The sequence below is a fragment of the Pseudomonas sp. CAM1A genome, assembly GCF_047501685.1.
Taxonomy (GTDB): domain Bacteria; phylum Pseudomonadota; class Gammaproteobacteria; order Pseudomonadales; family Pseudomonadaceae; genus Aquipseudomonas.
In genome coordinates this window covers 971,908-1,023,654 of the sequence record NZ_JBFNXP010000002.1, presented here as the reverse complement: position 1 = coordinate 1,023,654, position 51,747 = coordinate 971,908, and the positions used below count along the sequence as shown (strand labels likewise).

At 65.7% G+C, this 51,747-nt stretch carries 46 protein-coding genes and 1 pseudogene (1 of these 47 only partly in view); 34 read left to right on the top strand and 13 right to left on the bottom strand.

Features of this window, described 5'->3' with window-relative positions; genetic code table 11:
• Positions 1–305: 305 nt before the first annotated feature.
• Positions 306–1,058 (bottom strand): methyltransferase domain-containing protein, encoded by a 753-nt coding sequence (locus tag ABZO33_RS08415; RefSeq protein ID WP_414535660.1) that lies wholly within the window; start codon positions 1,056–1,058, stop codon positions 306–308.
• A 96-nt stretch (positions 1,059–1,154) separates the two neighbouring features.
• Here ABZO33_RS08415 and ABZO33_RS08410 point away from each other — a divergent pair, with 96 nt between their 5' ends.
• The 3 genes from ABZO33_RS08410 to ABZO33_RS08400 all read left to right on the top strand — a co-directional run bounded on the left by ABZO33_RS08410 (position 1,155) and on the right by ABZO33_RS08400 (position 3,824).
• Positions 1,155–1,820, top strand: a complete 666-nt coding sequence (locus ABZO33_RS08410; protein ID WP_414535659.1) for a class I SAM-dependent methyltransferase — start codon at positions 1,155–1,157, stop codon at positions 1,818–1,820.
• A 297-nt stretch (positions 1,821–2,117) separates the two neighbouring features.
• Positions 2,118–3,422: an MFS transporter gene (locus ABZO33_RS08405; protein WP_414535658.1), complete on the top strand. Its 1,305-nt coding sequence runs from the start codon at positions 2,118–2,120 to the stop codon at positions 3,420–3,422.
• A gap of 93 nt (positions 3,423–3,515) precedes the next feature.
• Entirely contained in the window at positions 3,516–3,824 is a 309-nt protein-coding gene (locus ABZO33_RS08400; protein ID WP_414535657.1) for a hypothetical protein, read from the top strand.
• A gap of 19 nt (positions 3,825–3,843) precedes the next feature.
• On the opposite strand, the gene ABZO33_RS08395 is transcribed toward ABZO33_RS08400, so the two are convergent.
• A complete protein-coding gene (locus ABZO33_RS08395; RefSeq protein ID WP_414535656.1) occupies positions 3,844–4,776 on the bottom strand; it encodes a LysR family transcriptional regulator in 933 nt (310 codons plus the stop codon).
• A gap of 115 nt (positions 4,777–4,891) precedes the next feature.
• Between ABZO33_RS08395 and ABZO33_RS08390 the strand changes: the two genes are divergently transcribed.
• Together ABZO33_RS08390 and ABZO33_RS08385 are read left to right on the top strand one after the other, a co-directional pair.
• On the top strand, positions 4,892–5,137 hold the full coding sequence (locus tag ABZO33_RS08390; RefSeq protein ID WP_046855760.1) for a DUF2790 domain-containing protein: 246 nt from the start codon (positions 4,892–4,894) through the stop codon (positions 5,135–5,137).
• A 99-nt stretch (positions 5,138–5,236) separates the two neighbouring features.
• Positions 5,237–6,541, top strand: a complete 1,305-nt coding sequence (locus tag ABZO33_RS08385; protein WP_414535655.1) for an MFS transporter — start codon at positions 5,237–5,239, stop codon at positions 6,539–6,541.
• A gap of 6 nt (positions 6,542–6,547) precedes the next feature.
• On the opposite strand, the gene ABZO33_RS08380 is transcribed toward ABZO33_RS08385, so the two are convergent.
• On the bottom strand, positions 6,548–7,243 hold the full coding sequence (locus ABZO33_RS08380; RefSeq protein WP_414535654.1) for a tRNA (adenine(22)-N(1))-methyltransferase: 696 nt from the start codon (positions 7,241–7,243) through the stop codon (positions 6,548–6,550).
• A gap of 168 nt (positions 7,244–7,411) precedes the next feature.
• On the opposite strand from ABZO33_RS08380, the gene ABZO33_RS08375 reads away from it, so the two are divergent.
• The 4 genes from ABZO33_RS08375 to ABZO33_RS08360 all read left to right on the top strand — a co-directional run bounded on the left by ABZO33_RS08375 (position 7,412) and on the right by ABZO33_RS08360 (position 11,840).
• Positions 7,412–7,792, top strand: coding sequence for a RidA family protein (locus tag ABZO33_RS08375; RefSeq protein WP_046855763.1), 381 nt, complete (start codon positions 7,412–7,414; stop codon positions 7,790–7,792).
• Between the two features lie 106 nt (positions 7,793–7,898).
• Positions 7,899–9,899, top strand: coding sequence for a peptidase U32 family protein (locus ABZO33_RS08370; RefSeq protein ID WP_414535653.1), 2,001 nt, complete (start codon positions 7,899–7,901; stop codon positions 9,897–9,899).
• 83 nt (positions 9,900–9,982) lie between these two features.
• Positions 9,983–10,873, top strand: a complete 891-nt coding sequence (locus ABZO33_RS08365; protein ID WP_414535652.1) for a universal stress protein — start codon at positions 9,983–9,985, stop codon at positions 10,871–10,873.
• Positions 10,874–11,030: 157 nt separating this feature from the next.
• Entirely contained in the window at positions 11,031–11,840 is an 810-nt protein-coding gene (locus tag ABZO33_RS08360; RefSeq protein ID WP_414535651.1) for an RHS repeat-associated core domain-containing protein, read from the top strand.
• Positions 11,841–11,897: 57 nt separating this feature from the next.
• Here ABZO33_RS08360 and ABZO33_RS08355 read toward each other — a convergent pair whose 3' ends face one another.
• The 3 genes from ABZO33_RS08355 to ptrR form a co-directional block, all read right to left on the bottom strand.
• Positions 11,898–12,419 (bottom strand): acyloxyacyl hydrolase, encoded by a 522-nt coding sequence (locus ABZO33_RS08355; protein ID WP_414535650.1) that lies wholly within the window; start codon positions 12,417–12,419, stop codon positions 11,898–11,900.
• Between the two features lie 356 nt (positions 12,420–12,775).
• On the bottom strand, positions 12,776–13,219 hold the full coding sequence (locus ABZO33_RS08350; protein WP_414535649.1) for a carboxypeptidase regulatory-like domain-containing protein: 444 nt from the start codon (positions 13,217–13,219) through the stop codon (positions 12,776–12,778).
• A gap of 101 nt (positions 13,220–13,320) precedes the next feature.
• Positions 13,321–14,196 carry a putrescine utilization regulator PtrR gene (ptrR, locus tag ABZO33_RS08345; RefSeq protein ID WP_081941333.1) on the bottom strand — a complete coding sequence of 292 codons (876 nt, stop codon included), beginning with the start codon at positions 14,194–14,196 and terminating at the stop codon, positions 13,321–13,323.
• 105 nt (positions 14,197–14,301) lie between these two features.
• Between ptrR and ABZO33_RS08340 the strand changes: the two genes are divergently transcribed.
• Complete coding sequence (locus ABZO33_RS08340; RefSeq protein ID WP_414535648.1) at positions 14,302–15,687, top strand: aldehyde dehydrogenase family protein; 1,386 nt, start codon at positions 14,302–14,304, stop codon at positions 15,685–15,687.
• Positions 15,688–15,756: 69 nt separating this feature from the next.
• Here the strand turns inward: ABZO33_RS08340 and ABZO33_RS08335 are convergent, their stop codons facing one another.
• The gene (locus tag ABZO33_RS08335; RefSeq protein WP_414535647.1) at positions 15,757–16,653 is read right to left on the bottom strand and encodes a helix-turn-helix domain-containing protein; all 897 of its coding nucleotides are present in this window, start codon (positions 16,651–16,653) and stop codon (positions 15,757–15,759) included.
• A 164-nt stretch (positions 16,654–16,817) separates the two neighbouring features.
• Here ABZO33_RS08335 and ABZO33_RS08330 point away from each other — a divergent pair, with 164 nt between their 5' ends.
• The 3 genes from ABZO33_RS08330 to ABZO33_RS08320 all read left to right on the top strand — a co-directional run bounded on the left by ABZO33_RS08330 (position 16,818) and on the right by ABZO33_RS08320 (position 20,716).
• Complete coding sequence (locus tag ABZO33_RS08330) at positions 16,818–18,176, top strand: glutamine synthetase family protein (protein WP_414535646.1); 1,359 nt, start codon at positions 16,818–16,820, stop codon at positions 18,174–18,176.
• 142 nt (positions 18,177–18,318) lie between these two features.
• A complete protein-coding gene (locus ABZO33_RS08325) occupies positions 18,319–19,407 on the top strand; it encodes a polyamine ABC transporter substrate-binding protein (RefSeq protein WP_414535645.1) in 1,089 nt (362 codons plus the stop codon).
• A 13-nt stretch (positions 19,408–19,420) separates the two neighbouring features.
• Entirely contained in the window at positions 19,421–20,716 is a 1,296-nt protein-coding gene (locus ABZO33_RS08320) for an NAD(P)/FAD-dependent oxidoreductase (protein WP_414535644.1), read from the top strand.
• 10 nt (positions 20,717–20,726) lie between these two features.
• On the opposite strand, the gene ABZO33_RS08315 is transcribed toward ABZO33_RS08320, so the two are convergent.
• Both ABZO33_RS08315 and ABZO33_RS08310 read right to left on the bottom strand, forming a co-directional pair.
• On the bottom strand, positions 20,727–21,032 hold the full coding sequence (locus tag ABZO33_RS08315) for a helix-turn-helix domain-containing protein (RefSeq protein ID WP_414535643.1): 306 nt from the start codon (positions 21,030–21,032) through the stop codon (positions 20,727–20,729).
• Positions 21,013–21,396, bottom strand: coding sequence for a type II toxin-antitoxin system RelE/ParE family toxin (locus ABZO33_RS08310; RefSeq protein WP_414535642.1), 384 nt, complete (start codon positions 21,394–21,396; stop codon positions 21,013–21,015). The genes ABZO33_RS08315 and ABZO33_RS08310 overlap by 20 nt, the downstream gene beginning before the upstream one ends.
• A gap of 178 nt (positions 21,397–21,574) precedes the next feature.
• Between ABZO33_RS08310 and ABZO33_RS08305 the strand changes: the two genes are divergently transcribed.
• The 3 genes from ABZO33_RS08305 (at position 21,575) to ABZO33_RS08295 (ending at position 23,584) form a co-directional block, all read left to right on the top strand.
• Positions 21,575–22,252: a DUF3313 domain-containing protein gene (locus ABZO33_RS08305; protein WP_046857799.1), complete on the top strand. Its 678-nt coding sequence runs from the start codon at positions 21,575–21,577 to the stop codon at positions 22,250–22,252.
• 263 nt (positions 22,253–22,515) lie between these two features.
• Positions 22,516–23,109, top strand: a complete 594-nt coding sequence (locus ABZO33_RS08300; protein WP_414535641.1) for a DUF1842 domain-containing protein — start codon at positions 22,516–22,518, stop codon at positions 23,107–23,109.
• A gap of 19 nt (positions 23,110–23,128) precedes the next feature.
• Positions 23,129–23,584, top strand: coding sequence for a DUF1842 domain-containing protein (locus ABZO33_RS08295; RefSeq protein ID WP_414535640.1), 456 nt, complete (start codon positions 23,129–23,131; stop codon positions 23,582–23,584).
• A gap of 71 nt (positions 23,585–23,655) precedes the next feature.
• Here the strand turns inward: ABZO33_RS08295 and ABZO33_RS08290 are convergent.
• Positions 23,656–24,964, bottom strand: a pseudogene (locus tag ABZO33_RS08290) (serine/threonine transporter).
• Positions 24,965–25,080: 116 nt separating this feature from the next.
• A complete protein-coding gene (locus ABZO33_RS08285) occupies positions 25,081–26,457 on the bottom strand; it encodes an L-serine ammonia-lyase (RefSeq protein ID WP_414535639.1) in 1,377 nt (458 codons plus the stop codon).
• A gap of 146 nt (positions 26,458–26,603) precedes the next feature.
• On the opposite strand from ABZO33_RS08285, the gene ABZO33_RS08280 reads away from it, so the two are divergent.
• Both ABZO33_RS08280 and ABZO33_RS08275 read left to right on the top strand, forming a co-directional pair.
• Positions 26,604–27,551, top strand: coding sequence for a LysR substrate-binding domain-containing protein (locus tag ABZO33_RS08280; RefSeq protein WP_414535638.1), 948 nt, complete (start codon positions 26,604–26,606; stop codon positions 27,549–27,551).
• Between the two features lie 100 nt (positions 27,552–27,651).
• Positions 27,652–29,886: a TonB-dependent receptor gene (locus ABZO33_RS08275; RefSeq protein ID WP_414535637.1), complete on the top strand. Its 2,235-nt coding sequence runs from the start codon at positions 27,652–27,654 to the stop codon at positions 29,884–29,886.
• A gap of 2 nt (positions 29,887–29,888) precedes the next feature.
• On the opposite strand, the gene ABZO33_RS08270 is transcribed toward ABZO33_RS08275, so the two are convergent.
• A complete protein-coding gene (locus tag ABZO33_RS08270; RefSeq protein WP_414535636.1) occupies positions 29,889–31,598 on the bottom strand; it encodes a sulfatase-like hydrolase/transferase in 1,710 nt (569 codons plus the stop codon).
• Positions 31,599–31,982: 384 nt separating this feature from the next.
• On the opposite strand from ABZO33_RS08270, the gene ABZO33_RS08265 reads away from it, so the two are divergent.
• From ABZO33_RS08265 to ABZO33_RS08190, 16 genes are read left to right on the top strand one after another with little or no spacing between them, the layout of a single operon-like run.
• Entirely contained in the window at positions 31,983–33,332 is a 1,350-nt protein-coding gene (locus tag ABZO33_RS08265) for a UDP-glucose dehydrogenase family protein (RefSeq protein WP_414535635.1), read from the top strand.
• Positions 33,329–34,393, top strand: a complete 1,065-nt coding sequence (locus ABZO33_RS08260; RefSeq protein ID WP_414535634.1) for an NAD-dependent epimerase — start codon at positions 33,329–33,331, stop codon at positions 34,391–34,393. Before ABZO33_RS08265 ends, ABZO33_RS08260 begins: the two co-directional genes overlap by 4 nt.
• Complete coding sequence (locus ABZO33_RS08255) at positions 34,390–35,136, top strand: sugar transferase (RefSeq protein ID WP_414535633.1); 747 nt, start codon at positions 34,390–34,392, stop codon at positions 35,134–35,136. The genes ABZO33_RS08260 and ABZO33_RS08255 overlap by 4 nt, the downstream gene beginning before the upstream one ends.
• Before the next feature lies 1 nt (position 35,137).
• Positions 35,138–35,785, top strand: coding sequence for a CpsD/CapB family tyrosine-protein kinase (locus ABZO33_RS08250; protein ID WP_414535632.1), 648 nt, complete (start codon positions 35,138–35,140; stop codon positions 35,783–35,785).
• 22 nt (positions 35,786–35,807) lie between these two features.
• Positions 35,808–36,827 (top strand): polysaccharide biosynthesis/export family protein, encoded by a 1,020-nt coding sequence (locus tag ABZO33_RS08245; protein ID WP_414535631.1) that lies wholly within the window; start codon positions 35,808–35,810, stop codon positions 36,825–36,827.
• 14 nt (positions 36,828–36,841) lie between these two features.
• Positions 36,842–38,416 carry a GumC family protein gene (locus ABZO33_RS08240; protein ID WP_414535630.1) on the top strand — a complete coding sequence of 525 codons (1,575 nt, stop codon included), beginning with the start codon at positions 36,842–36,844 and terminating at the stop codon, positions 38,414–38,416.
• Entirely contained in the window at positions 38,413–39,606 is a 1,194-nt protein-coding gene (locus ABZO33_RS08235; RefSeq protein ID WP_414535629.1) for a glycosyltransferase family 4 protein, read from the top strand. The genes ABZO33_RS08240 and ABZO33_RS08235 overlap by 4 nt, the downstream gene beginning before the upstream one ends.
• Complete coding sequence (locus tag ABZO33_RS08230) at positions 39,603–40,973, top strand: O-antigen ligase family protein (protein WP_414535628.1); 1,371 nt, start codon at positions 39,603–39,605, stop codon at positions 40,971–40,973. The genes ABZO33_RS08235 and ABZO33_RS08230 overlap by 4 nt, the downstream gene beginning before the upstream one ends.
• The gene (locus ABZO33_RS08225; RefSeq protein ID WP_414535627.1) at positions 40,970–41,935 is read left to right on the top strand and encodes a glycosyltransferase; all 966 of its coding nucleotides are present in this window, start codon (positions 40,970–40,972) and stop codon (positions 41,933–41,935) included. Before ABZO33_RS08230 ends, ABZO33_RS08225 begins: the two co-directional genes overlap by 4 nt.
• Positions 41,928–43,064, top strand: coding sequence for a glycosyltransferase (locus ABZO33_RS08220; RefSeq protein ID WP_414535626.1), 1,137 nt, complete (start codon positions 41,928–41,930; stop codon positions 43,062–43,064). The genes ABZO33_RS08225 and ABZO33_RS08220 overlap by 8 nt, the downstream gene beginning before the upstream one ends.
• A gap of 9 nt (positions 43,065–43,073) precedes the next feature.
• On the top strand, positions 43,074–44,081 hold the full coding sequence (locus tag ABZO33_RS08215; protein WP_414535625.1) for a polysaccharide deacetylase family protein: 1,008 nt from the start codon (positions 43,074–43,076) through the stop codon (positions 44,079–44,081).
• A complete protein-coding gene (locus ABZO33_RS08210) occupies positions 44,081–45,385 on the top strand; it encodes an oligosaccharide flippase family protein (RefSeq protein WP_414535624.1) in 1,305 nt (434 codons plus the stop codon). The genes ABZO33_RS08215 and ABZO33_RS08210 overlap by 1 nt, the downstream gene beginning before the upstream one ends.
• On the top strand, positions 45,382–47,292 hold the full coding sequence (locus ABZO33_RS08205; RefSeq protein ID WP_414535623.1) for a hypothetical protein: 1,911 nt from the start codon (positions 45,382–45,384) through the stop codon (positions 47,290–47,292). Before ABZO33_RS08210 ends, ABZO33_RS08205 begins: the two co-directional genes overlap by 4 nt.
• Before the next feature lie 34 nt (positions 47,293–47,326).
• Positions 47,327–48,016, top strand: a complete 690-nt coding sequence (locus ABZO33_RS08200) for an N-acetyltransferase family protein (RefSeq protein WP_414535622.1) — start codon at positions 47,327–47,329, stop codon at positions 48,014–48,016.
• 4 nt (positions 48,017–48,020) lie between these two features.
• Positions 48,021–49,193 (top strand): GNAT family N-acetyltransferase, encoded by a 1,173-nt coding sequence (locus ABZO33_RS08195; RefSeq protein ID WP_414535621.1) that lies wholly within the window; start codon positions 48,021–48,023, stop codon positions 49,191–49,193.
• Positions 49,165–49,941 (top strand): ChbG/HpnK family deacetylase, encoded by a 777-nt coding sequence (locus ABZO33_RS08190; RefSeq protein ID WP_414535620.1) that lies wholly within the window; start codon positions 49,165–49,167, stop codon positions 49,939–49,941. The genes ABZO33_RS08195 and ABZO33_RS08190 overlap by 29 nt, the downstream gene beginning before the upstream one ends.
• Here ABZO33_RS08190 and ABZO33_RS08185 read toward each other — a convergent pair.
• Positions 49,938–51,747 carry the 3' portion of a putative bifunctional diguanylate cyclase/phosphodiesterase gene (locus ABZO33_RS08185; protein ID WP_414535619.1) on the bottom strand. The gene runs 434 nt beyond the window's last position, so 1,810 of the gene's 2,244 nt are visible here — the last part of the coding sequence; its start codon lies beyond the right edge, outside the window — the gene reads right to left on this strand; it ends in the stop codon at positions 49,938–49,940. The two genes, ABZO33_RS08190 and ABZO33_RS08185, sit on opposite strands and share 4 nt — an antisense overlap.

Genomic DNA, 51,747 nt, shown 5'->3' with positions numbered 1-51,747 from the left:
TGAGGGGACCCGGAGCGAAGCGGAGGGCCGGATGAATGGAGCGCAGCGTTTTTTGGTTACTTTTTGTCGCGTTTGACAAAAAGTGACTCGCCGTAAGGGCGAAAAGGTGAGTGCGCGTCGACATCGTAAATGAATGCGCTTACAACTATGAAAACCGATACCGACTGACTTTGACTTTGACTTTGACTTTGACTTTGACTTTGACTTTGACTTTGACTTTGACTTTGACTTTGACTTTGACTTTGACTTTGACTTGCACAGCGTGCGTTTTAAGAGTTATATGCGCATGAAGAGCAACTTCATAATCAACGCTTACGTGCACAAATACCGAAGGCGACATCGCCGATGTAAATGTCCTGCGACCGTCGCCGCTCGGCATCCAACCGCGCCTGCAATGTGTCAATCCCCACCTGCCGCGCCGTGGCCACGCCATGGCCGATGATCCGCGGCAGGCAAGCGCGGATGATCTCGCCCAGCGGGTAGGCGCTGTCGGGCGTCTGCACCAGGCATTCGGCACGCAGGTCCTCGACCATCAGCCCCGCCTCGCTGAACACACGGTGCAGGTTGAAGCCGATCTGCAGGTCCGCCCCCTCATGGGCAAGCATGCGCCGCAACCATTGCTGGGCCTTGTGGTGCAACGGGAAAGACGCCTGGCTGGCCGGGGCCAGGCTGCCATCGTGCTCCTGGAAGATCATCAGCCCGCCAGGCAACAGGGGCCGGGCCAACGCACGCAACGCCTTGACCGGGTCCGCCTGGTACATCAGTACCCGCCGCCCGACAATGGCGTCGAACAACCCCAGGGTCGCGGGCAACGCGCACAGTTCGGCAGCCACGAACTCAGGTACCGCCGCCCCTTTGCGGCGTTCACGCTGGCGCGCGATCTCCAGGGCGCCAGCCGCCCGGTCGATACCCACCACCGCGCCGTCGGCGCCTACCAGGCCGGCCAGCAGCCAGCTCACCTCGCCACTGCCGCACCCGACATCGAGCACGCGCATGCCGGGGCCGATACCCGCGTCAACCAGCAGGCGCGTGGTGAAATCCGCTTTCGCAAGTGCCATGCCATGCTCCTTCCCAGAGGCGCCAGTGTGCAGAGCAAAGGGGCAGGCGCACAAGACTGGCCTATGCTACAGCCACCTTAGACCCCGAGCATTACCATGGTTACCGACCCACTGCTGGACAGCTGGCAACACAACGCCAAGGCCTGGATCGAAGCCGTTCGCTCCGGCGCCATCGAGTCCCGCCGCCAGGTCACCGACCAGGCGATACTCCTGGCCGTGCTCGGCCTGCAGCCCGGTCGTGTGCTGGATCTGGGCTGCGGCGAGGGTTGGCTGCTCCGTGCCCTGGCCGCAAGGGGCATCGATGCAGTCGGGGTGGATGGCGATGCGACCCTGGTCGCCGCAGCACGCGAAGCGGGTTCGGCGCAGGTCCACCTGGCCAGCTATGAACAAGTGATCGCAGGCATGCAGGGCATCGGCCACGATCACGACCTGATCTGCGCCAACTTCGCCCTGCTCCAGCAAGACATCATTCCCCTGCTCACGGCCATGCGGGACCTGCTGCGGCCCGACGGCGCGCTGCTGATCCAGACCCTGCATCCCTGGACGGCAGCCGCCGGCCACTACCAGGATGGCTGGCGCGAGGAATCATTCGTCAGGCTCGCCGGCGACTGGCGCCCGATGCCATGGTACTTCCGCACCCTCGGCAGCTGGCTGAAGGCGCTGGAGCTGGCGGGCTTCAACCTGGTCGAACTGCAGGAGCCGCAACATCCGCAGAGCCAGGTGCCGCAATCCTTGCTGCTGATCGCGCGCAAAACGGCCTGACCCCTGCGGCCTCTCGTCGCAGCCTTTCCCCTCTTGGCAAATCCTGTACAGGCCGTAAAATCCCGCCTCCTTTTCGCCCGTCGCCCCAGCCGGTGGCAAGCCCCCGCAAAGACCGCGTCCGTGCCTCACACATCACGCATGTGCCACAGGCTCAACCGCCCCGCCCGGCCTTCACCCAACAGGCCCCGCGGTTGACTCTTGCCAAGCTCGCATCCCGCCCAGGCCGCACTGTACGTCGCTGTCCGCCACGTGCAGCCGAAAAGGCGCATCTGAGCTCTGTTCAACCTTGAGGTAACTATGTCTGTGCGTTTGCTGGCGATGGCGCTGGCACCCCTGCTCGGCCTGTTCATCATTGCCCTGGGCAATGGCGTGCTGTCTTCCCTGACCACCCTGCGCCTGGGCGCCGCCGGCGAATCGGCGACCATGATCGGCGTGGTGTCCTCGGCCTACTTCATCGGTCTGACCCTGGGCGCGATCTTCAACGACCGGCTGATCCTGCGCATCGGCCATATCCGCGCCTATAGCAGCTTCGCCGCCTTGATCGGTGCGACCATCCTGCTGCAGGGCCTGTTCTACGACACCACCTGGTGGTTCGTGCTGCGGCTGATCAACGGCTGGGCCGCGGTCGGCGTGTTCCTGGTGATCGAAAGCTGGCTGCTGCTGGCCGGTGACGCGAAGATCCGCGGGCGCCTGCTGGCGCTGTACATGATCGCCTTCTATGGCGCCGGAGTGATCGCCCAGGCCGCCCTGGGCGAGGTCACTGGCTGGGGCGAGACCGCGCCGTTCATGGTCGCCGGCATGCTCGCCACGCTGTCGGTGCTGCCGATCGTGATCCTGCCCCGGGTATCGCCGCTGCTGGATCAGGTCGAGCCGCTCAAGCCGCGGCAACTGCTGGGCGTGGCGCCAACCGGGCTGGTCGGCTGTTTCGGCTCGGGGGTCGCCATCGCCGGGATCTATGCCCTGCTGCCGCTGTACCTGCAACGCATCGGCCTGGACGTCGGCGAGACCGGCGACATGATGGCCTGGGTGATCCTCGGCGCCATGCTGCTGCAGTACCCGGTCGGGCGCTGGTCCGACCGCAAGGACCGCCAGGACGTGCTGATCGCCCTGGCCGCCCTGTGTACCGTGCTGTCGGTACTGATCGTGCTGCTGCCAGCCGACACCGTGCTGCTGCCGGCGCTGCTGTTCCTGCTCGGCGGCGGCGTGTTCGCGCTGTACCCGGTGGCTGTCAGCAGCGCCGCCGACCGTGCCCCGGTCGACGCGCTGGTGCCGATGATCCAGGGACTGCTGCTGATCAACTCGCTGGGCTCGGCCATGGCCCCGCTGGCCATTTCGCCGATGATGACCGCCTACGGCGAAGTCGGATTGTTCTGGGCCTTCGCCGTGATCAACCTGGCCATGGTCGGGTTCTTCTTGTGGCGTCGCGGCAAACGCCCAGCCCCGGAGCACCCTGCGCCGTTCGCGCCCACCGCAACCTTCTCGCCGACCGGCGCGGAACTGCGGGTGACCGAGGACCTGATGCATGCGGCGCAGGAGCATCCGACGCTGGAGGCGATGGACACCACGCACGCCCAGCAGGCACCACGCCCAGACGCGCACTGACGGCAGACACCAAGGACCGCCCGTCGCTTGACGGGCACCTTGGAGCCATCGCGGCAGCCCAACCATGACAGGTCATCCGACAGGAGATTCATCATGGTCAATCCACGTCCCCTCGCCTTGCTGCTGGCCCTGATGCTGGGCAGCAGCAGCTCACTCGCCCTCGCGGCCACCGACATGAACGGGAGCGGCACGCACAAAGAGCACACTACCGAGCAAGGCAAGACCGCCGGTGAAGGCAGCAGCGTCAACAGCCCCGGTGGCAAGGACAACGACAGCAGTGACACCGGTACCGACTCTGACGCCGCCGACGGTGCCGCTGGCGGCTCCAACAGTACCGGGGAAGCCACCGGCAGCGGGGCCGGGGCCTCTGGTGGCAGCGCCGAGGATCAAGACAGCCGGTGAACCGCGAAACGCGCGGTTTTCAGCGCCAGTAACGGGGCTCGTCCACCACGCGCTGGTGCTCGGCAAACAACACCGGCAGTTGCTCTTTGAGAAAATCCAGCCAGGTGCGCACCTTGGCATCCAGGTAATGCCGTGACGGATAGATCGCATAGATCTCGCGCTGGCGCAGCCGATGCGGCGCCAGCAACCGGCACAGGCGCCCTTCCTGCATGGCCTGGCTCGCCGAGTAGTACGGCAGCAGGCCCACTCCCATGCCCAGTTCGGTGGCCTTGAGCATGGCGTCGGCCACGTTGGTGAGGAAGGTGTCCTGGGGCACGATCACGCAATTGTCGGGGTGGCCTTCGAACGACCAGTCCTCCTCGAACAGCGGGTCGACGGTGCGCAGGCAGACGTGCGCTTGCAGATCCTCGGGGCGCTCGGGTACGCCGTGGCGGGCAAGGTAATCCGGGGAGGCGCACAGGATGCTGTGGATGCTGCCCAGCGGAATGGCGATCAGTTGCGAGTCCGGCAGGCCCTGGCCGATGGTGATCACCACGTCGTGCCCCTCGGCCAGCGGGTCGGGGTTGCGCTGCGACAGGGTGAGTTCCATCACCACTTCCGGGCAGGTCGCGTTGTAGCGCGCCACTAGCGGCATCATCAACAGCCCCAGGCCATGGGTGCAATGGAAGCGCAGGCGGCCACGGGGCGTGAGGTGGGCGCCGCGCGCCTCGTCCACCGCCTCCTCGGTGAGCAGCATGATCTGCCGGGTGCGCTCGAGAAAGCGCTCGCCCGCCTCGCTCATGCGCAGGCGCCGGGTGGTTCGGTGCAGCAGGCGGGTCTGCAGCTGGTTCTCGAGTTCGGCGACGATCCGCGACACCTGCGCGGCGGAAATATCCAGGGCCTGGGCCGCCCCGGCGAAGCTGCCGCATTCCACTACCCGGGCGAAGGTTCGCATCGCATGCAGCATGTCCATGGGCAGGCACCCTCATTCATACATGAAAGGCAGGAATCTATCACGGGATAGCCCATTTATTGTGAAACACAAATGAATGGATCATTAGCTATCCGCAATAAATGAGGTACCTGTCATGAAACGTTCGATTGCCCTGCTCGCCCTCAGTGCCACCCTCGCCTCGTTCGGCGCCTTCGCCGACAACAGCCCCAGTACCTACGAATACGGCATGCCGCTGGACATCGCCAAGGTCATCTCGATCACTCCGGCCAGCAACGACGCCGATTGCCAGGTCGGCACCGCGCACATGGTCTACGTCGACCACCAGGGCCAGACCCGCGAGGTCGACTACCGCCAGATGGGCAACTGCTCGCAGCTGTAAGCCCTGGGAAAAATACCAGCCATCTTGCTGAAAGTGCATTTGCCCGCCTCACACGGCACCGCATGATCTGCCGGGACAACAACAAGAACGTCCCGAACCATGAATACGATCGATACTTCCACGGCCCCGCCCGTGCGCGCCTGCGATGCTACCCACGCCCGCATCACCTGGCGGCTGATGCCGCTGCTGCTGGTGTGCTACCTGTTCGCCCACCTGGACCGCATCAACATCGGCTTCGCCAAGATGCAGATGAGCGCCGACCTGGGCTTTTCCGACACCGTCTACGGCCTGGGCGCCGGCCTGTTCTTCATCGCCTATGCGCTGTTCGGCGTGCCCAGCAACCTAGCCCTGGAGCGGGTCGGCCCGCGGCGCTGGATCGCCACCCTGATCGTGGTCTGGGGGTTGTTGTCGACCGGCATGATGTGGGTGCAGGACGCCGCCGGGTTCTATGCCTTGCGCTTCCTGCTGGGAGTGGCCGAAGCCGGTTTCTTCCCTGGCATCCTCGTGGTGCTCAACCGCTGGTATCCAGCCCGGCGCCGCGCCCAGATCACGGCGTTGTTCGCCATCGCCGTGCCCTTGGCCGGAGTGGTCGGCGGGCCATTGTCCGGCGGCATCCTGCAGGCGTTTCACGATCAGGGCGGCATGCGGGGCTGGCAGTGGATGTTCCTGATCGAGGGGCTGCCGGTGGTGTTGCTCGGGCTGGTGGTGCTCAAGGCCCTGCCGGACAACTTCGAGCAGGTGGCTTGGCTCACCATCGATCAGAAGCGCGCAATGCGCGAGGAAATGGCCCGCGAGGAGCGGCACAAGCCGATCGACTCGATGCGCGGGCTGCTGGGCGACGCCCATGTCTGGTTGCTGGTGGCGATCTATTTCGCGGTGATGCTGGCAGTCAACACCCTGGCTTTCTGGATGCCCAGCCTGATCCACGGGGCCGGCATCGGCAGCGATGGCCAGGTCGGCCTGCTCAGCGCCATCCCTTATCTGGCCGGTTGCCTGTTCATGCTCGGCTGCGGACGCTCCTCCGACCGTCACCGCGAACGCCGTTGGCACCTGTGCGGGCCATTGCTGATGGCCGCCGCCGGCATCGCCCTGGCCGGATGGGCGCCGGGCGACGCCTTGCTGGTGATGAGCGGGCTGGTGGTCGCGGGCATGGGCGCCAGCGCCGCGCTGCCGATGTTCTGGCAGCTACCGCCTGCGTTCCTGGCGGGCGGTACCCAGGCCGCCGGCATCGCCATGATCAGCTCGTTCGGCAGTATCGCCTCGTTCGCCGCGCCTTACCTGATCGGCTGGATGCGCGACAGCACCGCCAGCCCGGGCCTGGCCTTGCAGGTACTGGCCGTGGCCATCGCGCTGGGTGCCGTGCTGGTGCTCAAAGTGCCAGCCAAGGTGGTCAACCCAAGGTGAGGTGCTTCACGCCAGCAACTGGGTAATCCACTGCGCCTGACGGGTGATATCGCGCACCTTGTCCTCCGGCACTGGCTGGCGCGCCCGGGCGAAGTTGGCCAGGGTCTGGTGTTTCTGGCGCAGCATGCGTTGCCACTTGAACAGGAATGCCGGGCTACGCGCCTGCATCAGCAGCGGGCCGAAGTACAACTGCTCGGCGGTGTAGCTGACCGACTCGGCACGTTCGGCGACGATGATTTCGTAATCGAAACGGTTTTCCCGCAGCACTTCCTCGCAAACGATCCGGTAGCCGTTGTCCATCAGCCACTGACGCAGCGCGTGCTCGCCGCCGTTGGGTTGCAGGACCAACCGCTCATGCCCGCCCAGGTATTGCTTGCCGGCCTCGAGGATGTCGCGGATGGTCTCGCCGCCCATGCCGCAGACACTGATCGCGGTGATGCCGTCACCCGGCTCGATCGCCGCCAGGCCACTGGCATGGCGCACAGTGATGCGGTCCTCCAGGCCATTCTCGCGCACGGTGCGCTGCGCGGCCTGGTAGGGCGTCAGCGCCACTTCGCCGGCCACGGCCGCGACAATCGCGCCCCGACGCGCCAGCGCCACCGGCAGGTAGCCGTGGTCCGAGCCGATATCGGCCAGGCGCGCGCCCGCCGGCACATGGGCGGCCACGCGCTCCAGGCGCATGGACAATGTGTGTTCGTTCAACGAAAGCCTCTTTTCACGACCAGGGCCCGGCGCCTGTGGCCGGGTGGGGCGCGATTCTGCCGGTCCCGGCCAGGTATTTCAAATGCCCGCGACCGACCGCCCTGCCTCGACCTGCCCTGCCTGCTCGCGTAGGCTTGGCGGTTTCCTTCCGTTGCAAGGCGAAACCCCATGGCACACAGCGACATCATCTACACCCCCGACCCGGACGCCGACTCGATCTCCTCGGACGTTGCCGAGTACAACGGCATCCTGGTCAGCACCCAGATCCCCGTGCAGGCCGACGGCAGCCTCGAGCTGGGCGACATCACCACCCAGTGCGAATGCACCCTGCAGGCTTTGAAAGTTGCCCTGGAGCGCGCCGGCAGCTCGATGGACCGGGTGTTGCACCTGACCATCTACCTGACCGACATGGCCGATCGCGCCGCGTTCAACGAGGTCTACCAGCGGTTCTTCAAGAAGCCATGGCCGGTGCGGGCTGCGGTGGGCGTGGCTTCGCTGGCGTTCGAAGGGATGCGTGTGGAAGTGACGGCGATGGCGGCCAAGGGCTGACCGGCCTCCTCCGCGATTAAAGGCCCGACGGCACCCCGAGGGTGCCGTCGGGCCGTTTCACCGCTACAATGCCCGCCTTACCGTGACAGCCCGAACCTATAACGACATGTCCCTTCCAAAGCACCACCTGGAACTGCTCAGCCCTGCCCGTGACGTGAGCATCGCCCGCGAGGCGATCCTGCACGGCGCCGACGCCATCTACATCGGCGGCCCGAGCTTCGGCGCGCGCCACAACGCCTGCAACGAGGTCAGCGAAATCGCCGAGCTGGTCGAGTTCGCCCGGCGCTACCATGCCCGCGTGTTCACCACCATCAACACCATCCTCCACGACAACGAGCTCGAACCTGCCCGCAAGCTGATCCACCAGCTGTACGACGCCGGTGTCGACGCGCTGATCGTGCAGGATCTGGGGGTGATGGAGCTGGATATCCCGCCGATCGAGCTGCATGCCAGCACCCAGACCGATATCCGCACCCTGGAGCGGGCCAAGTTCCTCGACCAGGCCGGTTTCTCGCAGCTGGTGCTGGCCCGCGAGCTGAACTTGCAGCAGATCCGCGCCATCGCCGCCGAGACTGACGCGGCCATCGAGTTCTTCATCCACGGCGCGCTGTGCGTGGCCTTCTCCGGCCAGTGCAACATCTCCCACGCCCAGACCGGACGCAGCGCCAACCGCGGCGACTGCTCCCAGGCCTGCCGCCTGCCGTACACCCTCAAGGACGACCAGGGCCGCGTGGTAGCCTTCGAGAAGCACTTGCTGTCGATGAAGGATAACAACCAGACCGCCAACCTGCGCGACCTGGTCGATGCCGGCGTGCGCTCGTTCAAGATCGAAGGCCGGTACAAGGACATGGGTTATGTGAAGAACATCACCGCCCACTACCGCAAGGAACTCGACGCCATCCTCGAGGACCGCCCCGAGCTGGCTCGTGCCTCCAGTGGCCGCACCGAACACTTCTTCGTACCGGATCCGGACAAGACCTTCCACCGTGGCAGCACCGACTATTTCGTCAGCGACCGCAAGATCGACATCGGCGCCTTCGATTCCCCCACCTTTACCGGTCTGCCGGTAGGTGTGGTAGAGAAAGTCGGCAAGCGCGACCTGCTGGTGGCCACCGATGTCCCGCTGACCAACGGCGACGGCCTCAATGTGCTGGTCAAGCGTGAAGTCGTGGGTTTCCGCGCCAACATCGCCGAACTCAAGAGCGAATCCGAAGAAGACGGCCAGAAGCGCTACCGCTACCGCGTCGAGCCCAACGAGATGCCCGAGGGCCTGTACAAGCTACGCCCCAACCATCCGCTTTCGCGCAACCTCGACCACAACTGGCAGCAGGCGCTGCAACGCACGTCGTCCGAGCGCCGGGTGGCTGTCGAATGGCACGCCGTGCTGCGTGAACAGCGCCTGATGCTGACCCTCAGCAGCGAGGAAGGCGTCAGCGTGCAGGTCGCGCTGGACGGCCCGTTCGGTGCCGCCAACAAACCGGAACAGGCGCTCGAGCAACTGCACGACCTGCTCGGCCAGTTGGGTACCACGATGTACCACGCCGACGCCATCGAACTCGATGCGCCGCAGGCGTTCTTCATTCCCAACTCGCAGCTCAAGGCCCTGCGCCGCGAGGCCATCGAGGCGCTGACCGAGGCGCGGGTCAAGGCCCACCCGCGTGGCGGGCGCAAGGCCGAGACCACGCCACCGCCGGTGTACCCCGAGTCGCACCTGTCGTTCCTCGCCAACGTCTACAACCAGAAGGCCCGCGACTTCTACCATCGCCATGGCGTGCAGCTGATCGACGCAGCCTACGAGGCCCATGAAGAGCACGGCGAAGTGCCGGTGATGATCACCAAGCACTGCCTGCGCTTCTCCTTCAACCTGTGCCCCAAGCAGGCCAAGGGTGTGACCGGCGTGCGCACCAAGGTGGCGCCGATGCAACTGATCCAGGGTGATGAAGTGCTCACCCTGAAGTTCGACTGCAAACCCTGCGAGATGCATGTGATCGGCAAGATGAAGGGCCATATCATCGACCTGCCGACCCCAGGCAGCGCGGTGGCCCAGGTGGTCGGGCACATCAGCCCGGAAGACCTGCTCAAGACCATCCCGCGCGCACCGCACTGAGGCATGACCCGTCGTCGCTCCAGCGGATTTCAGCGGCGGCGGGTCTAGACTGAACAGGGGGCTGCCACACGTGGAGGTGTGAGATGAGCCAGTTCAAGCGATTGTTGGTCATGCTCGGCCCGCAGATGCGCCATACGCCTGCCCTGCAGCGCGCCGCGGCGCTGGCCGAATCCAGCGGGGCCCTGCTGGATCTCAACGTCTTCGTCGACGATGTCGACACCTTTGGCTTGATGAGCGACAGCCGCGAGCGCGAGCGCCTGCTTGCCGACAACCGCCAGTGGCTGGCCGACGAGGCCGAGCAACTGCGCAATGCTGGCCTGGATGTCTCCACCGAACTGCTGCTGACCCGTGATCCGCTGGGCTGCGTGCTGGAGCAGATCGAACGCCTGGGCTGCGACCTGCTGGTCAAGGACGTGCAGCACGAGCCCATCCTCAAGCGCCTGCTGGTCACGCCGCTGGACTGGCAACTGCTCAAGGACAGCCCGGTGGCGGTGCACCTGGTCAGCGATATCCGCCTGCCCCTGCCCCGACAGATCGCCGCCGCGGTCGACCTCAACAGCCATGGCGCCGGCGAGCACCTGGACGACGCGGTGATCCGCAGCGCCCATGCCCTGGCCCTGCAGTGCAACGCCGAACTGCACCTGTTGCATGTGTGCGATGCGGCCAGGACCCATATCGCCGACTTCGGTGCCGGCACCGTGACCATGCCCGGTTTCGATACCAGCGTGCGGACAGCACAGCGCACGGCTTTCAACCGCCTGGGCGATCACTACCAGATCGACCTGGAACGTCGTCACTTCCTCGAAGGACCGGCGGTCAAGGCAATCACCCAATACATCGCCGCTCACCGGGTAGACGTGATCGTCATGGGCAACCACCGGCACGATGCGTTGCAGGCGTTTCTCGGCGGCACTACGGCGCATGTGCTGGAGCACCCGCTGTGTAATGTGCTGGCGATCAAGGCGGTGCGCTGAAACACCAGCGCAGGCAGGTTCACGTGGGTGAGGCAGCCCGCAGCGTCCCTGCCCGCGCAGGGGCACGCCGGCAGTTTCGCCAACTGGCAATTCTGTCAGTTTTCCAAGGCTCCAGCCGGTGTTAGCGTAGACATTCCTGCACAGTGGAGCGATTTCCTTGGCGAACCTCTATCTGCCATTCACTGACTGGCAACGATCTGTACTCGGAAGTGTGGGATGCGCCAGGGCCTACACGCCCTATGGTGCACCGACAAACGTATCGGGACCGCGCCTGGCCTATTGCGGCGAGCTGCGCGACCCTGTGATCGGTATCTATCATCTGGGCAATGGCCACCGCAGCTACGCCCCAGGGTTGAAGCGTTTCCACTCTCCCGACCAGTTGAGCCCATTCGGGGCTGGGGGGCTCAATGCCTATGCCTATTGCCAAGGAGATCCGGTGAACTATCGAGATCCGACAGGCAGGGTGCAGTGGGCCAACCTGGTACCCGGCGCGGCAATGTCCCAACTCGGCCGGTTCGACAAGAATGTGATGGTTGCCTGGGACGTGGTCTCAACCAACCGGGCGGTGAACCAGGCAAGGAAAAAGGGCATTCCTGCGCATCAACTGCCTGAGACGTTCACGTATTACGAGGTAACCAAGGCTGTAGTCTCCCCAGTTGCCGATCTCATCAATGCGGGCACTTCGGTTGCCAATCTCTTGATGCCTGGAGAGCAACCCGCCCTGATGGCACTGAACGGCGCTACGGCGTTAGTGGATGGATGGACCAACAATTGGAGTGCCAACCATGCGATGGACGCCCGTAACCGGGCGACCCAAGCCAGGACTCTACTTAGCGCGAACGAGGATATTGAAGCTTCGCGAGGAGCTCAGTTCACTCCGCCCCCACCTCAAAACGCTGTCTATCTGATCGGAGATGATCAACGTAGCATCAGGAGCGATCGGGCGAGCACATTGAGCAATGTATGAAGTCGACGGCTGGTTACCCAGCCGCACTCTTGAAGCTATCAAACCTTGCGGCGAGAGTCAGAACGCCTTGCTGTAGAACAGCGAGTACGACTCGATCCCGTCGTTAGGCTGCTTCAGCCCGGCATTGGAATAGTGCATGGCGCGGATGCCGATTTTCTGCTCCGCCGGCAGCTTCAGGCCGAAACCGATCCGGTCCTCGAAGTTCACCGACGAACCCAGGCGCTGGTCGCCCACATCGGTCTTGGAGAACGCCGCCAGGCCAATACCCGCCTCGATGAACGGGGTGTAGGTAAAGCCGCTGAATTCATAGACGAACACCGGGCTGATCGACAGCGAGTGGGCCCCACTGGCCTCGCCGCCTTCCCAGTAGGTGTAGGCCGCATCCCAGTATCCGGTCAGATGGCCCGTGTTGCTCTCAAGCCATTTCTTGTCCCAATCGAAGGACAGGCCGATGCGGTAGGTCATGTCGCCCTGGCCAGTAGCACCTACGGCAGCGGACACCTGCGCGGCCTGGGCCAGGTTGGCGCCGGCGAACGCCAGCACGGCGGCGGCCAACGTTGTGGCGAGACGGGTTTTCATCAATGCCTTTCTCCTGATGGTCTTCACGGGCAGGGCCGCGAAATGCGCGTCCCTGCGTCAATGGAGGCTATGCCCCTCGTTCTTCCTGCATGGGCAACCCCTGATTGCCCTAGGGTTACAAGCGGTAATACTTCTTCGATTATTGTCAGAATGCTCTGAAAGTGAAAAGTGATTTGCCACTATTGGTTAAGGACACTGCGTTCCATTCAAGGGTTCAGTTGTTTTGCGCCTCCTCGTGTTCGCCGAAAAGCCACCTGCGCTCGATCTCGCAGGCGCTGCCAGGCCGAGGGCGGACACGTGGTAGCCCTCACTCGGTCAATCGCCTCGCGCCCAAAAGACTTTGAACGGACTGGCCCTCAACGCCAGTTGAGATCGACCCGGGCCGGCGCCTTGCCATCCACCGTGACCTGCTGCTGCACAGTCCGACCATCAGCATTGCCGATCACCCGGTAATGCCCCGGTGGCAACTGCACGAAGATCAGCGGCCCGACGTCCTGCAACGTCAGCACTGATCGTCCCTGTGCCGACTGGATGTCCAGCGCGGCGCCGCTCTGAAACTTGCCGTCCGCTCCGGTCGACAGGGTGATGTGCAGGTCATAGCCGGGCGTGCGGCGCAGGGCATTGGCCTCGTCCTGGCCAATACCGCCCTGCAGGTAGCGAATGCCGTTCTGTTCCTGGGGCTGCAATTGCACGCCCTGCGGATCGATGGGGGTATTCAGGTCGGTGGCCGCTGCGAGGCTCCAAGGCATGGCCAATGCCAGCAACAGCGCGGCGCAAAGGCCGTAATGATGAGTGCGCATGGTGCATTCCTCCCTGGGAGGGATGGTCTACACAGTTTGGAGGGTTTTCCGGGGCTCGGGTTCGCCTGTTGACGCACCGTTAGTCCGCGTGGCACTGCCCTTCACGCCGAGGGCAGTTCACGACGCTCTTCCAGCAACTTGATGAACATGCTCAAGCTGCGCGACACCGTCCCCCGCCGCCACACCAGCCAGGTCTTCAGGTAGCGGAAGTCCTCGGCCATCGGCCAGGCGCTGACCGTGCTGCACCCCGGCATGTTGTCGAGCATGCTGCGCGGCATCATCGCCAGGCCCGCGCCTGCGCTGACGCAGGCGAGCATGCCGTGGTACGACTCCATCTCGTGGATCTTGCCCGGCACCGCCTGGTCATGGACGAACCAGCTTTCGAAATGGTGGCGGTACGAGCAGTTGGCGCGAAAGGCGTAGATGCTCGAGCCGTTGACGTCGCGCGCACGGGTCACGGGCGGATGGTTGAGCGGCGCGATGACCATCATCTCCTCCTCGAACACCGGCATGCCTTCCAGCGTCGGGTGCAGCACCGGTCCATCGACGAACGCTGCCACCAGGCGCCCGGACAACACCCCTTCGAGCATGGTCCCCGACGGGCCGGTGGACAGGTCCAGGTCGACCTTGGGGTAGCGCTGGTTGTAGGCCGCCAGCAAGGCCGGGATGCGCACCGCAGCGGTGCTTTCCAGCGAACCCAGGGCGAAGGTGCCCTGCGGGTCCTCCCCCGCCACGGTCAGCCGCGCTTCGTGCACCAGGTCGAGGATGCGCCGGGTGTACTCGAGGAAGTTCCAGCCGGCCGGCGACAGGCGCAGGCGGCTCTTCTCGCGGATGAACAGTTCGACGCCAAGGTCCTCCTCCAGCTGCTTGATGCGGGTGGTCAGGTTCGACGGCACCCGATGAATCTGCTGGGCGGCGGCGCTGATGCTGCCGTGCTCGGCCACGGCCTTGAACATCTCGAGTTGCACCAGGTCCACGGTCATTCTCCAAACGTGAATGTTTCACTCATTATTATTCAGTTTTCATTAAAGCGCGCCACCACTAGTCTGCGCTCACCCCATCAGAACAATGAGAGTCCTGCCATGAGCGAGATCAGCAGCCTGACCCACGCCATCTCCGTCGACCCCTACAGCGGCGAACAGATCGGCCATTACGCCTTCGACACCGACGCCGCACTGGACGCGGCGCTGCAACGCGCCAAGGCAGGCTACGGCCAGTGGCGCACCGTGTCGCTGGGTCAGCGCAGCGAATACCTGGTCGCGCTCGGGCAGGCCCTGCAGGCCAACGCCGAGGCCTTCGCGCAGATGATCGCCCGCGAGATCGGCAAGCCGATCAGCCAGGCCCGTGGCGAAGTGAACAAGTGCGTAGGCCTGTGCCAGTGGTACGCCGAACACGGCCCGGCCATGCTGGCGCCGGAGCCGACCCAGATCGAAAAGGCCCGTATCGAATACCGTCCGCTTGGCCCGATCCTCGCCGTGATGCCGTGGAACTTCCCGGTCTGGCAGGTGCTGCGCGGTGCGGTGCCGGCGCTGCTGGCGGGCAACACCTACGTGCTCAAGCACGCGCCCAACGTGATGGGCAGCGCCTACCTGCTGGCCGACCTCTTCAAACGCGCCGGCCTGCCTGAGGGCGTGTTCGAAGTGCTCAATGTCACCCCCGAAGGCGTCACCCGCGCCATCAACGACCCGCGCATCGCTGCCATTACCCTGACCGGCAGCGTGCGCGCCGGCATGGCCATCGGCGCGCAAGCCGGCGCGGCATTGAAGAAGTGCGTGCTGGAGCTGGGCGGTTCCGATCCGTTCATCGTGCTGGCCGATGCCGACCTCGATGCCGCCGTGAAGGCCGCTGTGATCGGCCGCTACCAGAACACCGGCCAGGTCTGCGCCGCCGCCAAGCGCCTGATCGTCGAAGAAAGCATTGTCGAGGCGTTCACCCACAAGTTCGTCGAGGCCACCCGTGCGCTGACCATCGGCAATCCGCTGGACGACGCCACCTATATCGGCCCGATGGCCCGCTACGACCTGCGCGACGAACTCGACGGCCAGGTCCAGGCGACCCTCGCCGAAGGCGCCACCCTGCTGCTGGGGGGCAAAAAGGTCGAAGGCGCGGCCAACTTCTACGAGCCGACTGTGTTCGCCAACGTCACCCCGGACATGACCGCGTTCAAGCAGGAGCTGTTCGGGCCGGTGGCGGCGATCATCAGCGCCCGTGACGCCGACCATGCCGTGGCGCTGGCCAACGACAGCGAATTCGGCCTGGCCGCGACCATCTACACCGCCGACTATGCCTTGGCCGAGCGCATGACCGCCGCGCTGGACACAGGCGGCGTGTTCATCAACGGCTACTGCGCATCCGACCCCCGTGTGGCGTTCGGTGGCGTGAAGAAAAGTGGCTTTGGCCGCGAGCTGTCGCACTTCGGCGTGCGCGAGTTCACCAATGCCCAGACGGTGTGGCTGGATCGCAACTGATCTGCCAGCTTTCCCCCGCTGCCGAGCGGGGGCAAGGAACGTCGAAACCGCGGGCGCGCGGCCGGGCGATCAGCCCCTGCCGCGCCGAAGCGTCTCACTGGGCAGTTCGCGAAACAGCTGCCGATAGCTTTCGGAAAACCGCCCCAGGTGCCAGAACGACCAACGCATCGCCACCTCGGCAACGGTCGCGTCCCCCACCAGCAGGTCACGCCGCGCGCCGTTCAGGCGCCGCAGGCGCAACCACTGCGCCGGTGGCAGCTTGGTGAAACCCTTGAAGGCTTGCTGCAACTGACGCACGGAAACCCCGGCGACCTTGGCCAGTTGCAACAGGTTGAGGGTTTCGTCGGGGCAGTCGGCAGCCCATTCGCTGACCCGGCGCATGATCGCCCGTTCCTCGTCGCGCCGCCCCAGCGCGTCCCCCTGCAGATGCTGCCCGGCGTTGTCGAGGATGAACAGGCAATCCTCCAGCAACTGCTCGCCCAGCGCCCCGCCCTCCAGCGGGCAATCGGCCTGGCCCAGCTGGGTGAGCGTGGCGCTCAGCCAGTTGCCGAACAAGGCGTTCTGCTGGCAGGTCAACGGCACCATGAACAAGCCGCGCAAGCGTTCCAGGTCGAGGCCGTGGCTGGCCAAAAACGGCTGCTCGAACACCACCGCCACCTCCTGGTAGTTCTCCGGGGTGATCCAGATATTGCGGCTGTCTTCATTGAGCAGATAGAGGCTGTTCTCGCTGCGGTCGAAGCAGAACGCCAGGGCGCCGCTGGGCGCGCGAAAGAACTGCTCGACCCGGGTATTCAGGCGCTCCTCGTACACCTCCACGCCATCGAGGCCCAGCCAGCGCAACTGGCCGTTGAAATGCCCGGGGGACATCTGCCGGTATTGCTGCTGCCAGCCGGGAGTGGCACGGGTCTGTTCGGTTACATCGGTAGTGCGGTAGTGCTGGACCTGCAAGGCGGTTGGCGTTGTCACGCGCTGTCCTAGTTGCACTCTTTTGGTGCATTCGTTGCCGAAGAAAGTGGATAGATCGCCCTGGGGGGCAGCGACCAAGATAGTCCTCAGCGTCACCCGTGGGAAGTGCCCCTCGGCACAGAACGCCTTGCGTCCCACCACAACTACCCAACCAAGAGGTTTGTATGAACGCCCCCTTCGATCAGCTGTCCACCTGGCTGAAAGAACACCGGATCACCGAAGTCGAATGCGTGATCAGCGACCTGACCGGCATCGCCCGCGGCAAGATCGCCCCGACCGCCAAGTTCCTCCACGAGCGCGGCATGCGCCTGCCCGAAAGCGTGCTGCTGCAGACCGTCACCGGCGACTATGTCGACGACGACATCTACTACAGCCTGCTCGACGCCGCCGACATCGACATGGTCTGCCGCCCCGATCCCACGGCGGTGTACCAGATCCCCTGGGCCATCGAACCGACCGCGATCGTCATCCACGACACCTTCGACAAGCAGGGCAACCCCATCGAGCTGTCGCCGCGAAACGTACTGAAGAAGGTGCTCAAGCTGTATGCCGACAAGGGCTGGCAGCCAATCGTCGCGCCGGAGATGGAGTTCTACCTGACCCAGCGCTGCGAAGACCCGGACCTGCCGCTGCAGGTGCCGCTGGGTCGCTCGGGCCGTGCCGAAAGTGGCCGCCAGTCGTTTTCCATCGATGCCGCCAACGAATTCGACCCGCTGTTCGAGGACGTCTACGACTGGTGCGAGCTGCAGGGCCTGGACCTCGACACGCTGATCCATGAAGACGGCCCGGCGCAGATGGAGATCAACTTCCGCCACGGCGACGCCCTGGACCTCGCCGACCAGATCACCGTGTTCAAGCGCACGATGCGCGAGGCGGCGCTCAAGCACAATGTCACCGCCACCTTCATGGCCAAGCCGATCACCGACGAGCCGGGCAGCGCCATGCACCTGCACCAGAGCGTGGTCGACATCGCCACTGGCAAGCCGATCTTCGCCAATGACGACGGCAGCATGAGCGAGCTGTTCCTGCACCATATCGGCGGCCTGCAGAAGTACATCCCCAAGCTGCTGCCGATGTTCGCGCCGAACGTCAACTCGTTCCGCCGCTTCCTGCCCGACACCTCGGCGCCGGTGAACGTCGAATGGGGTGAGGAAAACCGTACGGCCGGCCTGCGCGTGCCAACCTCCAGCCCCGAAGCGATGCGCGTGGAGAACCGCCTGCCGGGCGCCGACGCCAACCCCTACCTGGCCATCGCCGCGAGCCTGTTGTGCGGCTATATCGGCATGGTCGAGCAACTCGAACCCAGCGCCCCGGTACAAGGCCGCGCCTATGAACGGCGCAACCTGCGCCTGCCGATCACCATCGAGGACGCGTTGCAGCACATGGAAGACTGCGAAAAGGTGCAGCAATACCTGGGGCAGCAATTCGTCCAGGGCTATGTCGCGGTCAAGCGCGCCGAGCATGAGAACTTCAAGCGCGTGATCAGCTCGTGGGAGCGGGAGTTCCTGCTGCTCAGCGTCTGATCAATCACACATCTTGTGGGAGCGGGCTTGCCCCGCGAGGAGGCCTTCAACCCAATCGCGGGCCAAGCCCGCTCCCACGATGCCCAAACACCGAACCATCGTTAAGACCACGACCAAGAACAAGACCAACGAGGTGTCGACCATGCGTCATAGCAAAGCCCTGATCCCCGCAACCTTCGCCCTGCTGTTCGGCGTCGCCGTCCAGGCCCAGCCGACGGTGAGCGTGTACAACTGGACCGACTACATCGGTGACACCACCCTGGCCGACTTCCAGGCCAGCAGCGGGATCAAGGTGGTTTATGACGTGTTCGACTCCAACGAAACCCTGGAGGGCAAGCTGCTGGCCGGGCGCACCGGCTACGACGTGGTCGTGCCCTCCAACCATTTCCTCGCGCGCCAGGCCCAGGCCGGCGCGTTCCTGCCGCTGGACCGCAGCAAGCTGCCGAACTGGCAGCACCTGGACCCGAAACTGCTCAAGCAGCTGGAGCAGAACGACCCGGGCAACCAGTACGCCGTACCATATCTCTGGGGCACCAACGGCATCGGCTATAACGTCGACAAGGTCAAGGCGGTGCTGGGCATCGACAGGATCGACTCCTGGGCCGTGCTGTTCGAAGCCGAGAACCTGAAGAAGCTCAAGCAGTGCGGCGTGGCGTTCATGGACTCGCCCGACGAGCTCTACCCCGCCATGCTCAACTACCTGGGCATGAACCCGCGCAGCGAGAAAGCCGATGACTACAAGAAGGCCGAGGCCCGCCTGCTGGAACTGCGCCCGTACATCACCTACTTCCATTCATCCAAGTACGTTTCGGACCTGGCCAATGGCGATGTCTGCATCGCCTTCGGCTACTCCGGCGACGTACTCCAGGCCGCGCACCGCGCCGAAGAAGCCGGCAACGGCGTCAAGGTCGCCTACAGCATTCCCAAGGAGGGCAGCAACCTGTGGTTCGACCTGCTGGCCATCCCCAAGGACGCCAAGAACCCCGAGCAGGCCCTGGCCTTCATCAACTACCTGCTCGACCCCAAGGTGATCGCCAAGGTCAGTGCCACGGTCGGCTACGCCAACGCCAACCCCGACGCCAAGGCCGACATGGACCCGGCGCTGGTCGACAACCCCGAGATCTACCCACCTCAGGAAGTGCTGGACAAACTGTATGTCTCGACCATGCAGAGCCCGCCGATCCTGCGGCAGATGACCCGCTCCTGGAGCAAGATCAAGTCCAACCGCTGAGCCGAGCCCACCCATGCCACAGATGAACGAACACACTGCCTCCTACTACGCCGCCTCGGCGCGCCAGGCGGCCACCTACCCCGCGCTCGATCAGGACCTGCTGGCCGATGTCTGCGTGGTCGGCGGTGGTCTGACCGGGGTCAATGCGGCCCTGGAACTCGCCGAGCGCGGCCTCTCGGTGATCCTGCTGGAGGCCCGCCGCATCGGCTGGGGCGCCAGCGGACGCAACGGCGGCCAGCTGATCCGCGGCATCGGCCATGATGTCTCCGGCTTTGCCCGGCACGTCGGCCAGGACGGCGTGCGCTACCTCAAGCAGGCCGGCATCGATTCGGTCGCCCTGGTGGCCCGGCGCATCGAGCAGTACGGCATCGAATGCGACCTGCGCTGGGGCTTCTGCGAGCTGGCCAACACCCCCGCCCAGTTCGCCGCCTTCGAAGACGAGCAACGCGACCTGGCCGAACTGGGCTATCGCCACGAGACCCGCCTGGTCGGCCCTGAACGCATGCACGAGATCGTCGCCAGCGACCTGTACGCCGGCGGCCTGGTGGACATGGGCTCGGGCCATCTGCACCCGCTCGACCTGGTCCAGGGCGAAGCCCGCGCCGCCCATGGTCTGGGCGTGAAAATCTTCGAACAAAGCCCGGTTCTGCGTATCGAGCACGGCAGCACGGTGACCCTGCACACTGCCCGCGGCAAGGTGCGCGCCCAGAGCCTGGTACTGGGCTGCAACGCCCACCTTGATGAACTGGAGCCACGCTTGAGTGGCAAGGTGCTGCCGGCCGGCAGCTACGTGGTGGCGACCGAGCCCTTGCCCGAGGCCCTGGCGCGCACGCTGATCCCGCAGAACATGGCGCTGTGCGATCAGAAGGTGGGGCTGGACTACTACCGCCTGACCGCCGACAACCGCCTGCTGTTCGGTGGCGCCTGCCACTATTCCGGGCGCAATCCGAAGGATATCGGCGCCTACATGCGGCCCAAGGTGCTCAAGGTGTTCCCGCAACTGGCCGAGGTGCGCCTGGACTACCAGTGGGGCGGCATGATCGGCATCACCGCCAACCGCTTCCCCCAGGTCGGTCGGCTCAGCCAGCACCCCAACGTGTTCTACGCCCAGGGCTATTCCGGGCATGGTTTGAACGTCACCCACTGGACCGCGAAACTGCTCGCCGAAGCCATCGCCACCGAGCAAAGCCATGGCTTCGATGTGTTCCGCGCGGTGCCGCACCTGACCTTCCCCGGCGGCAAGGCGCTGCGCTCGCCGCTGCTGGCGCTGGGGATGCTGTGGTATCGCTTGCGCGAGACACTGGGCTGACGGCCCTGTTTCAGAGGATGGCCTGCAGCCCCTTGTCGGCAATGATGTTCAGCAGCTTCAAGGCAGGCCCGGCCGGGCGTGTTTCGCCCTGCTCCCATTTGCGCACGGTCGATGCGCTGGTGTGCAGGTGGAGGGCGAACACCGGTTGGCTGAAGTTCAGGGTTTCACGCAGGTGGCGGATGTCCTGGGCAGTGAACGCTCGCACTGGAGCCGGGCAAATCGCCTCGAAGTCCCTGAGCGTGACCTTGCCGACAGCGCCCGCCTGCTCCAGGGCCGCCAGGTCGGCGCGCAATGATTCAATGAGTTTGCTGGTCACAGTGTACCTCCATCAATACTCCACAGCCCAATGCCTTGGCCAGGGCGCAGGGTGACAATTCCAGAAAAACCTTGCCTGTAAACTGCAGGGCCTTTTGCTCGGCCGGCGTGACATTGGCCTGGTCGCTTTTGGCAAATCCATGCAGGAACACATATCGATCGCCAATACGAGCCGACAGGAGCGTGCGATAACCACCCCGCTTGCCACTGCAAAGGCCCGCAATGCGCTTCTTGAACAGCAAACCGCCAAGGCTCGCATCAACCAGCCCGCTCTGCATTTCCAGAACAGCCCGGCAAAGCAGGAGGTCCGGCACGCACTCCCTGGCTTGCCAGCGGGCAAACTCCCTACGCTTATAGACATCCATGATCGACACCCTAACCATACCCGTAAAGGGCATACTTTTCCACTATCAGTGACGAATGGATAGTCAGCCCAATCAGGTTGATCGGTGGGAAACGGCAACCATCGACAGCCGAACGCTGGCCTTCGGCCAACCACCTGCTAGCGTTGTTCTGGCCCCTTCCCTCATGGACCTCGTCATCATGAAGCACCTGCCTCGCACCACCCTGCTGTGCGCTGCTCTGCTGGCCCTGGTTGCCTGCTCCAGCAACCGTGTCGACCCCAAGGACTATTCCGGGTTTCTCAAGGACTACAGCCGCCTGAAGCCGGCCGAGAGCGTCTCCGGCGCGCCGGTGATGCGCTGGATCGACCCGGACGTGAAGGCCAGCCAGTACACCAAGGTGTTCATCGAGCCGAGCCAGTTCTACCCCAAGCCGCAGCCGACCAACGTGATCTCGGCGCAGACCCTGCAAGAGATCACCCGCTACTTCAACGAAGCGATGCGCCGCGAACTCGGCAGTGTGCTCACCCTGGTCAAGGAACCTGGCCCGAACACCATCGTGGTGCGCCCGGCGATCACCGCCGTCTCTACCAGCACCGAAGGCCTCAAGCCCTATGAAGTGATCCCCATCGCCCTGGTCGCCGCGGCGGTCAACACCGCCGCCGGTGGCCGCGACCAGGCCGTGGACATCGCCGTGGAGGCGGCCTTCCTCGATGGCGCCAGCCAGAACGTGCTGGCCCAGGTGGTGCGCAAAGGCAGTGGCAAGGACCTGGAGAACGACACCACGCAGCTGACCCTGAACGACGTCAAGCCAGTGCTCGATGGCTGGGCCAGCGACATGCGCCGCAGCTTCGTGGCCCTGCAGCAGAAAGCCAAGTAAGTGACCAGCTGGTCAGTGCGCGACCGCTCGTCGGACATGCTGTAAAAATGCCATCACTGCCTGGCCGGCCTGCTTAACTCAAGCGGGCTGCCAGGCAGGCGGCACCGCGTATCAGGGATGGCTGCACAAGCCGGCTGCCAACAGCCGCTCGCACCGGGCAAGCCTGTTCTCCCCGCCCGGTCTCCCACCTCCTCCGCCGCTTCGCCCGCCTGCGCCAGTCGTGGTTATCGGTATGTCATTCATCGAATGCAATGGAGGCAATCATGTCTGAATCGCTGCTCGCACCGTCGGAAGGTCTTTTCCCGGTGTCCTACCTCATTGGTACCAACGCGCCAGGCGCCCCGCGCCTGCAGCTCGACCTGCTGGTCTACACGCCAGACCGCAGCGTCAACGGCCACGCGCTGATCACCCAGACCACCAACCCACCGCTGGAGCTGGCGCTGGATGTCTGGGGCACCTACAGCTACCTCACCGTGCAGCCGCCAAGCGAAGGCAAGATCCTGCTGACGGTACGGGGCAACCATGGCGGCCCACACGCCAACTCGCCGGAACAGTTCGAGTTGCGCGCACTGCTCGACCAGGACTGGCAGAAAGGCACGGCCAGCTACCGCTACAACAACGGTCAGCGCTGGATCGAAGTGGACAACGTACCCGTCGTGCTGGAGCTCAAGCGCATCCAGACACTGGCGAACGTCGACCTGACGACCGAACTGCACAACGCCACCCTGGAGGCAGTGATCGCCACCGGTGATGTCGCGCGAATCAAGCAACTGGCCAGCGGTGCCGTGGGCAAAGCCCTGGACCAGGCCCTCGCCTCGACCAAGAGCCCGGCCGCCAAAGCCGCCAAGAAAGCCTGAGCAGACAAGGAGAATCAGCATGTCCTTCGGACTTTTTCATACCCGCCTGAACGTCAGCAACGGGCTGCTCGGCGCCCCGATCCTGACCCTCGACCTGCTGGTGAATACCGTGCAGAAGAAGGTCACCGGCAGGGCTTCCATCATCCAGACCACGCATCCGGTCCAGGTGTTCCAGGCCAAGGTGTGGGGCGGCTACAGCGAGCTGCCGTTCGCGCCCGCGGGTAGCCCGTCGATCGTCCTGCAGCTGGATGGCAGCCCAAGCGGCCCGCTCAGCCAGATTGCCCAGACCTTCCACCTGCAGGGCCTGCTCGACCAGGGCTGGAATGCCGGCACTGCCAGCTACCGCTACTTCATCAACGGCCATTGGGTCGATCAGCATGGCCGCGTGCGCAAGGCGCCGGACATCACCCACCAGGATCAACCGCAACCAGCGGAGCGTCTGAAGGCCGCGCTCAGGCACCTGGAAAGCGTCTGACCTGAACGGCCCGCGGGGCAAGCCCTCCCCCACGCTTTCACGTGGGAGCGGGCTTGCCCCGCGATCATCGGTCAGGCCATGAAGCTGTAGGCGATCGCCGACAGCGTGATCAAGCCGATCAGCACCACGAACACATTCGACAGCTTGCCCGAATACTGCCGCAGCGCCGGCACCTTGTGCACGGCATACATCGGCATCAGGAACAGCAGGCAGGCGATCACCGGCCCACCGAGGCTCTCGATCAGCCCGAGGATGCTCGGGTTGAGGGTCGCCACCGCCCAGCAGGTCACCAGCATGAACAACGCGGTGGCGCGCTCCAGGCGCTTGGCCGGCCACGTCTTGCCGCGCCCGCGCAGGCTCTTGACGATCATGCCCTGGAAGCCTTCGCTGGCACCGATGTAGTGGCCGAGGAACGACTTGGTGATTGCCACCAGCGCGATCAGTGGCGCGACGAAGGCGATCACCGGGGTCTGGAAGTGGTTGGCCAGGTACGACAGGATCGAGATGTTCTGCGCCTTGGCCGCAGCCAGGTCCGCCGGGCTCAGGGCCAGCACGCAGCTGAAGCAGAAGAACATTACCGTCAGCACCATCATCACATGGGCCGTGGCCAGGGTGCGGCCACTCTTGCGGTCGGCGTCATGACCATAGCGGTGCTTCTGGTCGACGGCGAACGCCGAGATGATCGGCGAATGGTTGAACGAGAACACCATTACCGGAATCGCCAGCCACAAGGTCAGCAACAGTTTCGAGGCGCTGATGCCCCTCGTTGGCCTGGGCGAAGAAGGCGCCGTTCCAGTTGGGGATCAGGCTCAGTGCCAGCAGCAGCAACGAGGCGACAAAGGGGTATACCAGCACGCTCATGGCTTTGACGATGATCTGCTGGCCGCAGCGCACCACGATCATCAACCCGCAGATCAGCAGCAGCGCCAGCAGTGCCCGCGGCGGCGCGCCGATGTGCAACTGGTGCTCGAAGAAGCTGGTCAGGGTGTTGGTCAGCGCCACGCTGTAGACCAGCAGGATCGGGAAGATGGCGAAGAAGTACAGCAAGGTGATGAGCTTGCCGGCGCCCACGCCGAAGTGCTCTTCAACCACCTCGGTGATGTCCTCGTTGCCGCCTTTGCGCCCGGACAGCACGAAGCGCGTCAGGGCACGGTGGGCGAAGAAGGTCATGGGGAACGCCAGCAGTGCCAGGATCAGCAGCGGCCAGAAGCCCCCGACCCCGGCGTTGATCGGCAGGAACAGGGTGCCGGCGCCGATCGCCGTGCCATACAGGCCCAGGGCCCAGGTAGTGTCGTGGCGGTTCCAGGTGGTCGAGCCACTGGCCGAAGCCTGGGCAGCCGAATCCGCACGAACGCTCGTGGTGCTTTGTACATCAGTCATGGGTATCGCCTTGTAGTTGTTTTTGTCGCAGGTGCAGCGGGTGTTGCAGGTTCAATCAGGTTTTTTGCGGCACGTCGTGGGAGCACCCCCGCTCCCACGCAGTCAGCGCTTGTTTTTCAGCACTCGACAAACGCGACGGCCAGGCCGCCGCGGGAGGTTTCCTTGTAGTTGGCGTGCATGTCCGCGCCGGTATCGCGCATGGTGCGGATCACCCGGTCGAGGGAGATGAAGTGCTCGCCATCGCCACGCAAGGCCATCTGCACGGCGTTGATGGCCTTCACCGCGGCGATCGCGTTGCGTTCGATGCAGGGGATCTGCACCAGCCCGCCAACCGGGTCGCAGGTGAGCCCGAGGTTGTGCTCCAGAGCTATCTCAGCGGCGTTTTCCAGCTGCGGCGCAGTGGCGCCGAGCACTTCGGCCAGCCCTGCGGCGGCCATCGAGCAGGCCGAACCCACCTCGCCCTGGCAGCCGACCTCGGCGCCGGAAATCGAGGCGTTCTTCTTGCACAGGATGCCCACCGCAGCGGCGGCCAGGAGGAACGCCACCACATCGTCGTCACAGGCGCCGGGGTTGAACTTCATGTAGTAGTGCAGCACCGCCGGGATGATCCCGGCCGCGCCGTTGGTGGGCGCGGTGACCATGCGCCCGCCGGCTGCGTTCTCTTCGTTGACCGCCAGGGCGAACAGGTTGACCCACTCCATGGCGCTGAGGGTCGAACCGATTACGTTGGGCTTGCCGACCTCCTGCAGGCTGCGGTGCAGGCGCGCCGCCCGGCGCTTGACCTTCAACCCGCCCGGGAGGATGCCTTCGTTGCGCAGGCCATTGTCGACGCACTCGCCCATCGCCGCCCAAATCTTCAGCAGGCCTTCGCGCACCTCGCTTTCCGGGCGCCAGGCGCACTCGTTGGCCAACATCAGCTGGCTAACGCTGAGGTTGTGGGCCTTGCACAGGGCCAGCAGTTCGGCACCACTGGAAAATTCGTAAGGTAGCTCGACCAGGCCTTCATCGCTCGAAGGCGCGTCGATCTCGCTTTGCTCGACGATGAAACCGCCACCCACGGAGTAGTAGGTCTGGCTGAACTGGCTGCCCTGCCCGTCGAAGCTCTCCAGGCTCATCGCGTTGGGGTGATAGGCCAGGTTCTCGTCGAGCAGAAGCATGTCACGGCTGTACTGGAACTCGATCGGCTGGCTGCCGTCGAGCATCAGGCACTGCTCCTGCATCAACTGGTCGATGCGTGGCTCGATGCTGTGCGGGTCGATCCGGTCCGGCCACTGGCCCATCAATCCCAACAGGCAGGCACGGTCCGTGGCGTGACCGACACCGGTGGCCGACAGCGAGCCATACAGGCGCACCTCGACCCGTTGCACCTGGGCCAGCAGGCCGCGTTCACACAGAGCCTGGGCGAAGGTCGCCGCGGCGCGCATGGGGCCGACGGTGTGGGAGCTGGACGGGCCGATGCCAATCTTGAAAAGGTCGAAAACACTGATAGCCATGCTAATGCCTGACCGTGACGGCGATCTGCGACACGCCACGGCTCTCCGGAAAATTTGAGCGGTATTGCCAAGTTGCGCGATACTGCCGCGCTCAGGCCAGCTTGACCAACGAAACTTCCTACACAAGCCTTTAGCAGGACTAAACGATGATAGGCCCACTCAATGGCCAGGTGTTCGTCTGGCTGCATGTGTTCTCCTGTGCGGCGCGACACCTGTCGTTCACCCGCTGCGCCGAAGAGCTGCACATCACCCCCGGGGCGGTCAGCCAGCAGATGCGCCAGCTCGAGGAGCGCCTGGGCTTTCGCCTGTTCCTGCGTCGCGCCCGCGGCGTCGAGTTGTCCGCCGAGGGCCAGCGCCTGGCGCAGACCGTGGCCGAAGCCTACGGCAGCATCGAGGCCGAGCTGTTGCGCCTGGATGCCGGGGAGATCCGCGGCACCCTGCGCCTGCGTTCGATCCCCTCGTTCCTGGCCAAGTGGCTGACCCCGCGCCTGCCGCGCTTCCAGCAACGCTATCCGGACATCGAGCTGCGCCTGGTGGCCGAGGACAGCAACCAGGCGCTGCATCCAGAGGACTTCGACCTGGCCATCGACCTCAACGACGGCAGCTATCCAGGGATGCTTTCCACCCCGCTGCTCGACGAGCAGATCTTCCCGGTGTGCTCGCCTGCCCTGCTGCGCGGGCGCCCGCCCCTGCACGGGCCGGTCGGCCTGGCCCATTACCCGCTGCTGCACGACATCACCGCCTGGCGCGGCAGTTCGGAGTACGCCGAATGGGAGTTCTACCTCGACGGTATCGGTGCCGGCGGGCTGGATGTGCGCCGCGGGCACACCTTCAACCGCAACCACCTGACCATCGAGGCCGCCATCGCCGGCGTCGGCGTGGCCATCGCCCGGCGTACCCTGCTCAACGACGAGCTGGAACGCGGCGCGCTGATCGTGCCGTTCGGGGTGCCGATCGCCAACCACAAGCGCTATGTGCTGCTGTATCCGCCGGGCGGGTTGAGCCAGCCTGGAGCGCGGGCGGTGCATGACTGGCTGGTGGAAGAAGCGCAAGGCTTCCGCGCCCTGCATCCCTTGGCACTGCCTGGGGAGTGAACCAGCACAAACGCTAACGATTTGCATTGAGGTTTTCTCCTTCTGATTCGGAATCCCTAGTGAATGCCTTCACTTACTTGCGAATCGAAAGGAATCCAGCATGTCGCAACAGCGTGTCAGCCCGGCGCAGCAGCCGGCTGTGCCCCACTTCGACCTCAATCGCACCTTCGCCGCCGTACACATGGCGTTGCTGCTCGGCCTGGGCGCAGCGTCCATGAGCGTGACTGCGGCGCAGGCCGAGGAAGTGGAAAAGCCCCGCCAAGGCCAACCCACCGGCAGCCTGGAGCTGTCCGAAACCATGGTCGAAGGCAGCCGCGACACCCCCAGTGCATTGCCGCCGGTCTACGCCGGTGGCCAGGTCGCGTCGGGTGGCCGGGTCGGGCTGCTGGGCAACAAGGACTTCATGGAGACGCCGTTCAGCACCATCAGCTACACCGAGAAATACATCGAGGACACCCAGGCCCAGACCATCACCGATGTGATCGCCGCCACCGACCCGTCGGTGTTCAGCAACGGCCTCAAGGGCACCTACAGCGAGAACTACTCGATTCGCGGCTTCAACTCCAACATCAGCGACGTGAGCATTGGCGGCCTGTACGGCATGGCGCCCTACTACCGGATCTCGCCGGAGATGTACGAGCGCATCGAGGTGCTCAAGGGCCCGTCCGCCCTGCTCAACGGCATGCCGCCAGGCGGCTCGGTGGCCGGCAGCATCAACCTGGTGCCCAAGCGCGCGGGCGCCGAACCGCTGACGCGGATCACCGGCACCTACATGTCCGACGCGCAGTTCGGCGGGCACCTGGACGTCGGCCGTCGCTTCGGCGAAGAGCAGCAGTTCGGCGTGCGCTTCAACAGCGTCTACCGCGACGGCGATACCGCCACCGACCACCAACGGATGAAGGCCGAGCTCAACGCCCTGGGCCTGGACTGGCGTGGCGAACGCGCGCGCCTGTCCGCCGACCTTTACGAGAGCGAAGACCGGGTCAGGGGCCAGAACCGCGGTATCGGCCTGGCCGCGGGCGTGCCGGTGCCCAGGCCGCCGAAGTCCGAGACCTTGCTCAACCCGGACTGGGGCTTCGTCCAGACCCGCGACAAGGGCGTGATCGTGCGCGGCGAGTACGACCTCAACGACAACCTCATGGCCTATGCCGCGGCCGGCACCAGCAAGACCGATTACAAGTACAGCGGCACCATGCTCGCGGAGGTGCTCAACACCGCCGGTGACTTCGAGACGCGCATGGGCCAGTTGAAGATCGACCTCGAGAAGACCTCGGGCGAAGCCGGCCTGCGCGGTCATTTCGACACCTTCGGCGTCGGCCACCAATGGTCGCTCAATGCCACGCACTACTCGGACAAGCAGCGCGACTATGGCCGACGCAACGTTCCGGGAGCCGAATGGATCACCAACATCTACCACCCGGTCTGGGGCCCGGAGGCCGCCAGGAGCTACCCCGCCATCGCCCACACTGAATCACGCCTGAGCAGCTACGGCCTGGCCGACACCCTGTCGTTCCTCGACGAACGCGTGCAGCTGACCCTGGGCGTGCGCCGCCAGCAGGTGCTGACCGACAGCTTCAACGTCGACACCGGCGCGCAAACCAGTCGCTACAACGAAAGCGCCACCACCCCGGCCGCAGCGGTGCTGATCAAGGTCACCGACGAAGTGTCGCTGTACGCCAACTACATCGAAGGCCTGAGCAAAGGTGCCGTCGCCCCGCTTACCGCGCCCAACGCCGGCCAAGTGTTCGCCCCGTACAAGTCCAAGCAGAAGGAGGTCGGTATCAAGCTCGACCTCGGCGACTTCGCCCACACCCTGAGCCTGTACCAGATCGAACGCCCGAGCAGCTTCACCAACCCGGTAACCAAAGTGTTCTCCTTCGGCGGCGAGCAACGTAACCGCGGGCTCGAGTGGAGCTTCTTTGGCACACCGGTGGCCGATGTGCGCCTGATGGGCGGCGTGGCCCGTCTCGACCCGAAGGTGACCAAGGCCGAGAACCCCGCCGAGGAAGGCAAGACTGCCACCGGCCAGCCAAAACTGCAGGGCAAGCTGGGCGTGGAATGGGATACCCCGGTACTCGAAGGCCTGACCCTGACCGCCAACGCCACGGCCGTGTCGAAGCAGTACATCAGCGACGACAACAGCCAGTCGATTCCCGGCTACACCATCTACGACGTCGGTGCCCGCTACCGGCTGCAGGTGGCCGACCACCCGGTGACCTTGCGTGGCACGGTGGAGAACGTGACCAACAAGGCCTACTGGGGCATGCCGCTGCTCACCAGCCTGGGGCTGGGTGCGCCGCGCACCGTGCAGGTATCCGCCAGCATCGACTTCTGACCCTAGTCAGCCTTGCCTACCGGCATCGGTTGCCCCGCCAGGACACTGGCGGGGGTGACCACCTGGCCCAGGTCGATGTGACGGAAATCCGGCTTGGCCCCCAGGCGCGCATTGAAACGCACGTTGAAGGTGAACGGATCGTCCGTCGGCATGTCCAGCGACCGCCCGTAGAGCGTACTGACCGCCTTGTCGTCGTAGCCCATCAGCTTGAGCATTGTGGGGAACAGGTTGTAGTGGCTGGAGGCGTTACGGTTCACCGCCAGGTTGCCTTCCCAGTCCAGTGTCCTGAGGCCCTGCCCCTGGATCACCACCAGCGGTACCAGGCCCTCCTCCGGCACCGGGTCGCTGTCGCAATGGGTATTCAGCCCAGGGTTGCCGCGCTCATGCAGGTCCTGGCCATGATCGGAGGTGTACAGCACCACGGCCTGGCTGAGGTCGGCCTCGGCGAACAGGCGGCGGAAGAACTCGCCGACGCTCCACAGCACGGTGTTCTGGTAGGCATTGCGATACAGCACCCAGTCTTGCGGGCGGCCATCGAAACCGTCGCGGGTGCCGGTGTCGGCGATATCGACGTAGCGGCCCCGTGGCAAGGCCGGCTGGTACTTGAGGAAGTCGTCCGGGTACTTGTCATGCACCGGGAAGTGCGCGCCGACCTTGTTCACCACGATCAGCTGCGGCTTGCCATCCTTGAGTAGCGCCACCAACCGATCGAGTGCAGCCATGTCGCGCTGCACCACGGGGGTGTCGTCGAACTGGATGAACTGGTCGATATCGCGCTTCTCGGCCTCGGTCATCAGGTTCTGCAGGTTGCCGCCGGTGCGCTGGCCGTCGATGTAGACCGTCTCCAGGCCCGCGCGCTTGGCGTACTGCCAGATCGACGGCTGGGTCGAGTTGATGCGCAGGTAGTCGGCGCGGGTGCCGCCATAGCGCAGGGTGACATTGGTGTCGGCACTGCAGTTGGCAATGGATGCGGCGTAGCCAAAATTGACGATCTGCACGCCGGGCTGGGCCTGGGCCAGATGGCTGGTGACCCCGGCCGGGGTGTTCAGGTCCAGGTAGTTGCCCGAGATGCTCTCGTCGATCAACAGCACAATGTCCCGTGCCATCGCCGGGCCTGACTGCGCAAGGGTCACGGGCTGACGTGGCCCGACATGGTCGTGCAAGGTCTCGTAGGTGAACAGGCTCAAGTAGGCCAGTGGCGTGTACATCACCGGCAGCCCGCGGGCGCCCTCGCCGGCCCGCACGAACAGGATGGCGACCAGCACCAGCAACCCCAGCAGCGGTGCCAACGGCGGTAGCAGGCGCGGCAACTTTGGCGTCGGCCCCGGACGCAGGCCAATGCCCAGCAGCAACAGCAGCGCCCGTGCCGCAGCGAGCGTTATGGCGTAGTGATATTGCTGCAGCGCCTCCTGGACGAAACCGCCGGCGTAGACCATGGACACGAAGGCGCTATAGGTCAGGTACGAATCGGTGATGCGGTTATAAGCGTCAAGGAAGATCGCGCTGACCGTGAACATCAGGGCCAGCGCCCAGCGCAGCCACCCCGGGCGCGTGAACGCTGCCAGCACAAGCGCCGCCGCCAATACCGCAAACATGCCCAGATAAAGTATCAGCGGCACGCCAATACCCAAGGCTTCTATGCGCTCACGGTAATAGCCATGAAAGCTGGCCAGATAGACCAGCAGCAGCAAAAGCTTGACCCATCCGCGCATGTTTCGGCCACTCCGGTCATGGAATTCTTCCCAAACCGTAGCAGCTCTGAAACAAACCACAACGCAAAAAAGTCAAATTTCCGACGACATACCGACACCAGAATCTGGCACCTGTCGCAAGTTGTTGTTGATTATCCCTATCGTCTACAACCCGCTTATTCCGCTGCATTGAACCGTTCATCGGCTCGTCGAACGGCCAATTGCCACTAGCTATGCGCGCTAACACACGGATTGGAAACGGGTTGGTGGCAGATGGCCCGTTTGCTTGGCGTCTGTAAATGCGACGAAACATGCCATTGCTTTGACGCAATTCCACCGGGCTGAGCTATACCCAATTCACACCACTGTTTCATCTCCCTTACTCATCCATTCGAGGCACCGCGCATGGACGTGAGCGTTTTTGGCACCGGTTATGTAGGACTGGTACAGGCAGCAGCCCTGGCGGACGTAGGTCACCGGGTACTGTGCGTGGATGTCGATACCCACAAGATCAACCAGTTACGTCAGGGCGTGCCGCCGATCAGCGAGCCGGGCCTGTCGGACTTGCTCGAGGACAACATCAAGGAAGGTCGCCTGCTGTTCAGTACCCAGGCCAGCGATGCCGTCAGCCATGCCGAGCTGATCTTCATCGCCGTCGGCACGCCACCCGACGAGGACGGTTCGGCCGACCTGACCCATGTGCTCAACGTCACCCGGCAGATCGCCGCATTGATGGAAACCGACCACACCCTGATCATCAAGTCCACCGTGCCGGTGGGCACCGCCGACAAGGTCATGGCGCTGGCCCGCGACGAGTTGCAGCGCCTGGGCAAGGGCCAGTTACAGGTACGCGTGGTGTCCAACCCCGAGTTTCTCAAGGAAGGCAGCGCCCTGGCCGACTGCATGCGCCCGGACCGGATCATCGTCGGCACCCTTGACGAAGTCGCCCATGACCAGCTGGCCGAACTGTACGCCCCGTTCTGCCGCAACCACGAAAAACTGATGTTCATGGACAACCGCAGCGCCGAACTGACCAAGTACGCCGCCAACGCCATGCTCGCCACCCGGATCAGCTTCATGAACGAGCTGGCCAACCTCAGCGAACACCTGGGCGCCGACATCGAAGCGGTACGCCGCGGCATCGGCTCCGACCCGCGCATCGGCTACCACTTCATCTACCCCGGTTGCGGCTTCGGCGGTTCGTGCTTCCCCAAGGACATCAAGGCCCTGCTGCACACCGCCGCCCACAGTGGCATGCCGCTGCGCCTGCTACAGAGTGTCAGCGAGGTCAACGACCAGCAGCGGCGCATCCTCTTCGCCAAGCTCAAGCAGCGCCTCGGCGGCCTGGCGGGCAAATCCATCGCCCTCTGGGGCCTGGCTTTCAAGCCCAACACCGACGACATGCGCGAAGCGCCCAGCCGCTACCTGATGGAAGCACTGTGGGCCGAAGGCGCCACGGTGCGCGCCTATGACCCCGAAGCGATGGACGAATGCCGGCGCCTGTACGGCTACCGCGACGACCTGCAACTGTGCGCCACCCGCGACGACACCCTGCAGGACGCCGACGCCCTGGTGATCTGCACCGAGTGGAAGAACTTCCGCGTGGTCGACTTCTCGATGTTGGCCAGCAAGCTGCGCGCGCGGGTGATCGTCGATGGCCGCAACCTGTACAACCCTGAACAGGTGGCGGCCCATGGCCTGCACTACAGCGGTATCGGCCTGCGCCAGGTCAGCCCGCAGGCGGATGCACCATGAAAGTGCTGGTCACCGGCGCGGCCGGTTTCATCGGTGCCCACACCTGCCGCCAGCTGTTGCTCGAAGGGCACCAGGTGGTGGGGCTGGACAACTTCAACGACTACTACGAGCCGGCGCTCAAGCATGCCCGCGTACACTGGGTACGCCAGACAGCGGGGGATTTACCGCTGCATTGCCTGGACCTGGGCGACCGCGACGGCATGGCTCGGCTGTTCGCCAGCGAACGTCCGGAAATAGTCGTGCACCTGGCGGCCCAGGCCGGCGTGCGCTACTCGCTGCAGAACCCGCAGGCCTACCTGGACAGCAACCTGGCCGGTTTCCTCAACGTGCTCGAAGGCTGCCGCCGGCACCCGGTCCAGCACCTGCTGTACGCCTCGTCCAGTTCGGTGTACGGCGCCAATCAGCAAACGCCGTATCGGGTCGAAGACGCCGTGGACCACCCGCTGTCGCTGTATGCCGCCACCAAGAAGGCCAACGAGGCCATGGCCCACAGCTACAGCCACCTGTACGGCATTCCCTGCAGCGGCCTGCGCTTCTTTACCGTGTACGGCCCGTGGGGCCGCCCGGACATGTCGCCGATGCAGTTCGCCAGGGCAATCAGCGAAGGGCGGCCGATCCAGCTGTTCAACCATGGCCGCCACCAACGCGACTTCACCTATATCGACGACATCGTCGAGAGCCTGGTACGGCTGATCCCCCTGCCTCCGGTCGCCAACCCGCAGTGGGATGCGCTGGCTGCTGACCCGGCCAGCAGCCATGCGCCGTGGCGGCTGTACAACATCGGCGGGCAGCGTCCGGTGGAGCTGCTCGACTACCTGGCGCTGCTGGAGAAACACCTGCAGCGCAACGCGGTGATCGAACTGCTGCCGCTGCAACCAGGCGATGTCCTGGCCACCTGCGCCGATGCCAGCGCCCTGGCCAGGGTCACCGGATTCACCCCACAGATAGGCCTCGATGAGGGGCTCAGGCGCTTCGTCGCCTGGTTCAAGAGCTACTACTCGCCCGCCGCCAGCGAAGCGGCGCCCACGGGTGAGCAGCCAGATCAACGGAGGGCGGTATGACAGGACAACCCAAGAGCGCGCAACTGCAGGCGCTGTACCAGGACAAACGCATGGACCCGGCGCACCGGCAGCGCATCGATGCCGCCATCCACATGCAGGGCCGCGGCTGGATCACCGGCCGCGTCGGTGGTCGCCCCTGGACCCTTTCGCGCACCAACCGCGTGCTGTCGTGCCTGGCCGCGCTGACCCTGCTGCTGCTGCTGTCGCCGCTGTTCCTGGTGCTGGCGCTGTTGATCAAGCAGTCCAGTTCGGGCCCGGTGTTCTTCGTGCAGAAACGCACCGGCTACCGCGGCCGCGCCTTCGGCATGTTCAAGTTCCGCACCATGGTGGCCAACGCCGAGGCGTTGAAGGATTCGGTGCGCCACCTGAACAAGCATGGCGCCGACGCCATCGACTTCAAGATCGACAAGGATCCGCGCATCACCTCGGTCGGCGGCTGGTTGCGCAGAAGCAGCCTGGACGAGCTGCCCAACCTGATCAACGTGGTCACCGGCGACATGCGCCTGGTCGGCCCGCGCCCCACTTCGTTTAACGCCTACCGCTACCACGACAACCACCTGGCGCGGCTGTCGATCTACCCGGGCATGACCGGCCTGTGGCAGATCTCCGGGCGCAGCAACATCGATTTCGACCAACGTGTGGAGCTGGACCTGAGTTACATCAACGAACAGAGCCTGATGCTGGACCTGAAGATCCTGCTCAAGACCCCGTTCAAAGTCTTCACTGGCCACGGAGCAAGCTGAGATGGACGGTTCATCCTCGAGAAGCCTGACGATCGCTACCCCAAGCGAGACCAACCTGACCGCCACCGTGCTCGACCTCGACCAGCGCACCCTGCTGCTGACCGCGGCCAACACCGGCAGCGGCACCAGCACCAGCGCCCTGGCCTTCGCCAGCCAACTGGCCCTCATGAGTGCCGGCAACGTGCTGCTGATCGATGCCAGCCTGACACCTGGCGGCCTCAGCCAGCAACTGGGCCTGGCCAAGCTGCGCGGCTACAGCGACCTGCTGTTCAACCAGGACACCCCGCCATTGGCCCAGGACTGCATCGTGCGCCTGTCCGACCAGCCGTTCGACGTGCTGCCGGTGGGCACCTGGAAACGCGGCCGCGACCGCCTCGACCCCGAGCAGTTGCGCGTGCTGCTGCACCAGTTGAGCAACCAGTACCGTTTCGTGGTGATCGATGGCGAAGCCATCTACGCCAGCGCCGACAGCCTGGTGATCGGCACCCTGGTCGACGGCGTGATCCTGGTGGTGTGCGCCGAGGAGACCCGCTGGGAAGTCGCCCAGGCCGCCAGCCAGCGCCTGACCCAGGCCGGCGCGCGCCTGATCGGCAGCGTGTTCAACAAGCGCAAGTACTACATGCCCAAGTGGCTGTACGAAAATCTCTGAGAGGCCGCACAGGATGAACGCCATGAGATATCCCTCGATTGCCCTGTGCGTACTGGCCCTGGCCGGCTGCGCCAGCCAGGAAAACCGCGAGATGCCGGTGCAGATACTCACCGCGCCCCCCGCCGAAAGCCAGGCCACCGAAGTCGCCCGCCGCGAGCAGGTGCTGCGCCCGCAGGACGTACTGGAAGTGATCTTCCACGTCAGCAACCGTTCGGCCGGGGCCTACCGCATCCAGTCCGGTGACACCCTGGACCTGAACTTCATGGCCGCCAGCGGACTGAACGGCAACCAGCTGGTGCAGCCCGACGGCACCATCACCCTGCCCAGCACCAACGCCGCGGTGCGCGTCGAGGGCATGACCCCGGGCGAAGCCGAGAGCGCCATCCGCCAGGCCTACCAGGACAAGCGGGTGTTCAAGCCCAACCGTGACCAGGTCACCGTGCGGGTGATGAGCCCGATGACCGACGAGGTCAACCTGAAGAACGCCCTCAGCCACCCCGGTACCGGCATGAGCCGCGACATCACCGTGGGCAATGACGGCCGCGCCACCTTCCCGGAAATCGGCTCGGTGCCGCTGCAGGGCATGACCGTCAACCAGCTGCGTGACTACCTCAACGAACGCTACGCCAGCTTGCCGGGCCGCATGAGCGTGGACGTGCTGCTCAAGTCCACCGCCGCCAACGAGATCTACGTGCTCGGCGAAGTCGGCCAGCCCGGCGCCTTCCAGATCCGCCGCCCCATCTCCGTGCTCGAGGCGCTGACCCTGGCTCGCGGCCCGACCCTCAAGGCCAAGCTCGGCTCGGTGGTGATCATGCGTCGCGAGGGCAACACCGTGCACGCGGTCAACTACGACGTCGACCAGGCGCTCTCCGGCGGCAGCCAGAAACTCGCCTACCTGCAGCCCGAAGACATGCTCTACGTGCCCAAGACCAAGCTCGCCAGCGCCGCCGAGCTGTCCCGGCAACTGGCCGACGTGGTGCTGTTCCAGGGCTTCGGCTTCAGCTTCAGCTACCGCGTCGACAACAAAGAAAGCGACGACTGACCGGGGGACGGACCATGATCACGCAACCGAAAGAAAACTATGTGCATGAGTTCTTCCGCATCTTTTTCGCCAACCGCCAGTTGGTGAAACGGGTGTTCCTGGTGTTCGCGGTGATCGCCGTGCTGTTGCCGCTGGTGCTCAAGCAGAGCTACGACATCACCGCCGAAGTCATCGTGCAGTCCAAGAAACTCTCGCAGAGCGACACCACTTCGGCGCTCAGCCAGCAGGCCGACCAGTTCATCCCGCCGTCGCTGGCCGACATGGAGACCGAGAGCAACATCCTGCGCTCGCCCACCCTGATTCGCCAGACCATCGGCGAGCTGCGCAAGGAGGGCCACTATCCGGATGAGCCCGGCCTGCTGCGGCGCACCGTGCTCGACCCGCTGCGTCACGCGGTGATCGAGCCCCTGCACCGGCTGTTCGGCAACAGCGTGGCGGACGATCGCGACACCCAGCTCGACACCCTCACCGACCAGGCGGTCAAGGACCTCAAGGTCGAGACCCTGCCCGGCTCCAACGTGATCTCCATCACCTACAGCGCCAATGACGCGAAGCTGGGCACGCTGTTCGTCAGCCGCCTGCTGGAAAACTTCCTGGCCAACCGCCAGGACCTGCAGTCCAACGAACTGCCCGAGGCCTTCTACGAGCAGAAGAAGCTGCACTACCAGGCCCGCCTGGGCGACCTGGAAAGCCAGCGCCTGGGCCTGCTGACCGCCATCGGCTCGTCGGATCCCAAGGAGGAGATCACCTTCCGCCTCAACGCCATCAACACCGAAGAGCAGGCACTCAATCTGCAACGTGACCGCCAATTGCAGAACCAGAAGTGGCTGGACTACCTGCAAAGCAGCCTGGCCGCGGCCAACAAGGCGAAGATGGCCGACTACGCCTTCCCCTACACCTTCACCACCACGGTCGACAACGTCGCCTTCGAGGACCGCGAGATCAAGCAGCTCGGCGAGCAGCTGACCACCCAGCTGGCCCGCTACAACGGTGACGCCACGGTGTTCCAGCCAGGCTCCGACCAGATGGTGATGGCCCGGCAGCAGATCGCCCAGTTGCGCGCGCAGTTCCTCAAGATCGTCGAGAACCGCATCCGTGAACGCCAGCAGGACCTGGCCGTGACCCAGCAGGTGATCGAGCAGAAGACCCAGCGCATCGCCGACTACAGCAAGCGCATCCTCCAGCTGCGCGAGACCCAGAGCAAGACCCGCCAGCTGGACACCGAGATCGATGCCCTGCACAAGGCCTTCTCCACCTACGCCCAGCGCTACGAGGAAAGCCGTGTCCAGGGCCTGCTCGATGGCAGCCAGTCCAACGCGCGCATCCTCAGCGCCCCCTACGAGCCCACCGCGGCGAGCTTCCCGAAACCCGGCCTGATCATTCCGTTCGGCCTGGTCACCGGCCTGCTGCTGGCGATTGCCGTGGTCTACGTCAGGGAGTTCTTCGACCACCGCTTCAAGCATCCGGCGCAGATCAGCCACGAGCTGGGCCTGCCGGTGCTGCTGGTGATCAACGACCAGACCCCGGCGCTGCCCAACCCGCACAAGAGCTGGTCGCTGCCACGCCTGTGGCACTGGGTGCGCAATTGAACGCCGCGCTGCACACCGGCCGGCCGATCCTGCACCTGCTCAGCAGCGGCGGGTTCTACGGCGCCGAGCGCATGCTCCTGGACCACTGCCAGGCGACCCCTGGGCGGCATCGGGTGCTGTTTCTCGATGCCCCGGCCGAACTGGTGGCGCGCTTTCGCGAAGCGGGTGTCGAATGCGATACCTGCCGCGGTCTGGGGGCGGTGCTCAAGGTGCTTGGCGCGCAGCGCGGTGAACGTCCAATGGTCAACAGCCATAACTTCAAGGGCCAGCTGTTCGGCTGGATCGGCGCCACCCTGTGGCGCCTGCCGATGGTCAGCACCCAGCATGGCTTTACCCCGCGCAGCCGCAAGCAGCGCTTCTACACCTGGCTGAGCCTGCAGCTGTGCCGCACGCCGACGGTGGACACGGTGGTATGCGTGGCCGAGAGCATCGCCCGCATCCACCGCGATGCCGGCGTGCCTGCGGCCAAGCTACAGGTGATTCCCAATGGGCTGCCCGAGCACACCAAGGATGACCTGCAAGGTGGCGTAGGAGCGGGTTTCGTGGGAGCGGGCTTGCCCCGCGATACGCTGTCAGATTTGACATCGCCGTCGCGGGGCAAGCCCGCTCCCACAGCAGACCCTCGCCACTGCGATAAAGCCCCCTGGCTCGCTGCCTACGTCGGCCGGCTGTCCAGCGAAAAAGGCCCTGACCTGTTCCTCGACACGCTGATCCCGGTGTGTCAGCGCCAACCCCGGGTCCACGCCGTGATGCTTGGCGAAGGCCCTGAGCGCGAGGCCCTGCAACAGCGCATCGACGCTGCCGGGCTGGGCGAGCGCATTACCCTGCCGGGTTTCCAGCGTGACATGCGCGCCTGGATGAAACGCCTGGATGCGCTGGTCATCAGCTCGCGCACCGAAGGCACGCCGATGATCCTGCTCGAAGCCATGCAGGACGGTGTGCCGGTGGTGGCCTTCGGTGTTGGCGGCATCCCCGACGTCATCGAGCACGGCCACAACGGCCTGCTCGCCCGCCCCTTGGCCACGACCGAACTGGGCGAGCATCTCGAAGCGCTGCTGCAAGACCCCGAGCAGGCCGACGAACTGGTTGCCCGGGCCCGCCAGACTCAACGTCAACGCTACCACCTGCCAACCCTGGCACAACGCTGGGCCCAAGTGTATCGGGGCACGGCCGAGGAGGTTGTCGCATGATCATTCCCCTGTCGCTGATCGCCCTGGTGGCCTTGCTGAGCCTGGGTCTGCTGGCCAGCCCCTACCCGTTCCTGGCACCCGGCGGCGTGATCGGTCTGGCCGGCGTGCTGGTGCTGTACCGCAAGCCGGCCTGGGGCCTGCTGGCGATCGCCACCCTGGTGCCGCTGGAGGGGCTGCTCAAGGACGGCCTGGTGTCCGGCGCCAAGTTGGTGGGCATCGGCCTGGTGCTGATCCTCAGCCTGCAACTGGCAGTGCGCCAACTCCCCGGCGAGCGCCTGCGCAGCAACCAGTGGCGCCTGCTGCTACCGTTCATGGCCCTGTACCTGCTGAGCCTGTGGGCCAGCGACGACCTGGCCCTGTCGGGCGGACACCTGCGTGAGCTGCTGGTGGGCCTGGTGGTGTTCGTCATCACCCTGCTGGTCGGTCGCGACCTAAACCTGCCGCTGCTGGCGCGGCTGATCACCGTCAGCGTGTGCGTGACCTGTCTGTTCGCGATCTTCTCCACCAAATACCAGGAGCAGGGCCGCGCCTCGGCCATGCTCGACCCCAACGCCTTCGCCCTGCTGATCACCATCGCCATGCCGCTGGGGCTGTGGCTGGCGATCAAGGCGCGGCAGATCCCGGTCAAGCTGTTCTGGGCCGGTTGCTGCCTGTTGCTGCTGGTGGGCATGACCAAGACCGAGTCGCGCTCAGGGCTGGTGGTGCTGCTCATCAGCCTGGGCATCGTGCTGCACAACTACCGCGAACAGCTGACGCGCATCCGCCCGCGCCACCTGGGCTTCGCCATGCTCGGCCTGGCCATTGTCCTGCCCCTGGGCATCGCCTTGATGCCCGCTGGCTACGCCGACCGCATCCAGTCGCTGATGCTGCTCAAGTCCGGAGTCAACGCGCACCAGGACGAATCGCTGGGGCGGCGCGCTTCCTACCTGGTGGTGGGCAAGGAGATGATCAGCCACAGCCCGCTGCTCGGCACCGGGCCCGGCACCTTCCCGCTGCATTACGCCGACACCGGTTTCTCCAAGGCCTTCGCCCCGGTCAACAGCAAGACCACCGACCTCTACCGCCGCGCCCACAACACCTACCTGGAGCTGTTCAGCGAAGTCGGCCTGCCGGCGGGCCTGCTGTTCGTCGGCATGATCGTGCTGGCCCTGCGCAATTTCTGGCAGGCGCGCGCCGCCTTCCGCGCGGCCGGCGACCCGGACCGCGCCGACCTGATGACCCACCTGACCATGAGCATGCTCGCCATCGGCCTGTTCCTGATGTTCCTCAGCGCCCCGAGCCACAAGTACCTGTGGCTGATGCTGGCGCTGTCCAGCGTGCTGCTCGGCCAGGCACGTGAGCAGCAGCCCGTGGAGGTGGCCCGATGAGCCGGGTGAGTATCGTCATCCCGATGTTCAACGAAGCGCGCCATATCGGCCGCACCCTCGACGCCGCCCGGCGCTCGGCCAGCGCGGCGGGGCTGGCCTGCGAGCTGATCGTGGTGGACAACGGCTCCAGCGACGACGGCCCGGCGATCGCCCGCGCCCACGGCGCCCAGGTGCTGAGCGTGCCGGGCGTGGCCATCGGCGCCCTGCGCAATGCCGGCGTCAACGCCAGCCAAGGCGACTGGCTGGCCTTCCTCGATGCCGACATCGAGGTCCCGGAACACTGGCTGGACCTGCTGCTGGACCTGCAACGCCGTGGCGAAGGCGATGTCTTCGCCCTGGACTGCGACACCCCGCGCCACGCGCCGTGGTTCGCCCAGGCCTGGCAACGGCGCACCCTGCGCACCGGCCAGACGGTGCAGGATTGCACCTGGCTGCCCACCCCCAACCTGTTGATGCGGCGCAGTTGGTTCGAGCAGGTCGGCGGCTTCGACGAGCGCCTGCGCACCGGTGAGGACAAGGACTTCACCCTGCGCCTGCATGAAGCCGGTGCGCGCCTTCGCGTGCTGCGCGAACCTGCGGTGCTGCACTGGGGCTATGAAGCCAACTGGCGCGAATGGCTGGGCAAGGAGATGTGGCGCCAGGGCAGCCACCTGCAGTTGCTGCGCAGCCATGGCGTGAGCCTGCGCCTGCTGCGCTTCCCGATGCTCTCGGTGGGCGCCTGGGTGCTGGACGCCATGGCCCTGTCGGCGTTGCTCGACGGCTTCCCGCATGTCGCCCTGTTCTTCCTGGTGGTCAGCGCCCTGCCCGCGCTGCTCCTGAGCCTGCGCCAGAGCCGCAGGCACCGCGACCCGCTGCTCACCCTGCAGCTCTGGGGCCTGCACTGGCTGCGCCTGCACCTGGCCGGCGCGGCGTTCATCCTCAGCCTGTTCAACCGCACCGCAAGGAGGCCCGCCCGTGGCTGAGTTCATTTTCTGGCTATGCCTGTTGCTGCCGTTATATGCCTGGGTCGGCTATCCCCTGCTGCTGACCCTGGCCGCACCGTTCTTTGCCCGTCGCACGCATTCGCCCTTGCCACCGCAGCGGGTGAGCGTGGTGATCGCCGCGCACAATGAAGAGCGGCATATCGAAGCCAAGCTTGCCAGCGTGCTCGGCCAGGACTACGCAGCCGCCGAGCTGCAGGTAGTGGTGGCCAGCGACGGCTCCAGCGACCGTACCGTGGCCCTGGCCCGCGCCCTGGGCGACCCACGGGTGCAGGTGCTGGACCTGCCACGCCTGGGCAAGGCCGGGGCGTTGAACAGTGCCGTGCAAGTGTGCACCGGCGACCTGCTGGTGTTCACCGACGCCGACAACCAGTGGTCGACCGACACCCTCGGCCTGCTGCTGGCGCCCTTCGCCGAGGCGCAGGTCGGCGGCACTGCCGGGCACATGATCATTCCCGATCCGGGCAAGGGCCTGAGCATCGGCGACAGCCTGTACCGCCACTACGAAGCCTGGGTGCGCAAGGTGGAGAACCGCACCGGCTGCATGGTCTCGGCCGACGGCGCCCTGCTGGCCCTGCGCCGGCCGCTGTACCAGCCGATCCCGAAACAGGTCAACGACGACTTTTTCATCAGCACCTGCGCGCCGGCCGCGGGCCTGCGCATCGTCTATGTGCCCGAGGCGGTGGTGCTTGACCAGGGCGTGGACGAGGCCGACAAGCAGTTCCGCCGCCGCCAACGCGTCACCGTCGGTGGCCTGCTGAGCCTGGCCGCCCGCCGCGAGCTGCTCAACCCGGCGCGCCACGGCCTGTACGCCATCGCCCTGATCAGCCACAAGCTGATCCGCCGTCTGGCCCCGGTACTGCTGCTGCCGCTGCTGCTGGCCAACCTGTGGCTGGCCGCCGAGCCCGGTTTCTACCGCCTGACCCTGGCCCTGCAACTGCTCGGCTACGCCGCCGCCATCGCCGGCCTGCTCGACGCCCGTCGGCGCTTGCCCCGCCCGTTCCGCCTGGCCGCCTTCGTGCTGGTCACCCTCGCCGGCATGAGCGTGGGCCTGTGGCAATTCCTGCGCGGGCACAGCTACAGCCAATGGAACCCCGACCAGAATCGATGAGCGACGGACATGCCGATCAAGACCCATATCAAGCAGGCCAGCGGCTGGTTCTATTTCAACTCGCCACGCGGACGCGCCGAGCTGCGTGGCGCCGGGGTGATCCTCATGCTGCACCGGGTGCTGGCCGATGACGCCAGCGCCGCGTTGCCCCACCGCAACGAACTGTGCGTCGGCCCACGGGCCTTCGAGGGCTTGCTGCGCTGGCTGCCCCGGCATTTCGATTGCGTCAGCCTCATGGACCTGCTGCAGAGCCACGAGGAACCTCGCGGCGACAGCCGCCCCAAGGTGGCGCTGACCTTCGACGACGGCTGGCGCGACAACGCCGTCAACGCCTTCCCCCTGCTGCAGCGCCACCAGGTGCCGGCAAGCATCTTCCTGTCCACCGACTACATCGGCAGCCGCCAGCGCTTCTGGTGGGAAAGCGTCGGCGAGACCTTATGGGGCAGCCATGGCGAAGAGGCCCGGCGGCAGCTGATCGAACGCCTGCGCAAACTCGGCCGACCTCTGCCTGCGGCCTACTTCATGCACGACCACAGCAAGGCCCGCAGCCTGGTGCTGGCGCGCTACCTGCAGACCCTCAAGAGCCTCAGCCCCCAGGCCCTGCACGTACTGACCGACGCCTGCCCGCCGGAATCGCTGCCCCAGGCCATGGACTGGCAGCAGGTGCGCGCCCTGGAGGACTCCGGCCTGGTGCGCTTCGGCCCGCACGGCGCCAGCCATGCCCTGTTGCCCTACCTGGACGACCATCGCCTCAAAGAGGAACTGACCCGCAGCCATGCGGCACTCAACGAAGGCTGCCGCGCACCGCTGCCGGTGTACTGCTACCCCAACGGCGACCATGACGAGCGCGTGCGTGCCCAGGTCGCCGCGCATCGCTACCCCTACGCCCTGAGCACCCGCCCGGGCATCTGCCAGGGCCATGACGACCCGCTGGCCCTGCCGCGCATCGGCGTCAGCCAGCGCAATGCCAGCCGGCCCTCGCTGCTGGCCTGGCGCATCAGTCGCGGAGACCGCTGATGAACCGCAACAGCTACCTGCGCCACCTGGCGCTGAGCATGGGCACCAAGCTGGCGATGATCGCCCTGCGCCTGCTGCGCAACGTGCTCCTGGCGCGCATCCTCGGGCCTAGCGAGCGCGGTCTGTTCGCCTTGCTCAGCACCCTGCCCGACCTGATCAGCGCCGCCACCAGCGGCGGCCTCAACAGCGCGGTCGGCTATCAGGCGGCCAAGCAGCGCGACATGGGCCTGCTACTGACCCAGGTGCTGGTCTACGGTTGCCTGCTGGCCGGCGTGCTGACCCTGGCCTGCGTGTTCCTGGTGCGCGAGTTCGGCGCCGGGCTTGAGGTCACTGTGCAACTGGGCCTGCTGGCCTGGCTGTTGCTGCTGGCAGTGCCGATGACCGTGCTCAAGAGCGGCCTGCTGACCCTGCACAACGCCAGCGGCGGCGTCGGCGCCTTCAACGCCCTGCGCCTGACCGAGTCGCTGGCGCCGCTGCTGCTGTTCCTCGGGTTGTTCTGGATGTGGCGCGACGAGGCGCTGGAGGCGGCGCTGATCAGTTGGCTGTGCGGCATCGCCCTGGTCCTGGCGCTGGGCCTGTGGTGGCTGCGCCGCCAGCACCCGCTGGCGCTGCGCTGGGACCGTGGCGGCCAGCGTGAGCTGCTCAGCTACAGCGCCAAGAGCCACCCCGACCTGTTGTTCCAGCAGTTGATCCTGCGCTCGGACTACCTGTTCATCGGCGCCCTGCTGGGCAGCACCGCCCTGGGCCACTACGCCATGGCCAGCGCCGCCGCCGAACTGCTGCTGATCGTTCCCGAGGCGGTCACCACGCCGCTGATGAAGCGCCTGCTGCAGCAGGATGCCGGCATGGAACGCATCACCCCCCTGGCCCTGCGCCTGACCGCCACGGTGATGCTCGGCGCCTGCCTGGGCATGGCGCTGATCGGCCACTGGCTGATCGTCACCTTGTTCGGCGCCGAATATGCCCCGGCTTACCCGGCCCTGCTGGCGTTGCTGCCAGGCCTGCTGGGGCTGTGCTACGCCAGCATCCTGCGCCTGGACCTGCTGGGCAAGAACCGCCCCGGCACGGTGTCGCTGATGATGGGCGCCGGTGCTGCGCTGAACCTGGTGCTCAACATCGTGCTCATTCCGGCCTGGGGTATCGTCGGCGCGGCCGCCGCCTCGTCCATCGCCTACCTGGCGGTTACCGTGGCCATGTTGGTGCTGTACTGCCGCCTCAGCGGCGTGCCGCTGGGCCAGACCCTGGTCATCCTGCCCGCCGACCTGGTGCCGCTGCGCCAGATGCTGCAACGGCGGGCAGCATGAAGGCGGCCTTGCTGTGCGGCGCGCTCCTGGCGCAGGGCGCGTTCGCCGCGCCTGTGCAGTGGGGGGATATCCGCGACGGCAGCCTGTACCTGCTCCCCGACCGCGCCGACGAACTGCGTATCCAGTGGCAACCCGCCTGGCAGGCCGATGCCAACGCCGAACGTCTGTACCTGCTGGACGGCAAGGGCCGCCTGGCCGGCGAACGGCACATCGAAGCCGCGCAGGTACGCGGCGAGCAACGCTGGCCGTTGGCGGCGGGCGGCGGAGCCTATCGCCTGGAGGTGCCCGGCTACAGTTTCCGCGACTATCGCGTCCAGCACGGCGACAGCACCCGTGCGCTGTTCGCCCCGGCAAAGGTGCACTTCAGCGCTGAAGTCGGGCCAGGCGTTACCCTGTATTTCCGGGTCAAGGCCGGCGAACAGGCAGTATTGGCCGGCAAGCACCACGGCGGCGTGCATGGCCTGTTCGCCGAACGCCTCAGCGATGGCCGGCGCATCCAGCTGCCGCTAAAACCTTATCGCGCCTACTGGCGTTTCGATCAACAGGCGCTGCCAGCCAGCAGCCGTGACGAAACCTGGCGCCTTGGCCTGCAGGGTAGTGGCAAGGCGGCGTTCTGGCTCGACGGCAGCGCCAACCTGTTCGCCCAGCGCGCCGCAGACCTCGGCGAGTTGCCGCAACTGCCGGGCCAGGTAACCCTGGCCTTGGGTGACAAAGTGCTCGGCCCCACCCCACGGCTGGGCGTCGCCCTGCCCTACGTGCTGCCGCCGGCCTCGAGCTTCGCCGCCCTGGACGCCCTGCGCCCCCAGGCCGCCGGCTTCTACAGTTTCGTCGACGTACTGCAACGCCAGCCGGACTTCGAGAACGCCTGGCGCAAGCTCTATCAGGAGCGCTTCGGCATTGTCCACGACATTACCCTGCTGGCTGGCAGCGCCCGGGTCGCCGACCTCAGGAGCGACCGCACCAGCACCGATGGGCTCGGCGCCTGGCTCGAGGCGACCAAGGCACTCGGCGGCAAAGGCACCCACTACCTGGCCTTCGCCGACGAGCCGAATCTCAACTACCGCGACTACGCCAGCTACCGCGATTTCTTCCAGGCCATGGCCAAACGCGTGCGCGACTACGCCGGCGCCCGCGAGGCCGGCGTGCGCATCGCCATGCCGGCCTCCTCGCGCCTGCTCGGCGGGCCCTTTACCGACGACGGCAAGCAGCGCCGCGGTATCGACTGGGCACGGCGCCTGCTCGCCGAACAGGGCGCGCAGATCGACGCCCTGGCCTGGCACGAATGGATGGTCCGCGACCTGCTGGCCACCCGCAGCTACCGCGACAGCGTGCGCCAGGCCGCCGCGCTGGTGGGCCTGGATGGCCAGGGCCGGCCGCGCAAGGCGCTGCTGCTGGACCAGACCAACCTGTCCAGCGGCTCGAGCCTCAGCCCCTACGACCAGAACACCCACTACGCCGGCCTGTGGTGGACCTCGGTGGTGATCAACGCCGCCGGTGACGGCCTGCTCGACATGCTCAACTGGTTCCACGTCGCCGACGAGCCCGAATGGCCCAAGGGCATGCTGCGCGATGCCGGCGGCCAGCGCTACGAACTCAAGCCGGTTGGCCTGGCCCAGCAGTTCATCCAGCGCCACTGGCTGGACCAGGTGCTGGCCCTGGACAACGATGCCTTCGAGGTCGATGCCCTGGCCATGGCCCGCCAGCACCAGCGCAGCCTGCTGGGGGTGAACAAGGCCGAGCGCCTGCAGCAGGTGGCGCTGACGCTCGGCGGCTGCCCCGCCGGGCACCTTGAACTGTTCGGCCCCGACAACCAGAGCCGCCGCGCCAGCTTCAGTTGCACGGATGGCCAGATCCACTTTCAACTGCCAGGGCAGACCGTATTCGCCCTGACCTGGAGCGCGTCATGAGACGCACCTCGATCAGCCATGCCCAGGAGGCACCATGACTGCATTCACCAAGATCCAGGACCGCATCAAGCGCAAGGGACTGCGTGACACCCTCGGTAGCGCCTTCCGGCACTACGTCTTCTATCATTGGGAACTGTTGTGGATGGAGCGCGACCTGGTCAGCCCGGTGCCACCGCACCGGCTCAAGCCCTATGGCGCCCTGCGCGTCGAGCACATCACCGTGCACAACGTGCGTGCTTTCGCCCGCCACTTCGGCGACCGGGTCGAGACCATGCGCGAGCTGGCCACCGAGGGCCACACCGGGTTGATGTTCCTCGACGACGACAACAACGCCGTGGCATTCATCTGGGGCAGCAGCCGCCATTACCACGACCGTCACTACTACGGTTGCTGGTTCCCGGTCGGGCCGGGGGAGTTCTTCGAGTTCGGCGGCGAGCTGATCCGCAAATACTGGGGTACCGAGCTGTCGGTGGACCTGCAGCTGGAACTGTGGAAGGCCATGGCCGCCCAGGGCTGCACCAAGGTGGTGGACGTGTGCGAGCAGCACAATATTCCGGCGCTCAAGCTGCACCTGCGCATGGGTTATCAGGAACAAGGACGGATCATGAACGTGTACTGCCTGTTCGGCCGCTGGAAGTTCTTCCGCGAAAGCCGCTACACCGCCTCGCGCCTCGAACCGTTGCGCAAGCCGGAAGCTCCGGCCTCTTCGGCCACGGCGGGTTGAGCCCATGGGCCTGCAACTGAAATGGTGCGCCTCGCTGCGCGCCGGCGACTTCCCCGCCGCCGACTACGAGGCGCTGCGCAGGCGCCTGTCCGGCAGCACGCCGTTCAACCACCTTGGCTGGCTGCGCGCCGCCGAGTCTGCCCTGCTGCCGGGCCAGCGGCTGCAGGTCCTGCTCGGCTACCAGGACGAGCGCCTGTGCCTGTGCCTGCCGCTGATCCGCAGCCGCGAACCCTTCGGCCCGCTGTTCGCCCCGGTGGTGCGCCACCTGGGCTACCCGCTGAGCGACCGTATCGCCCTGCTCATCGACCTGCCGGCGCTGTATGCCGACCAGGTCCTGCAGGCCATACGCAAGCGGCTACCGCATGCCTTGCTGCAATTGAACGAGGTACCGGACAACCCCGAGCACGATGGCTGGCTGCGCCAGTGGGCCGGCGCCAGTTCCACCTGGCAGCAGCGCCTGACCTGCCGGGTGCCGGTGCATCGCATCAACGAGCAGGACCGCCAGGAAGTCGGCGGCGACCCGCGCTACAAGCTGCGCCGCGCGCGCAAACGCATCAAGGCCTGCGGTGCCAGCGTGCGCCGGGTCGTCGCCACTCCCGAGAACATGGGTGAACTGCTCGACGCCATCAGCGCCGTCGAAGCGACCAGCTGGAAAGGCGACGACGAGGTCGGCATCTTCTCCGGCGCCCAGCGTCGCCCATGGATGTACCAGGCCTTCACCGCCCTGGCCGGCGAAGGCCTGGTGTGCCTGGTACTGCTGGAACTGGACGGGCGCTGTATCAGTTACCGCCTGGGCCTGTTGGAGCGCGGCCGAATCTACGACTACAACCTCGCCTTCGTCCCCGAACACCGTGACCTGGGCAGCGGCCGCGTGCTGCTCGAAGAATGGATTCACTGGGGCCTGGACGAAGACTGGAAGTGGGTCGATGCCTCTCGGGTCAGCCTGGACAACTCCAGCCACCAGTTGCACGAGCGCATGACCGGCCAGGTCGAACAATGGCGCCTGAGCAGCTACAGCTGGCGCCCCGACGGCGTGCTGCTGGGGCTGGCGCTACGCTGCTGGCACTGGCTCAAGCCACGCCTGCGCAGGCGTTCGCCGCGCCAGGATGCCGATATTGTCGCCCCCACCCCGCCACAGGAGCGCCCGGATGCCATCCCAGGTCATAGTCAACGCTGACGATTTCGGCCTCAGCGCCCACACCAACGCGGTCATCCTGCATGCCTTCCAGGCCGGGCTGATCAGCTCGGCTACGGCCATGGCCAACATGCCGGCTTTCGCCACCGCCTGCATGCTGGCCCAGCAACCGGCGCTCAAGGGCCGGGTGGGGTTGCACTTCAACCTCACCTATGGCCGCCCGCTGAGCCAGGCGATCCTCGCCGAGCCGCGCTTCTGCACGCCCCATGGCGAGTTCGACCTGCGCCTGAAGCAACGCACCCTGCGCCTGTCGCGCCGCGAGCGGGCCGCTGTGGAAGCGGAACTGGAGGCGCAATGGAAGCGTTGCCTGGACCACGGCCTGATGCCCAGCCACCTGGACTCGCACCAGCACGTACACAACATCTGGCCGGTGGGCGTCATCGTCGCCCGCTTCGCCCGCGCCCAGGGGGTGCCGATCCGCCTGGCGCGCAACGTCGGGCACAACATCGGGCCGGCCAAGCGCGTGTTCAAGAGCCTGCTCAACCGGCGCCTGCGCCAGCTCGCCGGGAGCACCGCCGACTTCGTCTGCACTCCGGCCGACCTCAAGGCAGGCCTTGCCCCCGAGCATGGGGTGCTGGAGCTGGTGGCCCACCCCAGCGCACTCGGCGGGCACGATTTCGGCGATGCCTACCTGGCCAGCGGCGAGTCGCTGCTGGCACTGGTCGAGCAGCGCCTGGGGCAAGTGCCGCGGGTGGGGTATGCGAGCCTGGGCGTGGAAGAAGCGAGCTAACGCCCAGGCGGGCGATGCCGACGCTCGTGGTTCTCGGCCAGCCAGCCGCGCAACGCCTCGGCCGGCATCGGTCGTCCGAGCAGGAAACCCTGCCCCTGGTCGCAACCGGCGTGGCGCAGGAAATCGTACTGCTCCTGGGTCTCGATGCCTTCGGCGGTGATGCGAAAGCCCAGGGCATGCCCCAGATCGATGATCGCCCTGGCGATGGCCACCGCGTCGTCGTCTGCGGGCAGGTCCTTGATGAAAGCACGGTCGATCTTCAGGTGGTCGATCGGCAGCGCGCGCAGGTAGGCCAGTGACGAATAGCCGGTACCGAAGTCGTCCACCGCCGTGGCCACGCCCATGGCCTGCAATTGCGCCAGCACCGCGCAGGCCTGCTGCTGGCTTTCCATCAGCAGGCTCTCGGTGATTTCCACCTCCAGCAGGTTGGCCGGCAGGCCATGGCGCTCCAGCGCCGAGGCGAGGCTGGTCACGTAGTCGCTGCGCTCGATCTGCAGGGCCGCGACGTTGATCGCCAGCGGCCCGGGCAGGCCATCACTGGCACGCCATTCGGCCAACTGGGCGCAGGCCAGTTCCAGCACCCGCTCGCCAAGCGGGATGATCAACCCGGTGCGCTCGGCCAGGGGGATGAACTCCCCCGGCGAGATCAGGCCATGCTCCGGGTCGCGCCAGCGCAACAGCGCCTCGACGCCCTCCAGCTGCCCGCTGAACAGATCGACCTTGGGCTGGTACCACAGCTCGAACTCATTGTGCTCCAACGCCCGGCGCAGGTTGCGCTCCAGCTCCAGGCGCTGTTGCAGGCGCTCGGTCATGTCCGGGTGATAAGGTCGCCAGGCGTCGCGGCCGGCCTCCTTGGCGGCGTACATGGCGGTGTCGGCATGGCGCAACAGGCTGTCGGCGTCCTCGCCATGCTGCGGGCACCAGGCCAGGCCGATGCTACCGGTGACCAGAGCGGCGTTGCCATTGAGGTCGAATGGCCGCTGCAGGCAGCGCAGCAAGGCGCGGACCTGCTGGTTCACCTGCCCCTGGGCGCCCTGCAGCATGAACACGAACTCGTCGCCGCCCAGGCGGCAGAGACGATCCTGGCTGTCGAGCTCCTGCAGGAAACGCGCGGTCGCCTGCTGCAGCAGCAGGTCGCCCATCGGGTGCCCCAGGCTGTCATTGACCTGCTTGAAACCGTCGATGTCGAGCATCAGCACCGCCAGGCCATGGCCCTGCAGGATGGCCGTGCTCAGTTGCTGCTGGAACAGGATACGATTGGGCAACCCGGTGATGGTGTCGTAGTGGGCCAGGCGTTCGAGCTGGGCCTGGTAGCGCTGCAGCTCGCGATTGCGTTGCTCGAGCAGGCGCTGCTTGCGATTGAGCTGCGCGACGAACAGGCTGAACACACCCGTGCAGCTCAAGGCGAACAGGAACAGCGGCGAGCCGAACAGGTCCAGCCCCGACCAGCCGCCGCGCGGCACCGCCACCAGTTGCCAGGCGCCGCCCGGAACCTGCACGGTCATCGTCACCTGAGGCGTATCGAACAACCGTGGGTTGCCCCAGATCAGCGCACCCTCTGCGCCCTTGCCGTCACTGCCGCGCACGGCCAGCTCGAACTCAGTGTCCGGGCGCAGCCCTGCCGTGAGCAGCAAGCGGTCGATATCGGCGACGATCGACACATTACCCCAATAGAACTGCACGCCGCGCTTGCCGGTGACGAACACCGGCCGCCGGTAGATCAGCGCCCGCCCGCCTTGGTACAGCTGCAGCGGGCCGGCGAGCACCGGCTGGGCCTGCTCGCGGGCCGACTGCAGCAACGGGAAC

What these genes read in the sequence shown, in the direction of transcription:
- ABZO33_RS08415 (WP_414535660.1), bottom strand. Translation starts at nt 1,058, where the DNA reads ATGGCACTTGCGAAAGCGGATTTCACCACGCGCCTGCTGGTTGACGCG.
- ABZO33_RS08410 (WP_414535659.1), top strand. Translation starts at nt 1,155, where the DNA reads ATGGTTACCGACCCACTGCTGGACAGCTGGCAACACAACGCCAAGGCC.
- ABZO33_RS08405 (WP_414535658.1), top strand. Translation starts at nt 2,118, where the DNA reads ATGTCTGTGCGTTTGCTGGCGATGGCGCTGGCACCCCTGCTCGGCCTG.
- ABZO33_RS08400 (WP_414535657.1), top strand. Translation starts at nt 3,516, where the DNA reads ATGGTCAATCCACGTCCCCTCGCCTTGCTGCTGGCCCTGATGCTGGGC.
- ABZO33_RS08395 (WP_414535656.1), bottom strand. Translation starts at nt 4,776, where the DNA reads ATGGACATGCTGCATGCGATGCGAACCTTCGCCCGGGTAGTGGAATGC.
- ABZO33_RS08390 (WP_046855760.1), top strand. Translation starts at nt 4,892, where the DNA reads ATGAAACGTTCGATTGCCCTGCTCGCCCTCAGTGCCACCCTCGCCTCG.
- ABZO33_RS08385 (WP_414535655.1), top strand. Translation starts at nt 5,237, where the DNA reads ATGAATACGATCGATACTTCCACGGCCCCGCCCGTGCGCGCCTGCGAT.
- ABZO33_RS08375 (WP_046855763.1), top strand. Translation starts at nt 7,412, where the DNA reads ATGGCACACAGCGACATCATCTACACCCCCGACCCGGACGCCGACTCG.
- ABZO33_RS08370 (WP_414535653.1), top strand. Translation starts at nt 7,899, where the DNA reads ATGTCCCTTCCAAAGCACCACCTGGAACTGCTCAGCCCTGCCCGTGAC.
- ABZO33_RS08365 (WP_414535652.1), top strand. Translation starts at nt 9,983, where the DNA reads ATGAGCCAGTTCAAGCGATTGTTGGTCATGCTCGGCCCGCAGATGCGC.
- ABZO33_RS08355 (WP_414535650.1), bottom strand. Translation starts at nt 12,419, where the DNA reads ATGAAAACCCGTCTCGCCACAACGTTGGCCGCCGCCGTGCTGGCGTTC.
- ABZO33_RS08350 (WP_414535649.1), bottom strand. Translation starts at nt 13,219, where the DNA reads ATGCGCACTCATCATTACGGCCTTTGCGCCGCGCTGTTGCTGGCATTG.
- ABZO33_RS08340 (WP_414535648.1), top strand. Translation starts at nt 14,302, where the DNA reads ATGAGCGAGATCAGCAGCCTGACCCACGCCATCTCCGTCGACCCCTAC.
- ABZO33_RS08330 (WP_414535646.1), top strand. Translation starts at nt 16,818, where the DNA reads ATGAACGCCCCCTTCGATCAGCTGTCCACCTGGCTGAAAGAACACCGG.
- ABZO33_RS08325 (WP_414535645.1), top strand. Translation starts at nt 18,319, where the DNA reads ATGCGTCATAGCAAAGCCCTGATCCCCGCAACCTTCGCCCTGCTGTTC.
- ABZO33_RS08320 (WP_414535644.1), top strand. Translation starts at nt 19,421, where the DNA reads ATGCCACAGATGAACGAACACACTGCCTCCTACTACGCCGCCTCGGCG.
- ABZO33_RS08310 (WP_414535642.1), bottom strand. Translation starts at nt 21,396, where the DNA reads ATGGATGTCTATAAGCGTAGGGAGTTTGCCCGCTGGCAAGCCAGGGAG.
- ABZO33_RS08305 (WP_046857799.1), top strand. Translation starts at nt 21,575, where the DNA reads ATGAAGCACCTGCCTCGCACCACCCTGCTGTGCGCTGCTCTGCTGGCC.
- ABZO33_RS08300 (WP_414535641.1), top strand. Translation starts at nt 22,516, where the DNA reads ATGTCTGAATCGCTGCTCGCACCGTCGGAAGGTCTTTTCCCGGTGTCC.
- ABZO33_RS08295 (WP_414535640.1), top strand. Translation starts at nt 23,129, where the DNA reads ATGTCCTTCGGACTTTTTCATACCCGCCTGAACGTCAGCAACGGGCTG.
- ABZO33_RS08285 (WP_414535639.1), bottom strand. Translation starts at nt 26,457, where the DNA reads ATGGCTATCAGTGTTTTCGACCTTTTCAAGATTGGCATCGGCCCGTCC.
- ABZO33_RS08280 (WP_414535638.1), top strand. Translation starts at nt 26,604, where the DNA reads ATGATAGGCCCACTCAATGGCCAGGTGTTCGTCTGGCTGCATGTGTTC.
- ABZO33_RS08275 (WP_414535637.1), top strand. Translation starts at nt 27,652, where the DNA reads ATGTCGCAACAGCGTGTCAGCCCGGCGCAGCAGCCGGCTGTGCCCCAC.
- ABZO33_RS08270 (WP_414535636.1), bottom strand. Translation starts at nt 31,598, where the DNA reads ATGCGCGGATGGGTCAAGCTTTTGCTGCTGCTGGTCTATCTGGCCAGC.
- ABZO33_RS08265 (WP_414535635.1), top strand. Translation starts at nt 31,983, where the DNA reads ATGGACGTGAGCGTTTTTGGCACCGGTTATGTAGGACTGGTACAGGCA.
- ABZO33_RS08260 (WP_414535634.1), top strand. Translation starts at nt 33,329, where the DNA reads ATGAAAGTGCTGGTCACCGGCGCGGCCGGTTTCATCGGTGCCCACACC.
- ABZO33_RS08255 (WP_414535633.1), top strand. Translation starts at nt 34,390, where the DNA reads ATGACAGGACAACCCAAGAGCGCGCAACTGCAGGCGCTGTACCAGGAC.
- ABZO33_RS08250 (WP_414535632.1), top strand. Translation starts at nt 35,138, where the DNA reads ATGGACGGTTCATCCTCGAGAAGCCTGACGATCGCTACCCCAAGCGAG.
- ABZO33_RS08245 (WP_414535631.1), top strand. Translation starts at nt 35,808, where the DNA reads ATGAGATATCCCTCGATTGCCCTGTGCGTACTGGCCCTGGCCGGCTGC.
- ABZO33_RS08240 (WP_414535630.1), top strand. Translation starts at nt 36,842, where the DNA reads ATGATCACGCAACCGAAAGAAAACTATGTGCATGAGTTCTTCCGCATC.
- ABZO33_RS08230 (WP_414535628.1), top strand. Translation starts at nt 39,603, where the DNA reads ATGATCATTCCCCTGTCGCTGATCGCCCTGGTGGCCTTGCTGAGCCTG.
- ABZO33_RS08225 (WP_414535627.1), top strand. Translation starts at nt 40,970, where the DNA reads ATGAGCCGGGTGAGTATCGTCATCCCGATGTTCAACGAAGCGCGCCAT.
- ABZO33_RS08215 (WP_414535625.1), top strand. Translation starts at nt 43,074, where the DNA reads ATGCCGATCAAGACCCATATCAAGCAGGCCAGCGGCTGGTTCTATTTC.
- ABZO33_RS08210 (WP_414535624.1), top strand. Translation starts at nt 44,081, where the DNA reads ATGAACCGCAACAGCTACCTGCGCCACCTGGCGCTGAGCATGGGCACC.
- ABZO33_RS08205 (WP_414535623.1), top strand. Translation starts at nt 45,382, where the DNA reads ATGAAGGCGGCCTTGCTGTGCGGCGCGCTCCTGGCGCAGGGCGCGTTC.
- ABZO33_RS08200 (WP_414535622.1), top strand. Translation starts at nt 47,327, where the DNA reads ATGACTGCATTCACCAAGATCCAGGACCGCATCAAGCGCAAGGGACTG.
- ABZO33_RS08195 (WP_414535621.1), top strand. Translation starts at nt 48,021, where the DNA reads ATGGGCCTGCAACTGAAATGGTGCGCCTCGCTGCGCGCCGGCGACTTC.
- ABZO33_RS08190 (WP_414535620.1), top strand. Translation starts at nt 49,165, where the DNA reads ATGCCATCCCAGGTCATAGTCAACGCTGACGATTTCGGCCTCAGCGCC.